Here is a 51,237-nt window from a genome sequence, read left to right as displayed (position 1 = left end):
GCTTTTTTGATCTCGGCGGTTGAAAAACACAGGCACACGCTAACGTGCCCCTGCGGCTGCGCCGCGCGTTGCAATCCCGGGTCGAGGCACCATCATTTAAGCCCTTGCAGAAATGCGAGGGCTTTTTTGATCACGGCGGTTGAAAAAACACAGGCACACGCTAACGTGCCCCTGCGGCTGCGCCGCTAGTTGCAATCCCGGGTCGAGGCACCATCATTTAAGCCCTTGCAGAAATGCGGGGCTTTTTTGTTTCCGCTTTATGTCTTTTCTAGCGCTAATCGCAGACCTAGTCCAACAGGCGCTAAGACATCTGTAGCAAACTTAAAAATTCTTGAAGCGAAGACACATGGAATTGTGCCTTGGGTGACTTTTTAACGCCTGGTCGAAGTATCTGAACCGTTTTCATACCTAAACTATTACCCGCACTAATTTCTGACTCCTCACTGTCTCCAATAACCCATACCTCACTCGGAGCTGTATTATATTTTTTGGCTATGATGTCGAAGTAGAATGCTTTGCCTTTTCTAGGCGGGTTACCTGGGTCATCGTAGTAAATGTCTTCAAAAGCACCTTCAACGCCCAATTGGCGAATTTTCGAATGTTGAAATTTTTGGAATCCAGAAGTTACAAGTAGCTTCACCCCTTCAAACGCATGAACTAAATGAGTGTCTTCATAGCCTTCAATAGGGTGCGCAATACTCAACTGCGAAAAGTACGCATAACTCGCAGATTTTGAATGCTTAGAGAACTTATATTTTTCAACAATATAGTCCAAAGGTTTACGCCAAAAATCCAGACGCATTTCTTGTCTCATAGAGGGAGTTAAATCGTTACTCTTATCTGACTCGATGACATCGAATAGAGGTAGCAATATGTCTTCACCTACACTATTGCCCGGTGCTAAGCAGTTATCGAAATCAAAAATAATTAATGGCATGTATGGATAAATTACTAGGGAGTGGTGTGCACCATAGTCGCACATGAATGTTTCGATTTCAGAAAGAGCAACCTGCATAGTCGCGTACTTGTCGCATAGTGGAATTACGCCAAATACTCTGAAAACAAGCCTGATAAGAACTAGTTTGCGCTTTTTAGACGCAGTTAAAGCCAAAAAACGCTTTTTTAATAAAAAACTTATGCATGTTCTTGCCTACTTTTCAAAATGGGTACTACGCTTACTTCATATGTAAAAACGCAGCGAAATATAACGTTGTTACTTTTTAAAAGAGGTAACGCGCCATTGCTCTGTGTTTTAAAGAGATAGTTTTTGGCTTAACACCTGTGATTTTAAGCGGAGTGAGAAACTTCGAACTGTTAATAATGATAGGAAGCTAGCTGCTTCGTTCAACTGCCTTGTCTGAAAGAAGCAACCGGCAGTTGAATGTTCAGGGTGAAACTAAGCCGCGCGTAATTCTCAAGGAGAGTTTTTTGTCAGCTAACAACACATCTTCAAATCAGCAGAGCGTAGTAAACACCATATTTGCTATTTCAGGTATTGGAGTTATCGCTTCGTGGGTGCTCTACTTTTCAGTATCGGCGTTAGCCGCTCTCGCTGTGCTAACCGGCGCAGTGGTGATTTGTGCCCTTATTCACTCAAAAAATAACAGCGAAAGCGACGAGATATACCCGACAGAGAATAGTGCTGCGGATATGGCGACAAGCAGAAATACTGATATTGAGAAAGCCAGTGAGGGGTTAAGTGTTTCACTTGGCACTTGTGACGCCAATTTATCGGACATCAAATCGACGCAGGATGACGCAGTAGAAACCTTGTCTCACGCCTTTAGCAGTTTGAAATCACTAGTTTCTCAACAAATTGAGTGTATTGAAGATCTGTTAAGTGTGGACGAAGCGCATACGCAGTCTTACTCCGACCGAATGCGCAATTTCGCCCGCGAAACCGATGGAACACTAACGCAATTCATTGATTCTACAGAACAGATGTCGTCGTCGACAAAGCACTTAATGGAGCAAGTGCAAACCATTCAACAGGCCATGCCTACGGTAATTGAAGCACTGAGTGGTATTGATGACATCGCTGCACAAACTAATTTACTTGCTTTGAATGCGGCTATAGAGGCGGCGCGAGCAGGTGAGGCTGGTCGTGGCTTCGCTGTTGTTGCTGATGAAGTCAGGGCGCTCTCAACTCGCTCCACTCAGTTTAGTGATGTGATTAAAACCCAGGTCGAGAACATAAGAAGTCTGGTAGATAAGCTCACAGACACCGCTGAATTTGTAGCGTCGCAGGATATTTCTCAGGTGGTTAATGCTAAATCACATATCAGTGAGCAGTTGTCTGAGATTATCAAGAAAGCAGAGGCTGACCTTGTAACCACAAAACAGATTGAAGACATTGGCTCTCAGCTTGACGAGTCGATAAATGCGGCCATTCGGGGTATGCAGTTTGGCGATATCAACGGCCAACACATTCAGTATACCCAAGATATGATCAAGTTCATTTTAGAGCAGTTGGCGACGTTAGATGCCAACAATATCGAGCGTTTCGTCAGTGCATTAAACGAGTACCAAAAAGGACTCGCTGCGAAAGGGAAAAATGACCACAACCCTGTGTCTGCAACATCTATGGACGCTGGGGAAGTCGAATTGTTCTAGCTAAGCAAGGAACAGGAAGCACAGTCAGTAATGACCTACTTTGGAGAAGTGAGCATATGAGCAAACACATTCTAGTTGTTGACGATTCAGTATCCATTCGTCAGATGGTAGAAATGACCCTAAAAGGTGCGGGCTATACCGTTACGACAGCCCAAGACGGGCAAGATGCATTAGATAAATGCAAAAGTCAGCAATTTAATTTTGTTTTAACCGATCAGAATATGCCACGAATGGATGGCCTTACGCTTATAAAAAATTTGCGCGGTTTGGGGACTTACAGCAGAACGCCTGTTGTTATGCTTACTACAGAAGCAGGCGACGATATGAAAGCAAAAGGTAAAGCCGCTGGTGCCACAGGCTGGATGGTAAAGCCTTTCGATCCAAACAAGCTTCTTGATGTAACGAAGCGCGTGCTGGGCTAAATCGCCCACCCACTCCTAAAATCTGGAAGGATTCGGAATGAGCATCGATATAGAACAGTTTCATGGCGTGTTTTTCGACGAGAGCGATGAGCATCTCGACGATATGGAACAGCTATTGATGAGTTTAGATGTTGAATCCCCTGATCCTGAAGAGCTAAATAGCATTTTTCGCGCTGCCCATTCGATTAAAGGTGGCAGCGGTATTTTCGGTTTTGATGCGTTGATGAATTTAACGCATGTGATGGAAAACTTGTTAGATAAAGCCCGCAACAATGAGCTTAGTGTTACCGCTGACATTGTAAATGTGCTTTTAGAAACTCTCGATGTTTTAAAAGACACGCTTAACGCCTACCGGGATGAGACCCCCGTACCAGAAGACAGTATTGCCGAGCGCATTAAAATTCTAAATGGCGTAATCAACGGTCAATCTACAGACGCAGCCTCAGGCGATGGTGACGATGCTTCAGAAGTAAGCGTGAATGCGCAAAACGAAAGCGCTCAGGACGACAGCTTTGGTTTCTTTGACGATGAGCCTAATAGTGCTATTGAAGCCGCTGATGACAGTTTTGGTTTTTTCGACGACGAGCCAGTTAACGAAGCGCTCTCTCACGGCGACAACACTGAAAGTGAGAATAATGACGATGACGGCTTTGGCTTCTTCGATGATGAAATATCGAATAATACAGTCGACGCACAAACTGAAACGACTAAAGCCGAAACAGCTGAAGTAGAGCAGGGTTTCGGTTTTTTCGAAGACGCACCGTCAGCTACCAATATCAATACTTCCCTAGAAATTGCGAGTAGTAATAACGCACAAAGCGCGAGTACTCAATTAAATACAGCAACAACATCTAACAATGATAAAGCGCCAACAAGTGGCGTTGCTCCCACGACAACACAAGCCAAAACGCCACCAAAACCGCCAGCGAAAAAGAGCGCCGCCCGTGAATCGGCCTCTATTCGTGTAGACACCACTAAAATTGATGCCATGGTTAACTTAGTCGGAGAGCTGGTTATTACCCAGTCTATGCTGTCTATGATAGGGCAAGACGTTGAAGGGCAAGTTGGCGAGCGGCTGCAGCTAGCTATTGACGAGCTGCAGCGAAACACCCGGGAAATTCAAGAATCAGTGATGTCTATGCGCATGCTCCCGCTAACCGCAACCTTTAATCGTTTTCCGCGTTTAGTAAGAGATTTGGCTGGTAAGTTAGGTAAGCAGGTAGAACTGGTACTCCAGGGAGGCAGCACGGAAATTGATAAAAGTTTAATTGAAAAGATTGTCGACCCCCTTACCCATCTGGTTCGCAACAGCATCGATCACGGCATAGAAATGCCCGACAAACGCGTCGCTGCTGGCAAGCCAGAAAAAGGCACGGTTATTCTAAGTGCCGAGCAGAAAGGCGGTAGCATTATTATCAGCATTATTGATGATGGCGGTGGTCTTCACCGCGACAAAATTCTCGATAAAGCGCGAAGTAACGGGCTCACCGTATCTGATGACATGCCTGATTCAGAAGTATGGCAACTTATATTCCAACCTGGGTTTTCAACTGCCGAAGCCATTACCGATGTATCGGGAAGAGGGGTAGGTATGGATGTGGTGCGCCGCAATATCGAATCGATAGGCGGTCGTATCGATATCGAGTCTAGTGCCGGTGAAGGTTCAGCGTTTTTCATTCACCTGCCGCTCACGCTAGCCATAGTTGATGGCATGTGTGTGTCCGTGGGTAAGCAAATCTTCGTGATCCCACTTTTAAATATTATTGAATCCTTCCAGCCTACTAAGCAGCAGCTGAAGACCTTGGGCAACGACACCGTTCTCTATATACGAGATCAATACTGGCCTTTGGTGCCCCTCTACGACTTCATGGAAGTAGAGGATGCCGCGCTTTCTCCCACAGAAGGCATTGTGGTGTTGCTTGAAAGCAGTAAAAAACGCTTTGGTGTTTTGGTTGATGCGCTCGTCGGCCAGCAGCAGGTGGTGATTAAAAGCTTAGAAGAGCATTACCGTAAGGTGGCTGGAATAGCGGGGGCAACCATTATGGGCGACGGAAAAGTCGCACTTATTATCGATGCAGACTCCATTGCTACAACGTATACCTCCAGTCAAATAGAGGAGTTACTTTCATGAGTGAAACTGCCTTGCATCAAGCGGTTACCGGCGGACAGGACAAAGAATATTTAAGTTTTGTGCTTGGCGATGAGCATTACGCCTTGGACATCACCACAGTAAAAGAAATTAGAGGGTACGAACAAGTCACTAAGATTGCGAATGCGCCAGCCTTCATAAAAGGCGTGATTAATTTGCGTGGTGACATCGTTCCTATCGTGGACTTGCGCATTAAGTTTAACGTAGGCGAGGCCACATATAACGACTTCACAATAGTGATAATGCTGAATATTCAAGAGCGTATTGTTGGCATCGTGGTAGATGGTGTATCCGATGTTATTCGCTTGTCTGAAGAACAAGTGCTTCCGCCACCAGAGTTTGGCGTAGCTTTTGACAGCAGGTATCTACACGGTTTAGCTGATGTAGATGAAAACATGGTCATTCTGGTGAATATAGAAAGCTTAATAACCAGCGAAGAGCTGGGTTTAGTCGCACCTGAGAGCGTAAAAGACGACGCGTAGTTACAAGGTCCTTCACTAAACGGAAACACCTGACATTGGGAAATATTAGTTATGGGCGTATTTAATTTTCTGAACGGCGAAGAGTTAAAAATAGCGAAGCACGACTCGCTATTGAAGTCGAATATTCTAAAGGCCAGTGCCTCAAACTTGTTGGTTATCGACAAGTCGGGGGTTATTCACTACCACACTCCCGCATTCCTGCGAATGACAAAGGCCTACCCTAAGGACTTTACTGTCAACGATGGCGAGTCTTCACTATCAGGAAAGCACATAGACGACATTGCAAATGGGGCAAGCTCTTCAGAAAACCTGTCCTATTTACTTACCCATACTTCCGGCGATAAGCACCTCGTTTCTCTTGCTGAGCACGGCTTTTGTGTAAGTGCATCTACAATAACGATAGACGAGAATGGCACTCAGCTTTATGTCACCGAGTGGCAGGACAACACTGAAAATAAACGCAACAAAGGTATGGTCGATGCCATTATGCGAAGCCAGGCGGTGATATCGTTTACGACAGACGGAGAAATCTTGTCGGCCAACGATAACTTTTTATCCGCAATGGGTTATAGCGAAAGTGAGGTGGTGGGAAAGCACCATCGCATTTTTGTCGACAGTGATTACGCTCAAAGCGAAGAATATCAGCAGTTTTGGAAAAAACTAAAAAGCGGCGACGTACACAGCGGCGAGTTTTGCAGAATTAACAAGCAAGGCGAAGAGGTGTGGATCCAAGCGACCTACAACCCAGTATTTGATGACAACGGTGACGTAGATTACATCATCAAGTTTGCCTCTGATATTACAGCGCAAAAACAAAGAAATGCCGATTACGAAGGACAGATTACTGCCATTAATAAGTCACAGGCCGTTATTGAGTTCGATCTAGAAGGTAATATTCTTAACGCCAACGAAAACTTCCTCGCCGCAATGGGTTACAGCCTTTCTGAAATTAAAGGGCAGCATCACAGCATGTTTGTTGACCCAAGCTATAAGTTAAGCGCTGAATATGCTGCTTTTTGGCAAAGCTTAAAAGCCGGAGAGCACAGTGAGGGTGAATATAAACGCATTGCAAAAGGTGGCAGGGAAATATGGATCCGCGCATCGTACAACCCCATTTTCGATAGCTCGGGTAAGCCATTTAAAGTCGTTAAATTTGCCACCGATGTAACGCAAGACAAGTTAAAAAATGCGTATTTCGAAGGACAAATTAACGCTATCAGTAAATCTCAGGCTGTGATCGAGTTTGATGTCGACGGCACTATCATTACTGCTAACGACAACTTCCTTAACACCATGGGCTACCGACTAGACGAAATCAAAGGTAAACATCACCAACTATTTGTAGATGAAGAAACCAGGCAGTCAGAGTCGTACCAGCGTTTTTGGTCTGAACTTAAAGAAGGTAATTTCTTCTCAGGAGAATTTAAGCGCGTAAGCAAAGCAGGAAAAGCCGTTTGGATCCAAGCTTCTTACAACCCTATAGAAGACATGAATGGCAACCCGTTTAGGGTGGTCAAATACGCGACTAACATTACCGAAGAGAAGTTGAAAAACGCCTACTTTGAAGGTCAGTTAAATGCCATTAGCAAGTCACAGGCTGTCATTGAGTTTGACCTTGAGGGGGTAATTTTAAACGCAAACAGCAACTTCTTAGCCGCGATGGGATATACCCTAGATGAAGTGAAAGGAAAGCATCACAGTATTTTTGTGGACCCTGCTTTCAAAAACAGCCCTGAATACGCAGCATTCTGGGAGCAATTGCGCCAAGGCGTTTATGCTAGCGGAGAATACAAGCGTTTCAACAAGTCAGGAAAACCAGTTTACATCCAAGCCTCTTACAACCCAATCCTAGACCAAAACGGCACGCCGTTTAGAGTCGTGAAATATGCCACGGACGTAACAGGAAGAACCTTAGCGGTAGAAAGTATTAAGTCTATTATGGCAAGTCTGACAGACGGTGATTTACTGAAAACGATAGAAGAGCCATTAGAAGGTGACTTTAAGGTGCTTGGCGAATCTATTAATCACTTTATTGGTGAACTGCGCGACACCATAGTGAAAATTCACACCGCTGTGGAAACCATCGATACGGCTTCAAATGAAATCGCCACCGGCAACGCCGATTTGTCTAGTCGTACCGAGCAGCAAGCGTCTAGCCTAGAAGAAACAGCGTCAGCCATGGAAGAGTTAACGGGCACAGTGAAGCTGAACGCAGAGAATGCCGATCAAGCAAAAGGCTTGGCAAGCCAGGCATCAGAAGTAGCATCAGAGGGCGGAAAGGTCATTGAACAAGTAGTGCATACCATGGGTGAAATTAACGACTCTGCCCAGCGTATATCTGACATCATCGGCGTTATTGATGGCATTGCTTTCCAAACTAACATACTCGCACTGAACGCAGCAGTTGAAGCTGCAAGAGCGGGCGAGCAAGGTCGCGGGTTTGCCGTTGTTGCCTCTGAGGTGAGAACGCTAGCGCAGCGTTCTGCCGAGGCGGCAAAAGACATAAAGGCGCTAATTTCTGCGTCAGTCGATAAAATTGGTGATGGCAACGTGTTGGTAAATAAGTCTGGGGAAACCATGGCCAACATCGTCACTGCAATTAAACGCGTTAACGACATTATGTCTGAAATTGCAGCGGCATCGTCTGAGCAAGCCACCGGAATACAGGAAGTGAGCAATGCGGTGGTGCAAATGGACGAAATGACTCAGCAAAATGCTGCGTTAGTTGAACAAGCAGCAGCGGCTGCAGACAGTATGAGACAGCAATCGGGTGAACTAGCCCAACGGGTGTCTGTGTTCAAAGTGGGAAGTAGTCGCAAGCCCACTCAGAATGCTGACATTCAGTCGCTAAACGGCAGCAAAGCATTACCTAAAGAGCGTGAAGTGCCCAAGCAGCGAATGAAAGCGCTGAACCCAGCGGCACCTGATGCGTCGGATTGGGAGGCGTTTTAGTGTATGACCGCTCTACAAAGCACGGATGCGCAAAGGGAATTTCCATATAGCCGAAGAGATTTTGAACGGGTTAAAAGCCTGCTGTTCAAACAAGCCGGAATTAACTTAGCTGATTCAAAAGATGCGATGGTATACAGCCGCCTTGCCAGGCGGCTGCGTGCACTAGAGATACACAGCTTTAAAGAGTACTTAGCGTATGTAGGAAGCTGTAAAGATGAAATGGAACACTTCATTAATGCGCTCACCACTAACCTCACGGCATTTTTCAGAGAGCCACATCACTTTGACGCACTTGCCAATTACCTGACAAAGCGACCTCAAACCAAGCGTATCTGGTGTGCCGCAAGCAGCACTGGCGAAGAGCCTTATAGTATTGCAATGACAGTGGCGTCGGTGTTTGGCACCTTTACCCCCAATGTACAAATACTTGCCACTGATATCGACAGTAAAGTACTGCAAAAGGCTCGGGAAGGTGTGTATGCCCAAAACAGTATCAGCCAGCTCTCTTACGATTATAAAACGCAATTTTTCTATAGGGGAAAAGGCGCACAAACCGGAAGAGTAAGAGTAGTGGATGAGCTGAGAAAAATGGTGCAGTTCGAACCACTAAATTTGATGTCGCCAAACTGGTGTGTAGATGCGCCAGTGGACGTGATTTTTTGCCGTAACGTCATGATTTATTTCGATCGACCCACGCAGCGCAAAATTTTAGCGCGCATGGTTAAATTGATGTGCAATGACGGGATGTATGTCGCAGGGCACTCTGAGAACTTCACGATGTATCCTGAGCTGGTCGCTCCCATGGGGAAAACCATTTATCGGCCAGTCGTTTAAAAGGAATTTGCAGTATGAGTCAGGACGAAAACCCCATTCGATACTTTGATAACCGCCTTCAAAAAGAAGCCGTTAAACTTTTGCCGGGTCAGTATTATGCCACTGCTTCAGACAAAGCGCTGGTAACCATTCTTGGTTCTTGCGTAGCAGCGTGTATTTTCGATCAAGAAAAGAAGATTGGTGGTATGAATCACTTTATGTTGCCTGACCTCAACTTCACCACCAATCTCGACGCTTGCCTAGCCACAAAGTACGGTGTACACGCCATGAACATGTTAATTGATCAGCTTGTACACCTTGGCGCACGGCGAAATAAGTTGATGGCTAAAGCATTCGGAGGAGGAAAGGTGCTTCCTGGGTTTGTGCAGCAAGACATTGGACGAGTAAACGCTGAATTTGTCTTGGAGTATTTGGATGACGCGAACATACCGTTAATAAGTAGTGATTTAATGTCCACTTATGCTCGCAAAATTTATTACTTTCCTGCCGACGGTAATGTTTATATGAAGCGTATTCGCGAGTTTAACAATGCTACCCTCTACGAGCGCGAATCTACCCACCGGGTTCTACTTTCTGAACAAGCTAAGACGGGTGTAATTTCATTTTCGGAACAGTCACATGCCTATAAAAGTCCTCGTAGTTGATGACTCTGCGTTAATCCGCCAAATTCTTTCAGAAATAGTAACCCGTGATCCAGGTTTAACGCTTGTGGGTGCGGCGCCGGATGCTTATGCGGCGAAGCGAATGGTGCAAGAGTTCAGGCCAGACGTTATTACTCTGGACATTGAAATGCCGAAGGTAGACGGGTTACGTTTTTTAGAAGTAATGATGAAGGCGATGCCGACTCCAGTTGTGATGATATCTACGCTGACTGAAAGAGGTGCCGACGCAACACTGCGTGCGCTCGAACTAGGCGCTGTGGATTTTATGGCAAAGCCAAAGCTCGGCGTAGCGCAAGGTATGGCTGAATACGCGGCGGTTATTGTTGAAAAGATAAAAGCAGCAGCGCATTCGAGGTTAGGCCAACCAACGCAAACACGCTGCACAAAACATGCTTCTATGCGCTACACAGGAACCGAAAAGTTAATTGGTATAGGCGCATCAACTGGGGGGACTGAAGCAATAAAAGACGTTATTATGCATTTTCCCCGCAATGCACCGGCCACCATTATTTCCCAACACATGCCTCCAGGGTTCACAACCACCTACGCCAAGCGGCTCGATAGCCTTTGTGAAATAACCGTGAGAGAAGCGCACGGAGGGGAGCGTTTATTGCCTGGATTTGCGTACTTGGCACCAGGTAATAAACATTTAAAAGTAGAGCGTAGCGGCGCTGACTATCGTTTAACCCTTGATGATGGCCCCAAGGTATCGGGACACAAGCCCTCTGTTGATGTGATGTTTGACTCGCTGGCTGAGCATGCTGGCGCAAACGCGGTGGGTGTGCTGCTTACAGGCATGGGACGGGATGGAGCAAAAGGCCTTAAGAGTATGCACACAAAAGGCTCTGTTACGTTTTGTCAGGATGAAAAAACCTGCGTTGTTTACGGTATGCCTAAAGTGGCTGTAGAAATGAAAGCCGCGAGTTTTATCAAGCCGTTAGAAGATATCTCAGATGCAATTCTAGATACGCTTGAAGCATTGGGCGCGGGCTCGCGCCTTTAATCTTAATGCAATGCCCACAGTGCTGAACTATTGAAGCTTTTTAGTCTAGCGCAATGCTGATGATTGGGTGTCGCAAATGTCACCAAAGTAATAAGTTAACAAAAATATTCAAAAGTATAATTGTTGAAGCTGGAAACTTGACCATAATTTGATTGTGTTTTGTACATCCGTTAACGCGGTAGTAACAATTGAGGTGGGATTGTGGTCGCCATTGCAGCAAATTATCTGGATAACTTTTTCTCTAATAAGAGCAACGCGTTTATTATCGCGTTTCTTATGATGTTGGCGAGTTGGAGTCTGGCTTTCACCTCGATAGCGCTCTTGGGGCTTGCTATCAGCTCTGTTTGCGTTTTATTTTTGCTTTTCGTACTTCTCAAAGTGACAAAGGGTAATCAGGACTCTGCAGCCAATAGCACAAGCACGCCATCACAAGATTTTTCATATTCAAACACAAACTTGTTAGCCAATGACTCTATGGGTGTTGCTGTATCTGAAGCAAGCAGCATATTGACGATCACCTCATCAAACCTGGCCGACATATTCTCAACACAAAATGACGCGGTTGCCACATTAAGCGACTCGTTTATTTCGCTACAAACCCTTCTAGGCCAACAAGAAACTAGCATCAATAATCTGCTGACAGATGATGACGACAGCGACTGTGCCTATGCCGATAAAATGCGGACATTTGCTTCTGATACTGACATCACACTAACGCAATTCATCGCCTCAACAACTGAAATGACCGAGTCTACAAGGGCGTTAGAAACCCAAGTACAAACCATTCAGCAGGCCATGCCTACTGTCATTGAGGCGTTAAGTGGTATTGATGATATTTCTTCTCAGACCAATCTTTTGGCGTTAAACGCTGCCATAGAAGCAGCGCGAGCAGGTGAAGCTGGACGCGGTTTTGCAGTTGTTGCCGATGAGGTCCGTGCGCTATCTACCCGTTCTACACAGTTTAGCGACGTTATAAAAACGCAAATAGAAAACATCAAATCGCTCATCGACAAACTAACGGAAACTGCAGAAGTGGTTGCTTCTCAGGACATTTCTCACGTGGTCAACGCGAAAGACGCCATTAGCGAGCAGCTAAAAGGCATTATCAAAAAAGCCGAAGCCGACATACAGGGCGCAAGTGAGCTTGAAGCTATTCGCCAACAACTTGCAGACTCAACTGCTGCCGCTATTCGCGGCTTACAATTTGGCGATATAAACGGTCAAAACCTTACCTACACTCGCGAGATTATTGATTTCATCGTGTTGCAGCTTTCAGAACTAAGCCCTGAGTCTGCGACAAAAGTGAAAGACAACCTAGCTAACTACCAGATTTCGTTGACGGAAAAAGGGCAAGCAGATCACAACCCTGTTTCGTCAACGTCAATGGACGCAGGTGACGTAGAACTTTTTTAACAGCAAAAATAAATAGTTACACAACGATGTGTGATTAACCCTGACATTTTTATAGGTGATTGAGTTATGAGCAAAAGCATACTGATTGTGGACGACTCTGTGTCCATCCGCCAGATGGTAGAAATGACCCTTAAGTCAGCGAACTACAACGTTACTACTGCACAAGACGGCCAAGATGCGTTGGACAAATGCCAAGGCGCGCGTTTCGACTTCGTGCTTACCGATCAAAACATGCCTCGCATGGACGGATTAACGCTTATCAAATCGCTCAGAGGTTTAGCTAACTTCAAGTCGACGCCAATTGTCATGCTGACCACTGAAGCCGGTGATGACATGAAAGCAAAAGGCAAAGCCGCGGGAGCAACCGGATGGATGGTGAAACCTTTCGACCCCAATAAGCTACTTGATGTGATGAAGCGCGTTCTAGGTTAAGAGAGTCGGTTTGAATAGGGTAAATGGGAGTCAGTCATGACCATTGATGTAAACCAATTTCACGGTGTGTTTTTTGACGAGAGTGATGAGCATCTCCAAGATATGGAGCAGTTGCTCATGACCTTGGATGTGGATGCGCCCGACCCCGAAGAGCTGAACAGTATCTTTAGAGCGGCGCACTCTATCAAAGGCGGCAGTGGGATTTTCGGGTTCGATGCACTAATGAATCTGACTCACGTAATGGAGAATTTGCTCGACAAAGCCCGAAACCAGGAAATTCAGGTTACGGCAGACATCGTCGACATATTTTTGCAAACCCTTGATGTATTGAAAGACACCTTATCGGCATATAAAGAACAAACAGATCTTCCCCAAGAACAAATTGATGCAAGTATAAAAGTCCTTGAAGATACCCTCGCAAGTGCGTCAGGACAAATGCCACAAAACGCAGAAGAAACATGTGATCAAACTGCTCAAGGTGAAGCTAATACAGACAACGAGATTGATGGATTTGGATTCTTTGATGAAGACGAGACTGAATCTCAAGAAACCAATTTAGAAAGTTCTCAAAGTCAAAATATCTCAGATGGCATTGAAGGCTTCGGACTTTTCGAAGATGAAGCAGCATCAGAAGAGACGCAGGCTAAAGGTGAAGCGAATACCAAGGTCGGCGTAGCTGATGAGGGCTTTGGCTTTTTCGAACCCGACACCCTTCCTGTAAAAACAGACGCTACTGAATCTTCTTCGCAACAAGTTACACCAAAACAACCTATTGTGAAGCCCGTTAAAACCAAGCCAAAAGCAGCGACGAAAGAGGCAGCATCAATTCGTGTCGATACCACCAAAATCGATGCGATGGTTAATCTGGTCGGCGAACTGGTGATTACTCAATCCATGCTTTCAAACGTGGGGCAGGAAGTTGAAGGGCAAGTCGGAGAGCGCCTACAGCTTGCTATAGACGAGTTGCAGCGCAATACCCGTGAAATTCAAGAATCAGTCATGTCTATGCGCATGTTGCCGGTAAACATGACGTTTAATCGCTTCCCTCGTGTGGTACGTGATTTGTCTTCTAAGCTAGGCAAAAAAGTGGATTTGGTGATTCAAGGTGGCAACACCGAAATAGATAAGAGCCTAATCGAAAAACTGGTCGACCCGCTTACGCATTTAGTAAGGAACAGTATCGATCACGGTATAGAAAGTCCTGAAAAACGCCTTGAAGCTGGCAAAGCCGAAAACGGCACAGTTATCTTAAGTGCAGAGCAGAAAGGTAGCAGTATCATCATTGGTATTATCGACGATGGAGCCGGTTTAAACAAAGCACGCATTGTAGAGAAAGCCACACAAAACGGCCTCACGGTTACGCCAGATATGCCCGACAGTGAAATTTGGCAGCTTATCTTTCAAGCGGGCTTTTCGACTGCTGCAGAAGTTACTGATGTGTCGGGCAGAGGTGTCGGCATGGATGTGGTTCGCAGAAACATCGAGTCTATTGGCGGGCGCATTGAAATTGAATCATCGCAGGGTGAAGGCTCTGCGTTTTATATCCACTTACCACTCACGCTCGCTATCGTAGACGGCATGTGTGTATCGGTTGGCGATCAAATTTTCGTTATCCCACTACTTAACGTTATCGAATCATTTCAACCCACATTATCTCAAGTGAAAACCCTTGGCAATGACAAAGTACTGTGGATTAGAGACCAGTACTGGCCGCTGGTGTCACTTACTCAACTTATGCAGGTAGACGACGGCATCACTGAGCCAACCAAAGGCATCGTCGTGCTACTAGAAAGCAGTAAGAAGCGCTATGGCGTGCTGGTGGATTCGCTTGTGGGTCAACAACAAGTCGTAATTAAGAGCCTTGAGCAACATTACAAAAAAGTAGCAGGGATCGCAGGTGCAACCATTATGGGGGATGGCAAGGTAGCCATGATTTTGGATGCAGACTCGGTGGCTACTAACTGTACAAATGTTCCAAATGAAGAGGTTTCACTATGAGCGAAGCAGCCTTACAACAAGCCGTTAGCGCATCGAAAGAGAACGAATTCTTAAGTTTTGTCTTGGGTGAGGAGCACTATGCCCTTGATATCACAACCGTGAAGGAAATTCGTGGTTACGAACAGGTTACCAAAATTGCCAATGCGCCAAACTTCATTAAAGGCGTGATAAACCTTCGTGGCGACATTGTACCTATCGTCGACTTACGCATTAAGTTCAACGTAGGTGAAGCCACTTATAACGATTTTACTATCGTCATTATGCTTAACGTTCACGAGCGGATCGTTGGCATTGTGGTAGATGGCGTGTCTGACGTCATTCGCCTTTCCGAAGAAGACATGCTGCCGCCACCAGAGTTCGGTGTGGCGTTCGATAGCAAGTACCTTCACGGACTGGCCGATGTCGATGAGCACATGGTTATTTTAGTCAATATTGAAAGCTTAATTACAAGTAACGAATTGGGTTTAGTTGAAACAAAAGCACAAGTGGTTGAGGGCTGAGAAAATGGGAATTATGACGTGGTTAGAAGACTTCACAAAAGCAACGGACGTTAACCAAGCATTGAGAAATAAACAGGCACTTGATGCTACAACCTGTTGCATCATGATGGCCGATGCAGACAGAAATATTATCTATGCTAACCAGTCTGTAAAGTCGCTGCTCAAAGAAAACGAGAAGAAACTTCAGGCTGTACTCCCCAGTTTTTCTGCTGACAACTTGGAAGGTCAAAACATCGACCAGTTTCATCGCAATCCTTCGCATCAGCGCAATATCCTTGCTGAATTGAAATCGACAATGACCTCTACGATTAGCATTGGCGACTTGAACTTCAAACTCACCCTTACGCCGTTTTTTGACCAAGAGAATAACAATATAGGCACCATGGTTGAATGGGTTGATCAGTCAGAATTACTCATTAAAAGCACAATGCTTAATGTGTTGAATAATGCCCAGGCTGTTATCGAATTTAACGCCGATGGTGTTATCCAAAACGCGAACGACAATTTTCTTAATGCGCTTGGCTACAGCCTCAATGAAATTGTTGGCAACCATCACAAAATGTTTTGTGACGCACAATACATTCGCTCAGAAGAGTACGCCCAATTTTGGCGCGACCTCAAAGAGGGCAAGTCACAAAACGGCGAGTTTTGTCGATTCGACAAAATGGGGAAAGAGATTTGGATCCAAGCCACTTACAACCCGGTTTTCGATGGCGAAGGTAAAGTTATTCGCGTTGTGAAATTCGCCACCGACATCACTGCATCTAAGTTACGCAATGCCTATTTCGAAGGACAAATAGACGCAATAAACAAAGCGCAGGCCGTTATTGAATTTGACCTTGAGGGCAAAATTTTAAACGCCAACGAGAATTTCACAAACACGGTTGGCTACAGCCTAGATGAAATTAAAGGCAAGCATCACAGTATGTTTGTGGAAGATGAGTATAAGCGCAGTGTTGAGTACAGTCAGTTTTGGGAACAGTTGCGCCAAGGCGTGCAGTTCACTGACGAATTTAAGCGCGTGGGCAAAGGTGGGAAAGAAGTTTGGATCCAAGCGTCTTATAACCCTATTTTGGATCAAAACGGTAGACCTCACCGTGTGGTGAAATATGCCATTGATATTACTGGTAGAAAACAGGCCATTAGCGATATCAAAACCGCAATGAATGAATTGGTTCAGGGTAATTTAGATTGCCGCATTGAGCATGAGTTCGAGGGTGAATTTAAAGAGCTTGGCACGTCAATCAACCGCTTTATCGACGATATGCGTCGCATTATCGGTTCTATCAGTGATGTGATGACCCGCTTATCTGGCGGTGATTTAACGGCAGAGCTTGATGAACAGTTCGAGGGTGAATTCCAAGTACTAGGCGATGCTATCAATCAATTCGTTAGTGAAATGTCTGGCACTATCGGTTCAATTTACCAAGCAGTAGAGACAATCAATACGGCCTCGTCTGAAATTGCCACGGGGAATTCAGACCTATCAAGTCGTACCGAACAGAAGGCGTCTAGTCTTGAAGAAACGGCGTCGAGCATGGAAGAGCTTACCGGTACCGTCAAGCTCAACGCTGAAAATGCGGAACAAGCCAATAGCTTAGCGTCTCAGAGTTGTGAAATCGCGTCGCGGGGCGGTGAGCTAATTCGTCAGGTTGTGGACACCATGTCGTCTATCAACGAGTCTGCGCAGGAAATTTCAGACATCATCGGCGTAATCGACGGCATCGCATTCCAAACTAATATTCTGGCATTAAACGCTGCCGTAGAAGCTGCTCGAGCAGGTGAGCAGGGCCGTGGCTTTGCGGTAGTTGCGTCAGAGGTACGAAGCCTGGCTCAGCGTTCTGCCGAAGCAGCAAAAGAAATCAAAGAGCTTATATCAGACTCGGTAAGCAAGATTGATGGCGGTAACAAACTCGTCAATCAGTCAGGCGACACCATGGAAGAAGTGGTGACTTCCATTAAGCGAGTTAACGACATTATGTCGGAAATTGCAGCGGCGAGTTCTGAGCAAGCTTCTGGAATTGAAGAGGTAAGTAAAGCCGTTGTGCAAATGGATGAAATGACGCAACAAAATGCAGCGCTGGTGGAAGAGGCTGCGGCTGCCGCAGAAAGTTTGCAGCAGCAAGCGGGAAGTTTATCTGAACGCGTATCAGCATTTAACATTGGTGATAAAGCGACGGTCAGTGAAGAAAAACCAATAAAGGTTACATCAGTAAACAAGAATAAACACGTTGCACCGGTTACAGCAATTAAAACGCAAAAGAAACTGGCTCCAAAAGTACCAAGCAGTGACGATTGGGAGTCGTTCTAAAAAAGCGAAGGCGAATTCTTGAAAAGGAATTCGCCTTTTTTATTACACGGCATTTAGTTTGACGCTTTTAGAACAGAGCGTCGCAAATCAGGTGGATGGAATAATGGGCGTATTTAATATATTTCATAATGAAGAGTTAGTAGCGGCACAAAGTCTTTCACGCTTTCAAGAGCAAGCGCTAAGCGAAAGTACCGCATGTTTGATGTTGGTCGATGCCGAGGGAACGATCACCTTCGCCAACAAAGCATTTTATGCTTTAGCCAACGAGCACCAAACGCAGTTCGAGCGTGTTTTACCAGGCATTAATTTTCAAGGCCTGACGGGCTCTGCTATGGCAGCGTTTTTCGCAAACAATAGCGACCTGAATTTGCGTTACAAAAGCTGTGATAGCAGCGATACCTTTTTACTGCCTGTGGGCGACTTACTCTTTACCCTTAAGTTATCTACCATCAAAAGTGTTGAAGGCGACAAGCTCGGCACCATGGTGGAATGGCTTAATGATCAGGAGCTGCAATATAAAACCGGTTTATTGGCAGGGTTAGATCGTTGCCAAGCCATTATTTCCTTTACGCCGGAGGGAATAGTAGAAGACGCCAATGAAAACTTTTTGAAGGTTACAGGCTATTCGAAAGAAGACATTGTTGGTAAGCATCATCGCCTTTTTGTATTGCCAGACTACGGCGTGTCTGAAGAATATAAATCACTCTGGGAATCGCTGCGAAACGGTGAGCACAGCAGCGGTGAATATTGCCGCGTAGCGAAAAACGGCGACAAAGTATGGATTCAAGCCTCTTACAACCCTATCTATGACAAGCTCGGAAATATTGTTCGGGTAGTAAAATTTGCTACCGATGTAACGGAGCAAAAACGCAAAAATGCAGACTACGAAGGCCAAATAAATGCCATTGACAAGTCCCTTGCTGTAATTGAGTTCGACCTTGAAGGCGTTATTCAAAACGCCAACGCAAACTTCTGCGCAACAACGGGATATGAGCTGAACGAAATCAAAGGTCAGCATCATAGTATGTTTGTTGAACCCAACTATAAAATGAGCCCTGAGTATGCAGCGTTCTGGCGTGACTTAAAGAAAGGTGAGTTTAAGTCAGGCGAATTCAAACGGGTAAAAAAAGATGGCAGTGAGCTTTGGATCCAAGCGTCTTATAACCCTATTTTTGACGAGTTCGGCCAGCCAATAAAAGTGGTGAAATATGCGTCTGATGTGACTGAACAAAAGCTACAAAACGCGTTTAACACAGGGCAAATAGACGCAATAAGTAAATCACAAGCGGTGATCGAGTTTGATACAAAAGGCAATATTCTCGTCGCCAACGATAACTTTCTGGCAACGGTTGGCTATTCCCTAGATGAAATTGAAGGCAAACACCACCGCATTTTTGTGACTAAACAAGAGCGAGAATCTGAACAGTACCAATCGTTTTGGAAAAAACTGGCAGAAGGCCAATTTTACTCGGGTGAATTTCACAGAATTGCGAAAGACGGCTCAGATATTTGGATTCAAGCGACCTACAATCCTATTTTAGACATGAGTGGGAATGTAGTTAAAGTGGTGAAGTACGCCAGTAATATCACCGAACAGAAAGTTAAAAATGCCTACTTTGAAGGGCAGTTAGCTGCAATAGGAAAGTCTCAGGCCGTCATAGAGTTCAATATGGATGGCATTATTCAGCATGCCAATGAAAACTTTCTAACTACGGTGGGCTACACCTTAGATGAAATCAAAGGTAAGCATCACAGCATGTTCGTCGACCCTGCTCACCGAGCTAGCCCTGAATACGCGGCGTTTTGGGATGCGCTACGCAGCGGCACTTTTTCTTCAGGTGAATATCGTCGATTGGGTAAAAACGGCAAAGAGATATTTATTCAAGCCACGTATAACCCTATTTTAGACCACAACGGTAAGCCTTTCCGTGTAGTTAAGTTTGCTACCGATATTACGGGTAGAACCCAAGCTGTTGATGAAATTAAACACGTAATGACCAAGCTGACAGAGGGCGACTTAACGGTCAACATTGAACATGCTTTAGACGGTGACTTTGCTGTATTGGGCGAGGCCATTAATCAGTTCATCAACGAAATGCGAGGCACCATCACAAGTATTAACGAAGCAGTAGAAACCATTAATGTGGCGTCAGGTGAGATTGCAACGGGCAATGCTGACTTATCAAGCCGCACTGAGCAGCAGGCATCCAGTCTGGAAGAAACTGCATCGAGTATGGAAGAGCTAACGGGAACCGTAAAACTGAACGCAGAAAATGCAGAGCAAGCGAATGGCTTAGCGGCACAGGCGAGTAAAATTGCTTCAGAAGGGGGGCAGGTTATAGGTGAAGTGGTGAAAACCATGACCCAAATCAACGACTCGGCACAAGAGATCTCTGACATTATTGGTGTTATAGACGGCATCGCTTTTCAAACTAATATTCTTGCTTTAAACGCAGCCGTTGAAGCTGCTCGCGCGGGCGAACAGGGGCGAGGCTTTGCGGTAGTTGCTTCAGAGGTAAGAAACTTAGCTCAGCGCTCAGCCGAAGCAGCGAAAGACATCAAAGAACTGATTTCTGACTCTGTAACCAAAATAGCCAGCGGTAACGAGCTGGTTGTGAAATCGGGTGACACCATGGCTGAGGTAGTAACTTCCATTAAGCGCGTAAACGACATTATGTCTGAAATTGCCGCTGCGTCTGCCGAGCAAGCGGCGGGCATTGAAGAGGTGAGCAAAGCGGTCATTCAAATGGATGAAATGACCCAACAAAATGCAGCACTGGTAGAAGAGGCTGCCGCCGCCGCGGACAGTTTGAAGCAGCAGTCGTTGCAACTTAATGAACGGGTATCGGTATTTGAAGTTGGAAAGGGCTTGTCAATGGAGCAAAAGCACATCGCTGCGCTCTCTCACACCGACTTCAAGCAGCCACGCGTAGCCTCAGTGATTAACAACGCGCCTCAAGTACAAGGACTGAAACCCGCACTGCCTGATGAAGCCGAGTGGGAGTCGTTCTAATGACAACGGTTCTTTCATCGCACGAAAGCACTCGGGAGTTCGCCTTTGAAAAGGCGGACTTCCACAAAGTGCAAAACATGCTTTTCAAAAAAGCAGGTATAAAGTTGTCAGACGCTAAAGAAGCGATGGTATACAGCAGATTGGCTCGGCGTATCAGAGCCCTTCAGCTCACAAGCTTTAACGATTATCTAGGCGTAGTTGATAAGTCTGAACCTGAGCTAGAGCAGTTCATCAATGCATTGACGACCAATCTTACGTCGTTTTTTCGCGAGCCACACCACTTCACTGCACTGGCTGAGCACTTAAAACAACATCCAGAAGTAACCACTATCTGGTGTGCTGCCAGCTCAACCGGAGAAGAGCCTTACTCTATTGCCATGGTCGTCGCAGAGGCGTTTGGAAGCTTCAAAACGCCTGTGAAAATCATTGCATCAGACATAGACAGTAAGGTACTGCAAAAAGCCAAAGCGGGTATTTATCCTTTAGCATCGATCGCGAAAATACCCGTCCAAAGACAAAAACAATTCTTCCATAAAGGTAAAGGTGCAAACGAGGGAAAAGTGAAAGTAGTGGATGAGTTAAGACACATGGTGCAGTTCAAAAAACTCAATCTTACCGATGCAAAGTGGGATGTAAAAGGTCCACTCGATATCATTTTTTGTCGAAACGTAATGATTTACTTCGACAAGCCCACGCAACTAAACGTGTTACAAAGAATGGTGGGTATGTTAAAGCCTGCAGGACTTTATATGGCAGGGCATTCTGAAAACTTCAATATGTGTACTAATCTTGTGAGACCGGTAGGTAAAACTATATATCGCCCGGTTCATTAGGAGCACGTGTGGAATCTTGTAATTTCGAAGTACCTATTAGCTATTACGACAAACGTTTTTCTATCGACGCAGTAAAGCTATTACCTGGACAATACTTCGTAACAACACAAGATAAAATGCTGGTGACTGTGTTGGGGTCTTGTGTGGCGGCATGTCTATACGACCCTGAAACGGGCATTGGCGGCATGAATCACTTTATGTTGCCGACAGTAAATAAAACTGCCAGTGAGTTCGAAAAAACACAAGGTATGGCTGCCAAATATGGCGTGCATGCCATGGAAATTCTTATCAACGACTTAGTGAAAGCCGGTGCCAATAAAGCCCGAATAAAAGCAAAAGTGTTTGGTGGTGGAAAAGTGGTGCCGTCCTTCGTGCAGCACGATGTTGGGAAGTTCAACGCAGAATTCGTAACAGACTTTTTAAGCACGGAAGGCATACCGATATTGGCCAGTGACTTATGTGATGTTTACGCGCGCAAGGTTTACTTTTTTCCAAGCAACGGCAATGTCTTTATGAAGCGAATTCACGAGCTTAATAACGCCACTATTATTGAAAGAGAAAGTCAGCATCGGTGGGAACTGTCAAGACGTGCACCTACCGGTAGCGTAGATATCTTCGAGGACTAACAATGACGATAAAAGTTTTGGTGGTAGATGACTCGGCACTGATCCGGCAAATTCTAAGTGAAATTATAAAAAGTGAGCCAGACATGGCATTAGTGGGTGCTGCTCCCGATGCTTTCGTGGCAAAAAAGCTGGTTCTAGAAAAGTCGCCAGATGTTATTACGCTTGATATAGAAATGCCTAAAGTGGACGGATTACGCTTTCTAGAAGTACTGATGAATGCGAGGCCAACGCCCGTAGTCATGATTTCTACGCTAACCGAAAAAGGCGCTGATGCCACGCTGAGGTCCTTGGAGTTAGGAGCTATCGACTTTGTTGCAAAGCCCAAAATAGGTGTGGCGCAAGGCATGGCAGACTATCATCAGTTGATTGTTGAGAAAATACGTACGGCTGCGCGCTCTAAAGTGAAAAAATCAGCGCCTTCGAAAGTGTCTACCGTGAGCAAAGTCAATTATTCGGGTACTGAGAAAATCATTGCAATTGGTGCCTCGACCGGTGGAACAGAAGCCATAAAAGAGGTGTTGCGCACCTTTCCGGCGAACGCTCCTGCCACCGTGATCACACAACACATGCCAGCAGGGTTTACTTCGACTTACGCTAAACGACTAGATGCCGTGTGCCAAATGCAGGTCAAAGAAGCGAAAGGCGGAGAACGTTTACTACCAGGCCAAGCCTACCTTGCACCTGGCGATAAACACATGGAAATTGAAAGAAGCGGGGCTGATTACCGGATTAGATTGACCGATGGCGCGCGCGTATCGGGTCACAAGCCCTCGGTGGACGTGTTATTTAATTCTATCTGTAAAAGTGCTGGTAGCAATGCGTTAGGCGTTTTACTTACGGGCATGGGTAGCGACGGCGCAAGCGGCCTTCACGAAATGTTTAACGCGGGCTGCGAAACATTTTGTCAGGACGAAGCTAGTTGTATAGTTTTTGGTATGCCCAAAGTAGCCATAGAAAAGGGCGCCGCTAAGCGCGTAATAAGCCTAGATGATATGGGCAGAAGTGTTATGCAAACCGTAGAAAAGCTCTCGGCAGGTAGTCGCTTGTAAGTATAGTGAGTAAATACTTACAGAATGCAATTTCTGTCCTAAAACCTGTAAAAGGATTGTTATAACTTTTCTTGTTCCAGAAAAGCTAAGGTGTTTTAATAGCAACGCTTAATAGTGAGTAATGCTGCTGCAGAATGCTGTTGCTGTAGCCGATACTATGGATAGGCTCACTATTTAGTGCGTAAAAATATAAAAATCGATACGTAAGTGGAATGGTAAGGTAAATCATTGTCGACATAATAATATAAAAGACAATGGCTTATGTGCGTTAGCAAGAACAAGGTAGGCAAAGTTTTATTACTGCGTATGTTTTGTAGTACCTAACTAGAATAAAAGGCCTGCTATATTCCTTACAGATTTGAGAGCAAATATATGCTCATTCTTACGGTATGACACTAACCCGGGATTATAACGAGTAGTTGGGGACTCTTATGAAACAGCAAACGCTTATAGCAGTATCAGCTTTAATGTTTTCTTCTTCTGTTTTGGCTAATGGCGGCTTTGAACCGAATAAGAAAGCATGCGTGAACGTCGGAAAAGAAATCACTCGCGTAAGCACTGAAATGGACGCAGCTAAGTCAGGTATTCAGAAGTCATGGCTTAAGCGTCAATTAAGCGCACTAGAAACGAAACGCAATTCTTGCAGCACACAAGGTTTTAAGCCAAACCAGCCCGAGCTAGCAAAAGTTTAATTGTTTTGTATTTCGATTTGAAAAAAGTCTTACTTCGGTAAGACTTTTTTGTTTGCGCCTAACTATTTTTGCCAACACGCTAGATTTATAGCGGTCAGGCACAGCGAGGTCGTTGTGCCCTCACACAGAGCACGTTACGAACTTATCATTTCGATAAGCGCAGTAAGCGAAGCAATGCTGTGATCGGGAGCAAGACCTAACGGGTACATCATTTTCCCCGAGCGTTCTACGAATGCGGTTTGCATACCTGTCGCCTTAGCACCACTTACATCCCAACCATGAGCCGCCACCATCATGGCATCTTCGTTCTTTACGTTAGCCTGCTGACAGGCCCAGTGATAAACCGCAGCATGTGGTTTGTAGGTACGTACACTTTCCACACTTAATACATGGGAAAAATAGGGCTTAATATTGGCAAACTCAAGCTGTGCGTCTAGTCCGGCTTTAGATGAGTTTGAAAGGGCGACCAAGGTTACACCAGCACTTTGAAGCGCCTTTAATGTAGGAACAACATCGTCGTGCGCTGGCAATCGGGTAATATGCTGTTTGATGATATCTTTTGCGGTAGCCTCATCAACAGATATATCCTTACTGTGAGCTACCATGGTAAGCGCTGCGGCTCCAATATCAATGAAATCGTGAAACTGTCCAGACGCAACATCCACTAAACTGTGATGCAATAAGTTAGCAAACCATAAGTCTACCAGTGTCTCATCGCCGTTTAGCACCGACGCTAAGCCTGTTTTTATGGCCTGCATGTCTAGTAGTGTTTCATTAATATCGAAGAAAATAACCTTTGGCGTCACGATTCACCTTCCTATAGTTGATGATAGTAAACGGTACGTTTCGTTTTTAGCTTGTTCGTTGCTTATACCACTGTAAAACAGAATTGGTTTTGCTAAAGCACATTACGACCAATGTCGATGAATTAACGCTGACAGGATATAAGAAGAATCTAACAAGAAAGGGGTGCAAGAAAAGGCAGCAATAGCCTCATAAACCTTGAACGAAATATATTGAGAGAAACGAACAACAAAAAGCCGGCACTAAGGCCGGCTTTATTTTTAGGTGTTGCGCTTTTTGTTCTTAGAAGAACAAATAAGAAACGCTAAGCTTCATGCTACGAGGCATAATGTAGCGGCCGTTTGGTGAATCTGGATTACGCGGGTCACCCTCGGTAATACCTTGTTCGTCGGTCAGGTTATCAACAGAGAACTGAAGACGAAGTGATTCAGTTGGCTCTAGCGTTAGACCCACATCAATCTTCTCGTATCCTTCTAGTACAACTGTGTTTTCGTTGTTACCAAAGCGATCATCAACCGCTGATAATGTACCGTATACCGTGGCATACATATCGCCGATATCGAAGCCGTAGCTTGGTGTTACACGTACTTGCCAACCAGGCTGACGCTGAGATTCATTGCCTTCGTTATTGGCGCTGGCAGTAATTTCAGTTTCCTGAATAGTTCCGTTCACGCTTAACGAGAAGCCTGAATCGTGGCTATAGCGACCGTCAAGTTCTATACCGTAAGCTTCGTTAGTAAGAATTTCAGCCGGTGCGCCCGGACGGCGTACAAACGTATCGCCTTTTACTTCGTTTGCGAATGCAGTCGCAAAGAACTGGATGCTGTCATTCATGAACTTATAGCCAAGCTCGCCTTGAGTAACTTCTTGAATCAAGTCGTTACCGCCAGTGTAGGCACCCCAGTTGTCTCTGAAGTCGTCGAAATAAGGCATTTTATAGCCTCGGTTCATGCGAACGAATACACCGCTGGTGTCATTAAGCGCGTAGTTTGCGCCCACTGTCCACGACGTTTTGGTTTCGTCGTACTCAAGCGCTTTAGTTATTTTGCCATCAAGATCTTCATCTACTGAATAGTTCACTTCGTGATTTTCACGGCGTAGCCCTAAGTCGATGCTCAGGTCTGTGGTTGCGTACCACGTACCCGTTGCATAAAGTGCGAACGTGCTTGCATCACCTACAGAGCTGATGTCGTAGTTCCAATCGCAGCCTTGTGCGTCGGTGTTACATTCGATCCCGTCTAGCAATTCGCCGCCTGGCTGCAACACGTGGTAAGCCGTGTTACCAATGCTCCACCAGTCATTAGCTTTGGTTGAGGCACTGTAAATACCAAATGATGTATCGAAGTCTTCCCAGCTTTTCGACACAGCAAGGTCGTTAGTGAAAGCTTCAATATCTTTAAGTACTACCCAACGGCCGATTTGCTGAATAGGCGTATCACCGTCATACACTGTGCCAGTTACTGCACCAGTGGCTGATTCGCCATTGTCGGCAACATTTGCAACGGTAGTTGCAGAACCATTCGGTACAAGACCAAAAGTATTGGCTTCACCTTTGGTAAGGTTAAAGCGGTCAACTAGCTGCCAGTCGTTGCCTAAGTCAAGCTTAATGCTACCGCCACTTACGTGTCCGTCCCATCCACGACCTTCGCCAAAGTCGAACGACTCAGTGGTATCATTAGGGCCATACGTAATGGTGCCTTGGCGATTCAATGGACCAATTTGCGTATAGTTTGCGTCGATGCCTTCAACGTTTAAAGGTGTAGGTAAGTACCAAGTACCGCGATCGTCAGTTTGACGGGTATAAAGGTTAAGCTCGCCTTTTTCGAAAACTTTAGTGATGTTAACGGTGAACTGGTTACCCTGCTCAGAGTTAAAGCCGGCATCTCGAATACCTTCTGAGCTCTTAATGTAGCCACCTACCATGTAGTACAAGTCGTCATCTAGTGCGCCGCTTGCAACCACGTCAATACGGTTTAGGCCGTAGTCAGAGATGGTGTACTTCGCTGACGCTTCTGTCGACTCGCCACCACGTTTAAGGCGGAAGTTTGTTGTAAGACCTGGTTGACCGTTGCTTACTACTGGGTTTGGACCACCGCGTAAACCTTCAACCATTTCAATTGTATCGTCTATGCGAAACAGCTGAGAGTTCTCAAGGAAAGATAGCGTAGGTGCAGGGTAGATAGGAGAGTTCTCAAGCGCAATCGTTAAGAACGGCGCATCGCCACCACCTGGAAAACCACGCACAAATACGTTCGCGCCTGACTCACCGCCTGAGCTTTCAACCCAAACACCTGGAATGGCCTTAAACAAATCGGCCGTAGACTTAGGTGCCAATTTTTCAATGTCGCTAGCGTCGATGTTGGTTACCGCGAAGCTTGCGTCAATCTTTCTAATCCCTGCGCCGCCTGGCGTACCGCTGACAACAATGATCTCTGCGTTGTCTTTCGCTTGTTGTTTTACGTCTTCTTGTGCCATGGCAGGCTGCGTTAGTGCTACCGCTACTGCACTCGCCAGCATTCCTTTTGTAAACAACGTTTTCATGGTGTGTGCTCCCGAAAATGTTCTATTGCGTTGTTAACTGAATGCGTTAAACAGGTTTAAAAATTGTTATACGCATCACGATTGCGAAACAAAATAGATCTGTTTGCAAACGATTGCAAGAATAAAATGCAATCGTTTGCAAATTTTTTGTTTATTGTTGTTAACATGGTTTTACGCCAAGACGATTCGCGCTATATTGTGAATTCGGCTGTAGAGTCGACGATTTATCCGGTTTAGGTAGCGGTTTTACGCTTATATTTTGTAGTGCTATCACGGGTAACCCGGTATACCGAAAATTATTAGAGAATGGTCACATTGGTTTCTGAAACAAAACTCACCTTAGCGAAGCTGGCTGATATTGCTGGTGTATCAACATCGACAGCATCACGGGCACTGAAAGACAACCCGCTTATTAAGCAGGAAACCCGAAGCAGAATTCAGGCACTAGCTAAAGAGCACAATTTTAGTATTAACGCGGCCGCTAGCCGCTTAAGAACACAGAAAACTCACGTGATAGCGGTGATTTTAAATCTAATCGACAACACCGAACAAAGCACTACAGACCCATTCCTGCTCAAGTTGGTGGGAGAGCTAAATCAGGCGCTAAATGCCAAAGGCTACGAGCTACTGCTGTCTAACTCATTTATGGCATCTGACGATTGGGCGAACTACTTTATTCGCAGCCAACGCGCCGACGGTATTATTGTCATTGGGCAAGGCAAATCTACGGCCAAAATCGACCGAGCAGCACAGTCGGGCATTCCCATTGTAGTGTGGGGCGATGCAAAAACAGACGCGCCATATCCCATTATCGGCGGCGACAACTATCTGGGGGGCTATACGGCAACCCAGCATTTGCTGAGCCACGGCGCCAAACGCATTTTGTTTCTTGGAGACTCTGAACACGCGGAAATGCAGGAACGTCACAAGGGATATTCGCAAGCCCACCGCAATGCGAATGTGCCAATAGACACGCAGTGCACCTGCGCCATCGATATTACGTCGAAAGCAGCATACCAATACATTAACGAGCGTATAAAGGCGAATGGGTTAGATTTCGACGGGATCGTTTGTGTAAGTGATATGGTGGCATTAGGCGCGTTAAAAGCGTTAAAAGAGCGCTATGTAGGTATTCCAAGCGATGTAGGCATTGTGGGTTACGACGATATTTCTTTAGCTGAACTTATGCACCCGTCGTTAACAACGGTGCGTCAGAATACTCAGCAAGCCGCAATAGAGATGGTTACGCAGCTATTAAACCAGTTTGAAAACAAACCTACAGAAAGCCAGGTAGTGGAAACAACCTTAATTGCCCGTCGCTCTACGCAGCACAGCGACTAATATTTCGCTTTTTTATCAGCTTTTTAACGCATAAACGCTATTATTTAACGGTAACAGGGTGTCGATATTAAGCTCTAACGAAAAAATAATAGCGCTTTGCAAACGTTTGCATTTTTATTTTCTTACGACTACACTCCTGCATAATTCAGTTAACAGAGTGTTTACACATGTCCCGATTCATGGTCATTGCAGCCATTGCCATTAGCTACTACGTATTTGCCATACTACTTAACAGTGTGGGGACTGTTATTCTGCAATCGATCAATAGCTTCGACATTAGTAAGCCAGAGGCAAGCACATTAGAAGGCTTTAAAGATCTTTCTATTGCTGTTGTCTCGTTCCTAGTGGCCAGCTTCATTCCTAGAGTTGGTTACAAGCTTTCAATGCTACTTGGGTTAGCATTAGTGGCCGTTGCCTGTGCGCTGACGCCTTCTATCGCAAGTTTCTGGTTCATTAAAGTGTTGTTTGCCTGCATAGGTACTGCATTTGCGCTAGTGAAAGTGTCGGTGTACGCCATTATTGGGCAGCTGTCGTCTACCACTAAAGCGCACTCATCGTTAATGAACACCATTGAAGGTATTTTTATGTTGGGCGTGTTGTCTGGCTACTGGGTGTTTGCTGGGTTTATCGACCCCAATAACGACGCTTCTTTATCTTGGCTGAACGTTTACTACTTACTAGCTGCGCTGGTTGGTTTTACGTTAATCGTTGTGGCATTGGCTCCTATAAAGCCTGTGGAAAAAGCGCAATCAGAAGGCCTTGCAAGCGAGTTCTTCAGCATGCTGAAATTGGCCTATAAGCCTTTAGTGCTGGTGTTTATCTTCTCTATTTTCTTATACGTGTTAATAGAGCAGGGCATAGGTTCGTGGCTGCCAACTTTTAACAAAGAGGTGCTGGGCTTACCTACTCAAGTCAGCATTCAAATAACCAGTATCTTTGCGATAGCGCTGGCCGTTGGGCGCTTAACTGCGGGCGCAGTACTTACGCGAATGAACTGGTATCCCTTCTTAAATATCTGTTTGGCGGGTATGGCTACGGTAATGCTACTAAGCTTACCGCTTGCCGAAAACGTGGCTGACAGCACAATAGCCAGCTGGGCTGATGCACCAATAGCTGCGTTCCTTATTCCATTAATTGGATTGATGATGGCGCCTATTTACCCCGTATTAAACTCGGTAATGCTAAGCGCGCTACCTCAACATCAACATGCACCTATGACAGGGCTAATTGTGGTATTTTCGGCTCTTGGAGGAACCACAGGTTCTATCGTGACTGGGTTTATTTTCGACGCAGTAGGGGGCCAACAAGCATTTTATCTATCGCTTATTCCAATCGGTGCATTAGTGGTAACCCTATTCTTCTTTAAACGAGCGTCTTCTTCTCTATCGCCTAAAGGTGCGCAGTAACTATGAGTTCTTCTTCACACAACTGGCGCGACAGCTTGTCGTTTTTTGCCAGCGACCTGTTTAAACATGTGCAAATGGCACAGCTATTCCCAGACAGCAAAACCTTCGCTGACGCTATTGTTAAAACCGATCTCAACACCGTTTTAGCGGCTTATGAACAAGCGTGTTTAGATGCTGAGAAAAGCGGCGAAGCAGTAGACTTAGCTACGTTTGTTAATACCCATTTCGATATTCCAGAAATGATTAGCGCAACATCGCAAACCAAGTTTGAAAATGTAGCCGATTATATTGAGCATATGTGGCAGGTGCTAACGCGTACCCCCGACACTGAGCAGAAAGACAGCTTAATAGCGCTTACCCGCCCATACATAGTGCCGGGTGGACGCTTTCGCGAAATCTATTACTGGGATACATATTTTACCGCGTTAGGTCTAATTGACGCGGGGCGCACCGACATGGCAATTAACATGTTGGTGAACTTTGTAGATATTTTAAATGAAGTAGGCTGCATTCCTAATGGCAACCGCGCCTATTACTACTCTCGCAGTCAGCCTCCTATTTTGGCGTTGTTTTATAATTTGCTTAAAGACGCACTAAGCGACCAGCAAAAAGAATACGTTATCTGGGGCTTAAAGAAAGAATACCAGTTTTGGATGAATGAAGCGGGCGAGAACGCGTCACAGAAGGGCGTAGCACAACTGCGCACGGTTACCATGCCGTGTGGTGCTACACTTAATCGTTACTTCGACACCGAGCCTACGCCTCGCCCTGAGTCTTATCGAGAAGACATAGAAACAGCAGAGCACATAGGCGCTGACAAAAGTCAGTTTTACCAGCATGTTCGCGCGGCTTGCGAATCGGGTTGGGACTTTAGTTCGCGCTGGCTAGCTAATCCCAATTCACTGGCAAGTATTCGTACAACTGAAATTATTCCCGTAGATTTAAATGCGCTTTTAGTAACGCTTGAACAGACTCTGGCAAGCGTGACTAAAGGTGCCGAGCAAGCGCGCTACAGTGCGGCATCTACAGCGCGAATTAACGCAATAAACACCTATTTGTTTAATGCTGAAAAGGCGGGCTATTTTGACTATCACTTCCCCACACAAACTCAAACCAATGTAGTGTCAGCGGCTATGTGTGTGCCGTTGTTCGTTGGTATTGCAAATGAACAACAGGCAGAGGGAGTGCGCGCTGCGGTAATGAATACCTTGTTAAAAGAAGGTGGCGTGGTAACCACTTCAAACGCGACGTCGCAACAATGGGATGCGCCAAATGGCTGGGCACCGCTTCAACTGTTTGCCGTTGAAGGGCTGCGCAACTATGGGTTTGAAATGCAGGCTCAAACCATCATGCTGCGCTTTTGTAAAACCATTGAGCGTCACTTTGCATCAAGCGGTGTGCTACTTGAAAAGTACAATGTGTGCGAACCGGAAATAAAAGCAGGTGGCGGTGAATACGACGTTCAGCTAGGTTTCGGGTGGACTAATGGCGTGTATACCCGCTTTCAGACATACCTGAACCAGTAAACACGCTTCGGTTAAAACAAAAACGCGCGGTACCGTAACAACGGGCCGCGCGTTTTTGGTTGTGTAGATATTAATTGTTGCCTGAGCGGTTACCCATATCAATCGACATGGCAATATCATCGAGTATGTCGTTTAGTCCCGTAATTTTCTCGTTAGCGATAAATACGCTCATCTGCGACTCAACCACAATATGGTCGGAAGTGGCATCGTTTTCAAAGGTATTGTCTAACGCGCTCTGTACGCGGTCGAAAAACTGTCGTGCACTTCGTTCTTCAATATTGTGCAGACACAAAATAAATTGCTCGGTACCAAATCGTCCTAAAATATCGTTACCGCGGGTAACATTTTGAAGCGTTTGTGCAATTTGTCGTAATACTAAATCACCTTTTGTTGACCCCATTTTCCGCGTTATTTCACGCAGGTTGCTAATGTCGAATATAGCAATGGCAATGGCCCGGCCTTTTTTCGGCGCATCAAGCTTGTTAATGCGGGCTATCGCCGAATTCGCATTAAGCAGCAGAGTAACGGGATCGATGGCTTTGCGCGCAAGGTGTTTTCTACGAAGTACGTAGCCAGTAATACCGCTTACCAGAAGGAAAATAACAATAGCGGTATACAGCGTGTTCTTTCGTTGCTGTTCCGCTTGTTCAATCGCAGATTCCAAATCATAAATGCGGGTATACAAGTTAGCAGCACCAATAATTAAGGCCGAGTCTTGAGTAACTTCACGGCGCTTAGTCACTTCTTTAGAATAGATCTCGTGCGCCTCTTTCGCCTTAGCTAAGTCCTGCAGTGCGATATACATGGACACATTGAAGCTAAGGTAATCCAAATTTGAACGAAAGACCGGCGGTATCGCGTCATCATTTAACGCTTCAATACCTGATATATACTGCTTAATACAGGTGAGATCGTTGTCATGTAAGCAAATCTCAGCTTTGTGCCAGTTAACAAGAAGCTCGCCTAACGAACTCGAGATGTTCGAAGACGCTTTTTCTAAATCGGGAAGGGTGTAGGTAAGTCGGTTGTAGTTTTCTGTTTTTCTATAGTAAATAGACAGTGCATACTGATACAAGAAGTTGGTTAGCGGTGTGTCTATTTCGCTATTGAGTACACCTAGTTCTAGAATGCTTTGGTAGGCGCGCTCAGTTTGACCGCTGCTTAGCAATGACACAATGGCGCTGATAAGAATACTTACCTTATTACTGCCTTCATATACAAGCAAGCCCATTTCATGTGCTTTTAGATATTGCTCTGCTGCTAAGGCATGTTGCTCTAAATCGCCATATAGTAAACCAATTGCGTTGTGAATATGCGCTAACTCACCGGGGCTGCCGTCGTTTGAATAACGCTTAAGCACACCAAACATCTTACCTAATCTTATTTCAGGTGAAGTGGTTTCTGAACAGTAGTTAATTAGGCCTAAAGAAGAGCTGGTAAAAATATCGCTGTGGCGCTCGGGCGATGATAGTTCTTGGGCTTGTTGGTAGTACTTACAGCGTGCAGGGTTTTCTCTGGCGTCATAAGAAAAGCCAATTTGATAAATAGCCGATGCAAACGCATAAGAGCTTTCATCAATATTGCTTTGCATAATGGCTTTAAGCAGCATAGTTTCAGCTTCTTCGTACTTACCACGGCAAATTAAAAACTGCCCTTTGGCTACGGTTAAGGCAAAACGTTGTTGTGATGTAAGCGACTCAAGAGCAAGTGTGTCTTCAAGTTCTGGAAGTAGAGACTGATTAGGGCAATCATACGAAGGCGTGCGTACCTTTTCGATAACGGCATCAATGTTGTCGTTTGCCAACGCGCCAAAAGAAGTTAGCGCAACGCTCAAAAAAGAGAATACTGTTAAAGATAACCTTTGAAACATGAGAAATAACGTTTTTGTTTTTTCTTCATAATATCGATTTGAGCCCAGAACTACTACACGGGGCACCTAAAAGTTACGTATTTTTTGTATCTTAATGCGTCTACTATTCTCTAAAACGTTGGGCTATATAAGCATGTGTTAGGTATTTACCCTACATTGCTAATGGGTAGGCGAACCAAAACTAACCAATATAGCTACTCCAACCAAGGCAACGGCAGACCATACAATAGTTGCTTTAGTCGCCCGTTCACCAAGTACCCATGCAACCCCTAGCGACATTAATGCGCTTGTAGCAATAAGGGTTTGAACCACGGCCGCTTTCGCATAAGCGAATGCAAACATTTGTAGGTAAATAGCGGCAGTAGTGCCAAGTAACGTGGCTAACACAAAAGCAGGCCATACACGTTTTCCACTGTTGCTTTGGTAGTTAATAACGGGCATGTAGCGCGTTTTGGTTATGGCTATAAATGGCACCACAAAGATCATACCGCCAACTAATCGTAAGAACGCAGCGCTGGCAGCGTCAATTTCACCGGCACTTAAAATGTCGCGGCTAACTACGGCACCAACCGCCTGACATAACGCCGCGCCCACACCATACAAATAGCCACTGGTTGCAAACACGTGTGTAGTGCTGCGTTTGCGTACCTTTATAACCATATCTACCGAAAACAGTACTACTGCAACGCCAACCCACTGCTGCCAGGTAATCCATTCGCCAATAAAAGCCATAGCAAAAAGGGCAGTGAATAAAGGCGCAAGGGTTTCGGCGACCAACACCGCTTGGCTATCGCCAATGCTTTGTAAGGCTTTAAAAAAGCAGGTGTCGCCAATGCCTATACCAATAAGCCCGCTAAGCAATAGCCACAAAATAGCATGAGTACTAAGCCCTGTTGGCTGAACCACTACTAAAACCACTGCCAAAATGGCAATAGAAATAAGTCCCTTCCAAAAGTTCATGGTAAGCGGCGAAAATGCGTTACCCGTTCCACGGAATAAACGCGCAGCAATTGCCCAACAAAGCGCTGTACCTAGCGCAGCAAAAACACCCATACATTACCTGTTATAACTTTGCCCAAAAACGCTGGGGCAAATAAGTAGCTTGCCAAAATGAGCGGCTATGCTAATGCAAGGTGTGGGCGGGGTAAACTTAAATCACATCAGTAGTTTTTACCTAAATATATTGAAGCCTTAAGTAAACGTAACTGAAGGCTAAAGGCTTTCGTGGCATTATGTTGGCGATAAGATTAGTGAGTAAGTTAAGCGCTGTACTCAATTAAGTGGGCGTTAACCGAACTTTAAGAACAACAGTGAAGTAAAAGGACGAGAAAAGCGTGAGCGTAGAGCAGATGAATTTAACCGGTATTAAAGGTGTAATATTCGATTTAGACGGCACCTTGGTAGAGTCTAGCCTTAACTTCACGCAAATGCGCGCCGACGTAGGCTGCCCACAAAACGAAGATATACTTACCTTTGTAGATGCCCTTAGCTGCGCCGAAGCCCAAGCGAGTGCACACCGAGCTATATTGCAGCACGAACTAGACGATGCGCAAAATGCTAAGTGGTTACCCATTGGCAAAGCCATGGTGGAAAAGGTGCAGGCACACAAGCTCCCCATGGCAATAGCTACCCGCAACTGCCGACAAGCCACCGCAATTAAGGTAGCCAATAACGGCATTCCCATCGATTACGTGCTAACCCGCGAAGATGCCCCAGCCAAGCCCAACCCAACCGCATTACTGATGGTGGCGAACACATGGCAGCTTCAACCGGAAGACTGCCTGTATGTAGGCGACTTTATTTATGACCAGCAAGCCGCCGAGAATGCTGGGATGAAGTGGTTTTTGGTTTAGGTATTAACTATTTACATCCGGTTTCTTTGGCTTGATAGGCCCAATTGGTAATATAACGTAAAAGTCTATTTCCAACGTTGGTGCATTAGTTCCAGCATATACTTTAGTATACTCTGCCTCGGCAAGCTCTTGCATGTTTGTTTTTTGTTCGATATTCATGTCTTTTCCTTTTTGTTTTTTGATTCTCAAGCTCGAATGAGCACACATAAAGTAATAATTAAACAGGGATGCAAGACATGTTTACTGAGACAGTTTGTCCTTATCGACAGAAAATCCATACTTGTGTCCCAATATTTCTTATTTTTTTCTTAGTTATTCCAAAATTGAGCCATGCTATCGGTATTAACTTAGAGGGGAGGACATCATTTGATGGAATTCCATCAGGTGTAATTCGAGACTTAGAGGTTTCAAACAAAGTAGTTTATGTAGCGGCAGAAAACGGGGTGTTTGAAGTTATTGGACACGAGTCTGAGAAATTAGACTTCAACACTTCTAATCACGCCACAGGGGTTATCTCTGATATTCAACTGAATGGAACGGACCTATGGGTTGTTGAATATGGAGTTGGTGTTTTTAAAGTTAATCTAGAAAATAAAAACTCGCAGCAAGTATTTAGTGATCGTGAATGGTCGAGTTCTATTTGGACTATGGCAATGACATCTAGTCATTTATATTTCTCAGTCATTGACGATGTCATTGCAGTAGATAGAACTACAGGGCAATCGACAAGCCTAAATTCCAAATTAGAATCTTTCAAGTTAAACGGCACTTACTCGCTTTTTGCAAACAATCACAATGCGTATGTAGCATCTAATAAGGGCTATCTTTCAATTGAAGGGGCATTAGATAATCTGCAAGAATTTAAATTGAGTAGCAAGCTACCATTACTATCAAATGCAACGTTTATTAAAGTAATTGATGATGAATTATATATCGGCGGTCCACAAGGGGTGTACATATTAGGAAGTAACGAGCGCTTCGTTCCAACCGAGGGAATTAGTGGCACCTACATCCAAGATGTGGTTAAAGGTGAAGATGGGGTGATCTGGGTTTCCGACGGTCGCCTTTTACTGCTAGAAGATGAAAAACTATCGGCTCCCCCTTTCATGAATCCTATATTGACGTCTGAAGCGATAAGGTCAGTAACCAAAATAGCTATAGACCCCTACAATTCCATCCTTATCGCCTCCTCACAATTAGGCTTAGTTTCATTACCTAAAACAAAGCTAGTGACAAACCTAGTGTCATTTAATGGGAGCGTTGTAAGGGAAAACATTCAAAAGACATCAATAAATGAAAACGGAACTATAGTTCGAACTGAAAAAGGTCTCTTTCAGTTAAACGAGAAGAGTGGGGAGTTAGTCAATACTCATTTGGATAAAGACAAGGCAGAGTTTTGTACCTCTTGGCAGGAAAGAACTTTTATACGTCTCAATGAAATAGACCCTTCTGTTCTCTGCAATAGCGAGTTTTCCCATTATATAGAAGCCGGCAAAAATGCCTTTTATTTCTACTTTGATGATGGACTCGATGCCAATTACTACTATATCGCTAACAACACCATACGTGACACAATTAAAGCCCCTAAAAAAGTGGTCTTCAGCTCTTTGTTGAGTGGTGGAGAAATCGTTGCGATTGATGAATTTGATGACGTTCATTTTCAATTGTCCAAATTCAACTGGCGTACTGTTACCTCTAAAGAAGGTGGCTGGTTCGGGCTTCAATGTTTAATAGAGTTCCAAGAAAACTATTTGGTATGTACATCAGGTGCTGGACTAAAAGAAATCAACAAGAAAAATGGAAAAGTTAGCTCTTCCACGATATTGGGCCTAGAGAAACTAAGGTTCATTAGAGGTGCCATGGTTACCGAAGGGAAAAATCTCTGGGTAGCGTCTAACATGGGCCTGTTTGTTAAGCCCAATATAAGCAACTCAGCTTCTAAAGTGGGTATTCGTTATGGACTCTTCGATACAGACTTTGAGTATAAGAGCCTTGAAGCGCTTGGTGAAAAAGTGCTAGTTAAGGGGGATAAATATAGTTACCTGTTGGATGAAGAAAAGTTAATTGAGAGTCTCAATGCAAATTCAATTGGGGAGATGTCTACTATTCTTAGTTATGTTCAATGGGGAGATGGAGAAGGACGACATATCACATATTTTCCTGAGGACTTTGACTTCAAGTTTAAAAGTAGCTTTAAGGAAGTAACATTCAACTTTATCGTCAGTGATTTCTACAATGAAAGCAGCAGTATTGAATTTAAATTAGATGATGACGCTTGGGTTTCTCACAATAAACCTGTAATGAATTTAACATTAAGTGATATGAACGTTGGTGTGCATACTCTTAGAGTCCGTGTTCCAGCAGATAAAAGTACTACAAATGAACTGACAATTAGTTTTGATATAGATCCACCTATTTGGGCTTCTTATATCGGCTTTACTATATATTTATTTATATTGGCTGGGGTTTTGAGTTTGTGGAGAATAGGGGTTTTAGGCAGGCTATATAACAAATTCAAAACTACTAAACTCTACAACCATCTTACCCGCTATGAAATAACCGATGGGCACTCTAAATTTGAAAAGATGCTTCGCAGCAAAGAGCGTTTCATTAACGAAATCACCCACGAACTTCGCACCCCAATTCAGCTCATCAATGGATCGTTAGAAGGCATATCCAAAACAGCTCATGCAGCGAGCAAAGAACTGATATGTGTTCAGGACAATATGAAAAGGGTCGAACAGTTGATTAATCAAATGAGTCAAGATGTCCCTAAAGCCTTGGCGGCAGCCGACTACTACAGATCCTACTCGTCAGATAACATAAAGTTTATCGTCCTATCGCTAGAGCCATTAGCCAAGCAGAAGCGGCAGAATTTAGAGTTACGTATTAAAGGGAAAAAAGAAATTTCGCTCATTAACGACAGCTTAGAGAAAATCCTGGCAAATCTAATTCAAAATGCAATTAAGTTCACACCAGAACTTGGCACAATAAAAGTAGCCGCTATACAAGATAGTAAAGTGCTTAAAGTTATCGTTAGTGATGACGGAGAAGGAATTGATGAGCACTTTCACAAAAAAGTATTCGAGCGATTCACTAAAGGGAGCAGTGAGCATGAAGGTCATGGTGTTGGCTTAGCAATGGTGAAAACCTTAGTTGAACTGAACCAGGGCGACATTGCGTTAGAGAGTCAAAAAGGCATTGGAACTAAAGTTACCGTAACGTTACCCATTGATGACATTGAGTATGTAAATTCGCATGCTGAAAAATTGTCACCCGCAAATGCCAAATCGAACAAGAAATCACTATTAATAGTTGATGACAGCAGAGAGTTCCGCTCTTATCTATTTGATTTGTTTTCTAGCAAATATCGCTGTTTAGTTGCGCGAAATGGTGTGCAGGCGTTAGACGTTATGCAGCATTACCTTGTCGATCTAGTTATCACAGATCAAATGATGCACGAAATGGACGGGCTGAGTTTAATAAGAGAAATTCGCGGTAATGTAAGCTATGCCAGTATTCCCATATTGATGTTAACTGCGGAAACCGGAACTGAATTAGAAAAATCAGCGCTAGAAGAAAAAGTGGACTACTTTTTGGCAAAACCTGCATCAAAAGAGGAAATTACTCTTAGGGTTGAGCATTTATTGTCGGTCAGAGAGGCAAAAGAGCGCGAGGAAGAGGAAAGCGAAGAGCCTGCATTTAAATTTGGATGCTTGAAAATCCCCGAGTTTGATAACGAAAAGGATATGGCGTTCTTTTTGAACTTTATCGCAGTATTGGAAAAGAACTACCACAATGAATCATTCAATAGAGACCAAGCTGCCTCGCAGTTATTGATAAGTCCTAGAAGTTTGAACCGAAGAATGTCAGAGTTGTTTGAATACAACTTCAGCGAGTTTCTTTCACGCTTCAGAATCGAAAAGTCTATTCCGTTACTGTTAGAGGGAAATAGCATTCTAGATACCTGCCTAGACGTTGGCTTCGGCACCGCAGCTTATTTTTCGACGTCCTTTAAAAAGGTTATGAGCTTACCACCCAAAAAGTTTGTGGAGCAATACAATAAAACAGTAGCGTAAAGGTAGTATCTAAAAGAACTAAATATACCTACGTCTCTCCGCCAAAAAGCCAATCAATAGAAATGATGCCACATAGCCTGCTCCTTGGTACTGCCAGGGCAAGTAGGCTAGGGTGTGTTTTAAAAAAGGTGCGCCGTACAAGGTTAGAGCGCCATAGCCAAAGGCACACAGCACTACAAACAAACTAACGCGAATGGTGAAATGGTAAGGTGCCAGTATGCGTTTTACATGGCCGTTAATCAGGTCGCCGTACACCACTAAAATAGTGGCCATAAGCATAATGCTCATTTCGGTGTAATAGGGGCTTAGGGCGCGAGAAAGGGCACTGAAAAGTTCACTCATAAAATTACTACTATTATGACGTTTTTACTGTGTGCCCATTATAACCACGGTAAGGTCAAAAGCGTTAGCTAACGCCTTTATTAAGTGCGCTTACTGCTTTAAAGCCTTGCTCAATAGTGGCAATGCGGTCGGTGGTTTGATCGCGCTCTACAAATTTATGTTCAATACCGGCTAACTTGCCGTGCGCGAATATCTCTTCAAAGTTAATTGTGCCTGTGCCCACATCAGCAAAACTGCCGTCTTCAGCCAAATCTTTTACATGCCAAAGTTTAAAGCGGCCTGGGTACTGCTTAAAGTAATCAACGGGGTTTTTACCTGCTTTTACCGTCCAGTATAAATCCAGTTCCATGGCAACAAGGTCTGGGTCGGTCTGAGTTATAAGCACGTCTAATGGTGTCTTACCGTCGCGCACTTCAAATTCAAAATCGTGGTTGTGGTAGGCAAGAGTAATACCTTCCTTCTTACAGGCTTCACCAATGGTATTTAGCTTATCGGCAAGGGCTTGGTATGGCGCAATGCCCGTACCACGTTGGGCTTCGCTAAGCCAAGGAACTACCAAGTACTTGTGACCAACGGTTTGTGCGTCATCTAAAATTTGTGACAGGTTGGTATCGAACGCGTCTAACTGAATATGAGCCGAAGGCGCAGTAAGGCCATTGTCATCAAGCAGTTGCTTAATTTCCTTTGCGCTGTGGTCAAAGTAGCCTGCAAATTCCATTTCCGAATAACCAACATCAGCGACCAGTTTAAGCGTAGCCGGCACACTTACTTTCATAATATCTCTAAGCGTGTAAAGCTGCAGACCAACAGCACTTTTGTGCATGCCCTTCATCATAGCTCCTTTATCACTACCATGCCCGTGCGCCAAAACAGCAGGAGCGCTCATAGCCGCCAGTAAACCAGATGAATATTTAATGAACTGTCGTCTTGAAACGCCAGAGCCAATATTACTGGCCGCGTCTAAAATTGCTGTCTTACTTAAGTTTGTTTTACTTAAATTCACTGCTTGCTCCTTTTCTGTAGTGGTACATAGGTGATGACGCATCGCTATCATCAATTAACCCAAAGCTTTGCCCGTGCTCTCTCGCACAATAAGTTCAAACGGCATAATAACTTTGGGGGCCTTGCGAATTTTTCCGTTAAGAAGGTCCACCAGTAGCGTAACCGCCGTTCTACCAAATTCTTCTGCAGGTTGGGCAATAGTGGTTAGCGGTGGGTCGACAAATGCTGAAAACGCAATGTCATCGAAACCTGCCACCGATATGTCATTAGGAACATGTAGGTTGGCTTGCTTGAAGGCTTGCATGGCACCAATAGCCGTTTCGTCGTTCTCACAAAATACGGCGGTGGGTCTACTTTCAAGGTGACTAATGGTTTCCCCTGCGTTGTATCCGGCCTGTAATGTAAAATCCCCCGGGAACAACAAGCTCTCATCAAAGGCAATATTGGCTTGCGCTAATGCGTCTTTATATCCAACCAAGCGTTCTTGGGTAAGCGGGCTTGAATTAGGTCCTTTGATCATGGCTATACGGGTATGGCCTAATGAAATTAAGTGCTCGGTCATTGCTTTGGCTGCAGCACGGTTGTCTAACGACACAACAGGATATTGGCCATCGTCAATCACCTCACAGGCATTCACCATGGGAAGTAGGCCATTGTCGTTGATCATCGTGGCATCAAATGGGTTGTGCGCACGTAACTGTATAAGCCCATCAGCCTGAGAAGTACTTACCATCTTGGCGTAATGGCTTTCTATTTCACTATTACCAAGCGTATTGGCAAGTAAAATGGAATAGCCCAGTTCGGCTGCCGCTTCCTGCATACCGCTAATAACACGGGCAAAAAATACGTTTGCTACCGTAGGCACCAGTACCACTAAATTGTGCGTTTTTCCCGAACGAAACTTAACTGCCATTAAGTTAGGTTTATATCCAACTGCCTGAACAGCGGCCATCACCTTATTGCGCGTTTTAGGAGAAACACGCTCAGGTTGTTGCAATGTTCTTGATACGGTAGCGACCGATACGCCGGCACTATCTGCTACATCTCTAATATTTGCCATTTACGTTATTGTTGTTTGTTAATTCACTCGCGCATTGTAAACCTAACCCAGTAGAGGTGTGGTCTATACGATGGTAGCGAATTCAAAATTTACGTGAAATTAATATGTAACCGTTTTCATTTTAAGCAAAAGAATACGCACTTTCATTAAAACGTCAAAGGTTATTTGTAGGATTTATGTAAATTTGAGCTAGTGTTATGTTCAAATTTGGTGCAGGAATAGGCGGTTAAAGGTAGTAAAGCCCCGGTATTACCTCGCCATTTGTAAACTTTAGATTAATAAAATGCTGTTTTTTGTATTGACCATTAAAATGTAACGGGTTACATTTTGTGGCATTAGTAACACCAATAGTGCGTTTGCACACAGAGGAATTTCAATGCAACCAATTCGAATGGGAATGATCGGAGGCGGGGAAGGCGCGTTTATCGGTGCCGTGCATCGTCATGCCGCAGGGTTAGATGGGAACTACCAGTTGGTGTGTGGCGCATTTAGCCGCAACGAAGAAAATAATACGCGTACTGCTTCTGCATTGAACTTATCAACATCGCGTACATACGATAGCTGGCAGTCAATGTTAGAAGAAGAAGCCAAATTACCTGAGCAGCAGCGCATGCAGGTTGTGGTTATCGTAACGCCTAATCATCTTCACGTACCTATTTCACTTGCCGCAATAAAGGCGGGCTTTCATGTCTTCTGTGAAAAACCAGCAGGCGTTAGCTTTGCAGAAGTAAAAGAGCTTCAAGATGTTATTCACGCCAGTGAATCGCTTTACGGCTTGGCTCATACCTACCTTGGTTATCCTATGGTTTGGCAAGCACGTCATCTCGTTGAAAGCGGTAAGCTGGGCAAAATTCGAAAAGTGTATGTTGAGTATCCGCAAGGCTGGTTGTCTGGCGAAGAAGAAACGCACAATAAGCAAGCGCAGTGGCGTACCGATCCAGCAATTTCTGGCGCAACGGGCGCAATGGGCGACATCGGCACTCATGCGTTTGGACTTGTTGAGTTTGTATTAAACGACAGTGTTACCTCGTTATGTGGCGAGTTAAACACCCATGTTGAAGGGCGTCGTTTAGATGACGACGGCGCCGCGCTTATTAAAACTAAGAAGGGTGCGTCGGGCGTGTTGATTGCTTCGCAGGTATGTGCTGGTGAAGAAAACGCGTTGAAGATCCGCGTCTACGGTGACAAGGGCGGTTTAGAGTGGCGTCAAATGGAGCCAAACTCCGTTATCTATCGCCCTGTTGATGCCCCTTATCAAGTGTTTAGAGCCGGCCAAGGTCAAGTTGGGTTATGTGATGCTGCATCTGCACGTTGTCGTGTTCCAGCTGGCCACCCAGAGGGCTACTTAGAAGCAATGGCAAACTTGTATACCGATTTTGCAAAAGCGGTACGCGCGAATCAAAAAGGCAAAGCTGACGGCGTTCCAGGAATAAATTCAGGCATACGCGGAATGGTATTTATAGATGCCATGCTTGCCAGTACTGACAGCGACACTAAATGGGAGTCGGTCAGTCAGGAAGGAACGCAGTAATGCAATTAAAACATACAATGAAAAAGGTGAGCGCTTATGGCTACTAATCAACAACCTATAAAAGGGCCGGCTATCTTCCTTGCTCAGTTCATGGGAAAAGAAGCGCCGTTCGATACGCTCGAAAATATGGCGAAGTGGGCAGCGTCGCTTGGTTACAAGGGAATACAGGTACCTACTGACCCTAGTCTGTTTGATTTAGAAAAAGCAGCCGAGAGCCAAGAGTACTGCGACAACATCGCTAAAATTTGTAAAGACGCAGGCGTAGAAATCACTGAGCTTTCGACGCACTTACAAGGTCAACTAGTGGCGGTTCACCCCGCTTACGACGAGTTATTTGATAACTTTGCGCCGGCACACTTACACGGCAAGCCACAAGAGCGAACCGAATGGGCAGTTAATCAGCTCAAATGTGCGGCTATTGCCAGTAAGCGCTTGGGATTGAAAGCTCACGCTACCTTTTCTGGTGCATTAATGTGGCACTTGGTTTACCCGTGGCCTCAGCGTCCTGCTGGCTTGGTTGAGCAAGGCTTTGCTGAATTAGCCAAGCGTTGGAAACCCATTCTCGATGCATTCGACGATGCGGGTGTTGACGTATGCTACGAAATTCACCCTGGGGAAGACCTGCACGATGGCGCTTCGTTCGAACAGTTTTTAAAAGCTGTAGATAACCACCCACGAGCAAATATTCTTTTCGATCCAAGTCACTTTGTTTTACAGCAGCTTGACTACCTTGACTTTATTGACCGCTACCACAGCCGGATCAAAATGTTTCACGTCAAAGATGCCGAGTTCAATCCGAACGGTAGAAACGGTGTGTACGGCGGCTATCAAGACTGGCAAGACCGCGCGGGACGTTTTCGTTCCCTTGGCGACGGCCAAGTCGACTTCAAAGGTATTTTCAGCAAGCTCACCCAGTATGGCTTCACAGGTTGGGCAGTACTAGAGTGGGAATGCTGCTTAAAAGATAGTGCGCAAGGCGCGGCAGAAGGCGCACCGTTTATCGCTTCACACATTATCGAGCCAAGCAAATATGCGTTTGACGACTTTGCTGGTGGAGACGTTAGCGAAGCGAAGAATAATCGTATTTTAGGCCTTGAGCGCTAAGCGCCATCAATAGGATAACAATAACTATGATAACCCTACGCCTTAGTTTGATGATGTTCCTTCAGTTCTTCATTTGGGGAGGCTGGTTTGTAACATTAGGCACGTATTTATCGAATACCTTGTCTGCCAATGGTGGGCAAATTGGCATGGCCTTCTCAACCCAAAGTTGGGGCGCCATCATTGCCCCCTTTATTGTGGGCCTTATTGCTGACCGGTTCTTTAATGCAGAAAAGATCCTCGGCTTACTACATATTGTCGGCGCCGTGCTTATGTACTGTATGTACCAAGCGAATGATTTTGCCAGCTTTTACCCTTATGTGTTGGCATACATGATTGCATACATGCCTACGCTTGCATTGGTTAACTCAGTGTCATTCGGACAAATGGTCGACCCGTCAAAAGAGTTCGGAAAAGTTCGTGTGTGGGGCACTATCGGCTGGATTGTGGCAGGCCTTATGATTAGCTATGTCTTCTCATGGGATTCTGCACAGTCTATTGCCGATGGTATGCTCAAAAACACGTTCTTATTGTGCAGCGTTGCCTCGCTAATGTTGGGCGTATTCAGTTTTACACTGCCAAACACGCCACCTCAATCTAGCGGTAAAGCGGTAACTATTCGCGACATTCTTGGCTTGGACGCGTTGGCACTGTTAAAAGACAAAAACTTCTTTGTATTCTTTCTTTCATCTGTACTTATTTGTATTCCGCTGGCGTTTTACTATCAGAATGCAAACCCTTTCCTTACTGAAATAGGTGTTGAAAATGCAACGGGCAAAATGACACTAGGTCAAGTTTCCGAAGTGTTGTTCATGTTGGCTCTGCCAGTATTTTTGAACCGTTTCGGTATTAAAGCCACGTTGGTGATAGGTATGGCGGCGTGGGTTGTTCGTTATGCACTGTTCGCATTCGGGAACGCTGACGAAGGCTTGTTCATGCTTATTGTTGGTATTGCACTGCACGGTATTTGTTACGACTTCTTCTTTGTATCAGGGCAAATCTATACCAATGCAAAGGCGGGAGAAAACGTAAAAAGTGCAGCGCAGGGGCTAATTACCTTAGCGACTTATGGGGTAGGTATGCTGGTGGGCTTTGCAGTGGCAGGCGCAATTACCGACACCTACACGATGGAAACCGGTGCGCATAGTTGGCAGCAGGTCTGGTTATTCCCAGCAGGGTTTGCCGCGGTTGTGTTAGTGCTATTCGCCATTCTGTTCAGAAAGGAAAAGGTGAACGCAGATGCATAATATTACCCGCAGAAAATTACTTCAAAGTATGGCTATGACAGGGGCAGGCATTGCCGGAACAGGGTTAGCAGCAGCTGGTTTAGCCACTGCGATGCCTGCTGTAGCGAGTACAAACGGCACGAAAGGTAGCAACACCATGAATACGCCGCTTAAAGGAAATGTAAATCATTCGGTAAGCCGATGGACTTACGGCGATTTAAGCATTGAAGAGTTGTGCCAGACCGTTAAGCAATTAGGATTTGGAGCCATTGACTTGGTAGGCCCTGAAGATTGGCCTGTGCTAAAGCAATACGGCATCGACTCTTCTATGTGTAACGGCGCCGAGATAAGTCTTGAAGACGGCTTCATTCACAGTGAGCTCCACGACGAACTAGAAGCGCGTTATATAAAGCACATCGATTTGGTCGCTGATGCAGGTTATACAAACCTTATCTGCTTTAGCGGCAATGCCCGAGGCATGTCACGAGAAGATGGACTGGAAAATGCGGTTAAAGGGTTAAAACGCATTTTACCTCATGCTGAAAAACGCAACGTAGTGATTTTCATGGAGCTGTTTAACAGCAAAGTCGACCACCCTGATTACATGGCCGACAATTCTGCATGGGCGATAGAACTTTGCAAACGCCTAGGTTCTAAGCACTTCTCACTGCTTTACGATATCTACCACATGCAAATTAATGAGGGAGATATCATCCGAACTATTCGAGATAACTATCAGTACTTTGGCCATTACCATACGGCCGGCGTACCTGGGCGTCACGAAATAGATGCTTCACAAGAACTCAATTACGAAGCAATTGCTAAAGCCATTGTCGAGACCGGATTTAAAGGCTACTTAGCACAAGAGTTTATACCCACACCGAAAACCAAAGCCAACAGAATAGCGTCGCTACAACAAGCGATCCATATCTGTGATGTGTAACGTGCGAACAGGCACAGCGACGAATTAAGTTTTAAGGACGTGTTATGGCGAGTAACGAATATGATGCAATAGTTATTGGATCTGGTATCAGTGGCGGTTGGGCTGCTAAGGAGCTAACTGAGAAGGGCCTAAAAGTGCTCATGTTAGAACGTGGCCAAAATATCGAGCACATTAAAGATTATAAAAATGCGCACAAAGAAGATTGGGATTTTCCTCACCGAGACTTGCCTACTCAAGCAATGAAAGTGGATTATCCCGTGCTTAAGCGCGACTACCCGCTAAATGAAAAAACGTACGGTATGTGGGCAAATGAAAAAGAAAATCCTTATACCGAAGACAAGCGCTTCGACTGGTACAGAGGTTACCACGTAGGTGGACGCTCACTGTTGTGGGGACGCCAAAGCTACCGTTTGAACAAAGAAGATTTCGAAGCCAATGCTAAAGAAGGCATTGCTGTCGACTGGCCTATTCGCTACGACGATTTGGCGCCATGGTATGACTACGTAGAAAAATTCGCGGGTATCAGTGGTAATCGCGATGGCTTAGATGTATTGCCTGATGGTGTATACCAGCCACCAATGCCAATGAATATTGTAGAGGAAAGTGTCGCGGCGCGGGTGAAAAAGGCCTATGAAGGCGCGCGGCACATGGTGCATGGCCGCACTTCAAACATGACACAAAGCAAGCCCGAAGAAGGGCGTGTTCATTGCCAATACCGCAATAAGTGCTGGTTGGGTTGTCCTTTCGGTGGCTATTTCAGTACACAAGCATCTACGCTTCCAGCTGCGGTTAAAACAGGTAACTTAACCCTTCGACCTTTCTCGATAGTAAAAGAGATCTTGTTCGACAAAGACAAGAAGCGCGCGACTGGCGTTGAAATTATCGATGCAGAAACCAACGAGACCTATATATTTAAAAGCAAGATCATCTTTGTAAATGCGTCAGCACTTAACTCGGCGTGGGTACTGATGAACTCTGCCACAGACGTATGGGACGGTGGTTTAGGAAGCAGCAGCGGCGAGTTGGGTCACAACGTTATGGATCACCACTTTAGAGTCGGTGCTTCAGCTGAAGTTGAAGGTTTTGACGACAAATATACCTACGGTCGCAGACCGAGTGGCTTCTATGTGCCAAGGTTTAGAAACTGGGGAAGTGATAAACGAGACTACCTGCGTGGATTTGGTTATCAAGGCGGCGCAAGCCGTTCAGGTTGGCGCAAAGACATAGCTGAGCTTGGTATAGGTGCTGGACTTAAAGATGCGATAACCGAGCCTGGTCCATGGACAATAGGCATGACAGCGTTCGGTGAAATTCTTCCGTATCACGAGAACAAAGTGTACTTGAACAAAAAAGTCACCGACAAATGGGGCTTACCAGTACTCGCAATGGATGTCGAGATTAAAGAAAACGAGCTTAAGATGCGCAAGGACATGCAGCAAGACGCGATTGAGATGTTTGAAGCAGCAGGTCTTAAAAATGTTCAAGGCTGGGATGCTGACTACGCACCTGGCATGGGCATTCATGAAATGGGCACGGCGCGTATGGGAAGAGACCCAAAAAGCTCTGTGCTTAATGCGCATAACCAAGTGTGGGATGCACCGAACGTATTTGTGACCGATGGTGCGGCAATGACATCGGCCAGCTGTGTTAACCCTTCACTGACCTACATGGCATTAACGGCAAGAGCCGCAGACTTTGCCGTAGAAGAGTTAAAGCGAGGAAATCTATAATGGAACGCCGAGAACTACTTAAACTCATCGCTACTGCTACAGGCACAGCATTGTTCGCAGGTAATGTACTTGCCTACACAGATGTGCCCGCTGTACCGCTTAGCGACACATTGTTTAATGAAAAAGATGTGGCCTTGCTGAATGAAATGGGTGAAGTGATCATTCCTCAAACTGACACGCCTGGAGCAAAAGCGGCTAACGTTGGTGCCACAATGGCTGTGCTGGTAACCGATTGCTACACACCTTTGCTTCAGAAGACCTTTCTTGATGGCATTAAGAAAATATCTTCGTTAAGTCAAAGTCGTTTCAACAAACAATTTGTTCAGCTTACCAAGCAAGAACGAGAGGCTTTATTTAACGACCTGGATGTAGAAGCGAAAGCGGCGAACCTTGCTAACGGTGTTTATCAAGGCGTTGAAACAGGAAAGCCAAGTCAGTGGGAGCCAGGTACCGATGAGCCAACCCCTCACTACTTTACGCTATTAAAACAGCTAACACTTTATTGCTTTTTCACGTCTCAAGTTGGCGCGACTAAAGTGCTTCGTTATGTGGCTATTCCTGGACGCTACGACGGTGCATTCCCTTACAAGAAGGGCGACAAAGCGTGGGCCACCTGAGCCTGCGCTATCGAGCTGCCAAACACAACACAGTTATATAACGGATAAAACAAGGTACTGACACTATGAATAAAACATTCGTCGCTTCAACAGTGGCTTTACTCATGCCACTTTGTGCATGTGCTACAGCAGATGCACAAACTGAAAAAAGCGAATCGCGTTTAACCCGCGAACAGCAGGCTGCTAAAACGGAAGTATGGGAGCCTGTTCCTGAAGTGGTTTCTTTTGATAAGGCGGGCGTGCCCTCTGATGCCATTTCTTTAATTGGTGATGACCTGTCTAACTGGACTTCAGTAAAGGAAGGTGAGGCTAAGTGGACGCTAGAAAACGGTGTACTAACTGTGAAGCCGGGAACAGGCGATATCAAAACGAAAGCAGAGTTTTGTGATGTACAGTTGCACGTAGAGTGGAAAGCGCCGCAGCCAGAAGCGGGAATGGAAGGACAGCAGCGCAATAACAGCGGTATCTTCCTGCAGCAGCGATATGAAATTCAAGTCTTGGATTCATATCAGAATAAGACCTATCCCAATGGTCAAGCGGCAAGTGTTTATAAACAAACCATTCCTTTAGTTAACGCTATGAAGGCGCCTGGCGAATGGCAAACTTACGACATCATATATAAAGCACCAACCTTTAACGGTGAAGAACTAGCAACGAAAGGCTATGTTACGGTAATACATAACGGCGTAGTGGTTCAGAACCATACTGAAATTAAAGGTACAACAGAATGGATCGGTGCGCCTAAGTACAAAGCTCACGGATGCGCACCGCTTCAATTACAAGATCACGGCAACTTAGTAAGTTTTAAGAATATGTGGGTAAGACCACTTTAAAAAGCTAGCCGATAGATATCTTCAATCTCTTCAATACTCAATTGCTTGGGATTATTGCGAAGAAGGCGAGTTACTTTACTCGCCTCTTCTGCTAATTCACCTACACAAGAAGGCGGAATATTGAAGTGGGTGAGCGAAGCGGGAATATCTACATCGCGACACAGTTTTTCTATAGCAACTAATAATAGTTTAATTGCTTCCTCTTTTGAGTGGTGGCGCTCACATACCTTTAAAAGCTTAGCCACACAATAAAGTTTGTCTTGGCAGAACGGCGCATTTACTTTCAACACATGAGGTAACATTACCGCGTTACTCATGCCATGTGACAGATGAAACCGTCCCCCCAGTGGATAAGCCAATGCATGTACTGCCCCTACGCCTGCGTTTCCAAACGCAAGACCCGCCATTAAACTGCCGGTGGCCATATCTTCACGTGCAGATAAGTTCTCACCATTGTTATAAGCGTGAAGTAATGAATTGAAGATAAGCTTGAGTGCATTCTCTGCCAGAGCGTCGGTTATCGGACTAGCATTTACACTTATATAAGCTTCAAGCGCGTGAACGAATGCGTCTACACCGCTCGCTGCTGTAATGGACTGGGGGCATGTTTTTGTCATTTCAGGTGCAACGATCGCAACATCGGGTAGCAAGCAGTGGCTAACAATTCCTTTTTTCATCTGTGCTATCGGATCTGACAAGATAGCAATATTGGTAACTTCTGAACCTGTACCGGCAGTAGTGGGGATAACAATAAGAGGCAAACGCCGTTTTGAAAGCGTATTTTCACCGAAGAGTTCACTGAGGGGGCCAGTATGATCGTATGCAGCTGCAAGTACTTTTGCACTATCAATAGCGCTACCTCCACCAAGAGCAATAATTCCGTCTACTTGCTTCTCACGAAGTATCGCTAACTTATCTTCTATGATATTCACTTCAGGCTCTGGTGGAATGTCATCAATAATAAGTAAGGGTGAAGAGGGTAATAGTGTGAGTAGTTGATCAAGAAGACCAGATGAAGAAACGCCTTTGTCAGTAACGATGGCACATTCCTTTATAGATAATCTCGACATTTCATCGGGGAGAGCTTTTATAGCGCCAAGACCCGTTACGAGTTTTCCTGCGGTTTTGAATTCTGAAACCTTCATGCAAACCCCTCAATAATCCACGTACACGTTCAAATATCGTCTTACTAATTTATAGTACACAGCGTGACTTACCAATTAACTAACCTTATAGATCGTGAAAAGCGCGGTGAATTAGTGGTTTTTATGAACGTATTGCACATTGTTTATGCAAACGATCGAAAAATAAGGATTTTTTTAAAATACTTGTTGACGTGAGCGCTCATTTCCCTAAAATGCGCATCCGCTTCGGGGGAAAAGCAAAACAGCAAGCCTCCTGAAGTAAGTCTCTACTACCTTTATAGGCCAGTAAAGACGGGAGTTTAG

The 51,237-nt window shown here is 45.0% G+C and carries 40 protein-coding genes; 30 read left to right on the top strand and 10 right to left on the bottom strand.

Annotation, left to right across the window (positions count from 1 at the left end):
• Positions 1-301: 301 nt before the first annotated feature.
• Positions 302-1,015 (bottom strand): HAD family hydrolase, encoded by a 714-nt coding sequence (locus tag QVA83_RS18725; RefSeq protein ID WP_231515012.1) that lies wholly within the window; start codon positions 1,013-1,015, stop codon positions 302-304.
• A 635-nt stretch (positions 1,016-1,650) separates the two neighbouring features.
• Between QVA83_RS18725 and QVA83_RS18720 the strand changes: the two genes are divergently transcribed.
• The 18 genes from QVA83_RS18720 (at position 1,651) to QVA83_RS18635 (ending at position 23,984) form a co-directional block, all read left to right on the top strand.
• Positions 1,651-2,613, top strand: a complete 963-nt coding sequence (locus QVA83_RS18720; RefSeq protein ID WP_416022892.1) for a methyl-accepting chemotaxis protein — start codon at positions 1,651-1,653, stop codon at positions 2,611-2,613.
• A 56-nt stretch (positions 2,614-2,669) separates the two neighbouring features.
• On the top strand, positions 2,670-3,035 hold the full coding sequence (locus QVA83_RS18715; RefSeq protein WP_014947933.1) for a response regulator: 366 nt from the start codon (positions 2,670-2,672) through the stop codon (positions 3,033-3,035).
• 37 nt (positions 3,036-3,072) lie between these two features.
• Entirely contained in the window at positions 3,073-5,166 is a 2,094-nt protein-coding gene (locus QVA83_RS18710; RefSeq protein ID WP_156077780.1) for a chemotaxis protein CheW, read from the top strand.
• Positions 5,163-5,666 (top strand): chemotaxis protein CheW, encoded by a 504-nt coding sequence (locus tag QVA83_RS18705; protein WP_014947935.1) that lies wholly within the window; start codon positions 5,163-5,165, stop codon positions 5,664-5,666. The genes QVA83_RS18710 and QVA83_RS18705 overlap by 4 nt, the downstream gene beginning before the upstream one ends.
• A 51-nt stretch (positions 5,667-5,717) precedes the next feature.
• Complete coding sequence (locus tag QVA83_RS18700) at positions 5,718-8,618, top strand: methyl-accepting chemotaxis protein (protein ID WP_131138181.1); 2,901 nt, start codon at positions 5,718-5,720, stop codon at positions 8,616-8,618.
• 3 nt (positions 8,619-8,621) lie between these two features.
• Positions 8,622-9,452: a CheR family methyltransferase gene (locus tag QVA83_RS18695; protein WP_014947937.1), complete on the top strand. Its 831-nt coding sequence runs from the start codon at positions 8,622-8,624 to the stop codon at positions 9,450-9,452.
• Between the two features lie 14 nt (positions 9,453-9,466).
• Positions 9,467-10,096, top strand: a complete 630-nt coding sequence (gene cheD, locus QVA83_RS18690; RefSeq protein WP_014947938.1) for a chemoreceptor glutamine deamidase CheD — start codon at positions 9,467-9,469, stop codon at positions 10,094-10,096.
• Positions 10,071-11,117 (top strand): protein-glutamate methylesterase/protein-glutamine glutaminase, encoded by a 1,047-nt coding sequence (locus tag QVA83_RS18685; protein WP_014947939.1) that lies wholly within the window; start codon positions 10,071-10,073, stop codon positions 11,115-11,117. Before cheD (QVA83_RS18690) ends, QVA83_RS18685 begins: the two co-directional genes overlap by 26 nt.
• 201 nt (positions 11,118-11,318) lie before the next feature.
• Entirely contained in the window at positions 11,319-12,530 is a 1,212-nt protein-coding gene (locus QVA83_RS18680; RefSeq protein WP_156077783.1) for a methyl-accepting chemotaxis protein, read from the top strand.
• 66 nt (positions 12,531-12,596) lie between these two features.
• The gene (locus tag QVA83_RS18675; protein ID WP_014947941.1) at positions 12,597-12,962 is read left to right on the top strand and encodes a response regulator; all 366 of its coding nucleotides are present in this window, start codon (positions 12,597-12,599) and stop codon (positions 12,960-12,962) included.
• A 36-nt stretch (positions 12,963-12,998) separates the two neighbouring features.
• A complete protein-coding gene (locus tag QVA83_RS18670) occupies positions 12,999-14,960 on the top strand; it encodes a chemotaxis protein CheA (protein WP_287498800.1) in 1,962 nt (653 codons plus the stop codon).
• Positions 14,957-15,460, top strand: coding sequence for a chemotaxis protein CheW (locus QVA83_RS18665; protein WP_014947943.1), 504 nt, complete (start codon positions 14,957-14,959; stop codon positions 15,458-15,460). Before QVA83_RS18670 ends, QVA83_RS18665 begins: the two co-directional genes overlap by 4 nt.
• A gap of 4 nt (positions 15,461-15,464) precedes the next feature.
• Positions 15,465-17,771, top strand: a complete 2,307-nt coding sequence (locus QVA83_RS18660) for a methyl-accepting chemotaxis protein (RefSeq protein WP_287498799.1) — start codon at positions 15,465-15,467, stop codon at positions 17,769-17,771.
• A gap of 103 nt (positions 17,772-17,874) precedes the next feature.
• Complete coding sequence (locus QVA83_RS18655; protein ID WP_156079084.1) at positions 17,875-20,784, top strand: methyl-accepting chemotaxis protein; 2,910 nt, start codon at positions 17,875-17,877, stop codon at positions 20,782-20,784.
• Positions 20,784-21,617: a CheR family methyltransferase gene (locus QVA83_RS18650; protein WP_156077786.1), complete on the top strand. Its 834-nt coding sequence runs from the start codon at positions 20,784-20,786 to the stop codon at positions 21,615-21,617. The genes QVA83_RS18655 and QVA83_RS18650 overlap by 1 nt, the downstream gene beginning before the upstream one ends.
• A gap of 8 nt (positions 21,618-21,625) precedes the next feature.
• Positions 21,626-22,243 carry a chemoreceptor glutamine deamidase CheD gene (gene cheD, locus QVA83_RS18645; protein WP_014947947.1) on the top strand — a complete coding sequence of 206 codons (618 nt, stop codon included), beginning with the start codon at positions 21,626-21,628 and terminating at the stop codon, positions 22,241-22,243.
• 2 nt (positions 22,244-22,245) lie between these two features.
• A complete protein-coding gene (locus QVA83_RS18640; RefSeq protein ID WP_014947948.1) occupies positions 22,246-23,292 on the top strand; it encodes a protein-glutamate methylesterase/protein-glutamine glutaminase in 1,047 nt (348 codons plus the stop codon).
• Positions 23,293-23,723: 431 nt separating this feature from the next.
• Positions 23,724-23,984 carry a hypothetical protein gene (locus tag QVA83_RS18635; RefSeq protein WP_014947949.1) on the top strand — a complete coding sequence of 87 codons (261 nt, stop codon included), beginning with the start codon at positions 23,724-23,726 and terminating at the stop codon, positions 23,982-23,984.
• 134 nt (positions 23,985-24,118) lie between these two features.
• Here QVA83_RS18635 and QVA83_RS18630 read toward each other — a convergent pair whose 3' ends face one another.
• Entirely contained in the window at positions 24,119-24,790 is a 672-nt protein-coding gene (locus QVA83_RS18630) for a haloacid dehalogenase type II (RefSeq protein ID WP_014947950.1), read from the bottom strand.
• 280 nt (positions 24,791-25,070) lie between these two features.
• Positions 25,071-27,329, bottom strand: a complete 2,259-nt coding sequence (locus tag QVA83_RS18625) for a TonB-dependent receptor (protein ID WP_014947951.1) — start codon at positions 27,327-27,329, stop codon at positions 25,071-25,073.
• 306 nt (positions 27,330-27,635) lie between these two features.
• Here QVA83_RS18625 and QVA83_RS18620 point away from each other — a divergent pair, with 306 nt between their 5' ends.
• The 3 genes from QVA83_RS18620 to QVA83_RS18610 all read left to right on the top strand — a co-directional run bounded on the left by QVA83_RS18620 (position 27,636) and on the right by QVA83_RS18610 (position 31,602).
• Positions 27,636-28,670 carry a LacI family DNA-binding transcriptional regulator gene (locus tag QVA83_RS18620; protein WP_069943591.1) on the top strand — a complete coding sequence of 345 codons (1,035 nt, stop codon included), beginning with the start codon at positions 27,636-27,638 and terminating at the stop codon, positions 28,668-28,670.
• Positions 28,671-28,837: 167 nt separating this feature from the next.
• Complete coding sequence (locus tag QVA83_RS18615) at positions 28,838-30,076, top strand: MFS transporter (RefSeq protein ID WP_231513025.1); 1,239 nt, start codon at positions 28,838-28,840, stop codon at positions 30,074-30,076.
• Between the two features lie 2 nt (positions 30,077-30,078).
• Entirely contained in the window at positions 30,079-31,602 is a 1,524-nt protein-coding gene (locus QVA83_RS18610) for a trehalase family glycosidase (protein ID WP_069943593.1), read from the top strand.
• Positions 31,603-31,672: 70 nt separating this feature from the next.
• Here the strand turns inward: QVA83_RS18610 and QVA83_RS18605 are convergent, their stop codons facing one another.
• A complete protein-coding gene (locus QVA83_RS18605) occupies positions 31,673-33,472 on the bottom strand; it encodes a GGDEF domain-containing protein (RefSeq protein ID WP_069943594.1) in 1,800 nt (599 codons plus the stop codon).
• Positions 33,473-33,631: 159 nt separating this feature from the next.
• Positions 33,632-34,525, bottom strand: a complete 894-nt coding sequence (locus tag QVA83_RS18600; protein WP_014947956.1) for a DMT family transporter — start codon at positions 34,523-34,525, stop codon at positions 33,632-33,634.
• Between the two features lie 281 nt (positions 34,526-34,806).
• Between QVA83_RS18600 and QVA83_RS18595 the strand changes: the two genes are divergently transcribed.
• A complete protein-coding gene (locus QVA83_RS18595; protein WP_069943595.1) occupies positions 34,807-35,325 on the top strand; it encodes an HAD family hydrolase in 519 nt (172 codons plus the stop codon).
• 3 nt (positions 35,326-35,328) lie between these two features.
• Here QVA83_RS18595 and QVA83_RS18590 read toward each other — a convergent pair whose 3' ends face one another.
• A complete protein-coding gene (locus tag QVA83_RS18590; protein WP_014947958.1) occupies positions 35,329-35,484 on the bottom strand; it encodes a hypothetical protein in 156 nt (51 codons plus the stop codon).
• A gap of 77 nt (positions 35,485-35,561) precedes the next feature.
• Between QVA83_RS18590 and QVA83_RS18585 the strand changes: the two genes are divergently transcribed.
• Complete coding sequence (locus QVA83_RS18585) at positions 35,562-39,404, top strand: hybrid sensor histidine kinase/response regulator transcription factor (protein ID WP_014975432.1); 3,843 nt, start codon at positions 35,562-35,564, stop codon at positions 39,402-39,404.
• A gap of 18 nt (positions 39,405-39,422) precedes the next feature.
• On the opposite strand, the gene QVA83_RS18580 is transcribed toward QVA83_RS18585, so the two are convergent.
• The 3 genes from QVA83_RS18580 to QVA83_RS18570 form a co-directional block, all read right to left on the bottom strand.
• Positions 39,423-39,746, bottom strand: a complete 324-nt coding sequence (locus QVA83_RS18580; RefSeq protein WP_014947959.1) for a DUF3392 family protein — start codon at positions 39,744-39,746, stop codon at positions 39,423-39,425.
• A gap of 64 nt (positions 39,747-39,810) precedes the next feature.
• On the bottom strand, positions 39,811-40,749 hold the full coding sequence (locus QVA83_RS18575) for a sugar phosphate isomerase/epimerase family protein (protein ID WP_069943596.1): 939 nt from the start codon (positions 40,747-40,749) through the stop codon (positions 39,811-39,813).
• 54 nt (positions 40,750-40,803) lie between these two features.
• Positions 40,804-41,808, bottom strand: coding sequence for a LacI family DNA-binding transcriptional regulator (locus tag QVA83_RS18570; protein WP_012516940.1), 1,005 nt, complete (start codon positions 41,806-41,808; stop codon positions 40,804-40,806).
• 376 nt (positions 41,809-42,184) lie between these two features.
• Between QVA83_RS18570 and QVA83_RS18565 the strand changes: the two genes are divergently transcribed.
• From QVA83_RS18565 to QVA83_RS18535, 7 genes are all read left to right on the top strand, one after another.
• Positions 42,185-43,339 (top strand): Gfo/Idh/MocA family protein, encoded by a 1,155-nt coding sequence (locus QVA83_RS18565; RefSeq protein ID WP_069943597.1) that lies wholly within the window; start codon positions 42,185-42,187, stop codon positions 43,337-43,339.
• Between the two features lie 36 nt (positions 43,340-43,375).
• The gene (locus QVA83_RS18560) at positions 43,376-44,443 is read left to right on the top strand and encodes a sugar phosphate isomerase/epimerase family protein (RefSeq protein ID WP_069943598.1); all 1,068 of its coding nucleotides are present in this window, start codon (positions 43,376-43,378) and stop codon (positions 44,441-44,443) included.
• 26 nt (positions 44,444-44,469) lie between these two features.
• Positions 44,470-45,687, top strand: a complete 1,218-nt coding sequence (locus QVA83_RS18555; protein ID WP_020745223.1) for a nucleoside permease — start codon at positions 44,470-44,472, stop codon at positions 45,685-45,687.
• Positions 45,680-46,609, top strand: a complete 930-nt coding sequence (locus tag QVA83_RS18550; protein WP_014947964.1) for a hydroxypyruvate isomerase family protein — start codon at positions 45,680-45,682, stop codon at positions 46,607-46,609. The genes QVA83_RS18555 and QVA83_RS18550 overlap by 8 nt, the downstream gene beginning before the upstream one ends.
• 44 nt (positions 46,610-46,653) lie before the next feature.
• Positions 46,654-48,339 carry a GMC oxidoreductase gene (locus QVA83_RS18545; protein ID WP_014975438.1) on the top strand — a complete coding sequence of 562 codons (1,686 nt, stop codon included), beginning with the start codon at positions 46,654-46,656 and terminating at the stop codon, positions 48,337-48,339.
• Positions 48,339-48,956, top strand: coding sequence for a gluconate 2-dehydrogenase subunit 3 family protein (locus tag QVA83_RS18540; protein ID WP_014947966.1), 618 nt, complete (start codon positions 48,339-48,341; stop codon positions 48,954-48,956). The genes QVA83_RS18545 and QVA83_RS18540 overlap by 1 nt, the downstream gene beginning before the upstream one ends.
• A 65-nt stretch (positions 48,957-49,021) precedes the next feature.
• Positions 49,022-49,789, top strand: coding sequence for a 3-keto-disaccharide hydrolase (locus QVA83_RS18535; RefSeq protein WP_156077788.1), 768 nt, complete (start codon positions 49,022-49,024; stop codon positions 49,787-49,789).
• On the opposite strand, the gene QVA83_RS18530 is transcribed toward QVA83_RS18535, so the two are convergent.
• Positions 49,786-50,934 carry an iron-containing alcohol dehydrogenase gene (locus QVA83_RS18530; RefSeq protein ID WP_156077789.1) on the bottom strand — a complete coding sequence of 383 codons (1,149 nt, stop codon included), beginning with the start codon at positions 50,932-50,934 and terminating at the stop codon, positions 49,786-49,788. The genes QVA83_RS18535 and QVA83_RS18530 overlap by 4 nt on opposite strands.
• Positions 50,935-51,237 lie beyond the last annotated feature (303 nt).

The sequence above is a fragment of the Alteromonas sp. AO-Serp genome, assembly GCF_017849675.1.
In the GTDB taxonomy this organism is placed as follows: domain Bacteria; phylum Pseudomonadota; class Gammaproteobacteria; order Enterobacterales; family Alteromonadaceae; genus Alteromonas; species Alteromonas macleodii.
Note: the sequence above shows the minus strand (reverse complement) of the source record. Positions and strands in the feature narration are given on the sequence as shown.

Excerpts from the sequence above, each read along its gene's own strand:
- QVA83_RS18590 (WP_014947958.1), bottom strand. The coding sequence starts at position 35,484 with ATGAATATCGAACAAAAAACAAACATGCAAGAGCTTGCCGAGGCAGAG.
- QVA83_RS18540 (WP_014947966.1), top strand. The coding sequence starts at position 48,339 with ATGGAACGCCGAGAACTACTTAAACTCATCGCTACTGCTACAGGCACA.
- QVA83_RS18605 (WP_069943594.1), bottom strand. The coding sequence starts at position 33,472 with ATGTTTCAAAGGTTATCTTTAACAGTATTCTCTTTTTTGAGCGTTGCG.
- QVA83_RS18550 (WP_014947964.1), top strand. The coding sequence starts at position 45,680 with ATGCATAATATTACCCGCAGAAAATTACTTCAAAGTATGGCTATGACA.
- cheD (WP_014947938.1), top strand. The coding sequence starts at position 9,467 with ATGAGTCAGGACGAAAACCCCATTCGATACTTTGATAACCGCCTTCAA.
- QVA83_RS18665 (WP_014947943.1), top strand. The coding sequence starts at position 14,957 with ATGAGCGAAGCAGCCTTACAACAAGCCGTTAGCGCATCGAAAGAGAAC.
- QVA83_RS18725 (WP_231515012.1), bottom strand. The coding sequence starts at position 1,015 with ATGCAGGTTGCTCTTTCTGAAATCGAAACATTCATGTGCGACTATGGT.
- QVA83_RS18710 (WP_156077780.1), top strand. The coding sequence starts at position 3,073 with ATGAGCATCGATATAGAACAGTTTCATGGCGTGTTTTTCGACGAGAGC.
- QVA83_RS18560 (WP_069943598.1), top strand. The coding sequence starts at position 43,376 with ATGGCTACTAATCAACAACCTATAAAAGGGCCGGCTATCTTCCTTGCT.
- QVA83_RS18640 (WP_014947948.1), top strand. The coding sequence starts at position 22,246 with ATGACGATAAAAGTTTTGGTGGTAGATGACTCGGCACTGATCCGGCAA.
- QVA83_RS18695 (WP_014947937.1), top strand. The coding sequence starts at position 8,622 with ATGACCGCTCTACAAAGCACGGATGCGCAAAGGGAATTTCCATATAGC.
- QVA83_RS18635 (WP_014947949.1), top strand. The coding sequence starts at position 23,724 with ATGAAACAGCAAACGCTTATAGCAGTATCAGCTTTAATGTTTTCTTCT.
- QVA83_RS18585 (WP_014975432.1), top strand. The coding sequence starts at position 35,562 with ATGTTTACTGAGACAGTTTGTCCTTATCGACAGAAAATCCATACTTGT.
- QVA83_RS18620 (WP_069943591.1), top strand. The coding sequence starts at position 27,636 with ATGGTCACATTGGTTTCTGAAACAAAACTCACCTTAGCGAAGCTGGCT.
- QVA83_RS18685 (WP_014947939.1), top strand. The coding sequence starts at position 10,071 with ATGCCTATAAAAGTCCTCGTAGTTGATGACTCTGCGTTAATCCGCCAA.
- QVA83_RS18545 (WP_014975438.1), top strand. The coding sequence starts at position 46,654 with ATGGCGAGTAACGAATATGATGCAATAGTTATTGGATCTGGTATCAGT.
- QVA83_RS18615 (WP_231513025.1), top strand. The coding sequence starts at position 28,838 with ATGTCCCGATTCATGGTCATTGCAGCCATTGCCATTAGCTACTACGTA.
- QVA83_RS18555 (WP_020745223.1), top strand. The coding sequence starts at position 44,470 with ATGATAACCCTACGCCTTAGTTTGATGATGTTCCTTCAGTTCTTCATT.
- QVA83_RS18720 (WP_416022892.1), top strand. The coding sequence starts at position 1,651 with ATGGCGACAAGCAGAAATACTGATATTGAGAAAGCCAGTGAGGGGTTA.
- QVA83_RS18570 (WP_012516940.1), bottom strand. The coding sequence starts at position 41,808 with ATGGCAAATATTAGAGATGTAGCAGATAGTGCCGGCGTATCGGTCGCT.
- QVA83_RS18625 (WP_014947951.1), bottom strand. The coding sequence starts at position 27,329 with ATGAAAACGTTGTTTACAAAAGGAATGCTGGCGAGTGCAGTAGCGGTA.
- QVA83_RS18580 (WP_014947959.1), bottom strand. The coding sequence starts at position 39,746 with ATGAGTGAACTTTTCAGTGCCCTTTCTCGCGCCCTAAGCCCCTATTAC.
- QVA83_RS18675 (WP_014947941.1), top strand. The coding sequence starts at position 12,597 with ATGAGCAAAAGCATACTGATTGTGGACGACTCTGTGTCCATCCGCCAG.
- QVA83_RS18670 (WP_287498800.1), top strand. The coding sequence starts at position 12,999 with ATGACCATTGATGTAAACCAATTTCACGGTGTGTTTTTTGACGAGAGT.
- QVA83_RS18610 (WP_069943593.1), top strand. The coding sequence starts at position 30,079 with ATGAGTTCTTCTTCACACAACTGGCGCGACAGCTTGTCGTTTTTTGCC.
- QVA83_RS18600 (WP_014947956.1), bottom strand. The coding sequence starts at position 34,525 with ATGGGTGTTTTTGCTGCGCTAGGTACAGCGCTTTGTTGGGCAATTGCT.
- QVA83_RS18535 (WP_156077788.1), top strand. The coding sequence starts at position 49,022 with ATGAATAAAACATTCGTCGCTTCAACAGTGGCTTTACTCATGCCACTT.
- QVA83_RS18705 (WP_014947935.1), top strand. The coding sequence starts at position 5,163 with ATGAGTGAAACTGCCTTGCATCAAGCGGTTACCGGCGGACAGGACAAA.
- QVA83_RS18565 (WP_069943597.1), top strand. The coding sequence starts at position 42,185 with ATGCAACCAATTCGAATGGGAATGATCGGAGGCGGGGAAGGCGCGTTT.
- QVA83_RS18660 (WP_287498799.1), top strand. The coding sequence starts at position 15,465 with ATGGGAATTATGACGTGGTTAGAAGACTTCACAAAAGCAACGGACGTT.
- QVA83_RS18715 (WP_014947933.1), top strand. The coding sequence starts at position 2,670 with ATGAGCAAACACATTCTAGTTGTTGACGATTCAGTATCCATTCGTCAG.
- QVA83_RS18530 (WP_156077789.1), bottom strand. The coding sequence starts at position 50,934 with ATGAAGGTTTCAGAATTCAAAACCGCAGGAAAACTCGTAACGGGTCTT.
- QVA83_RS18655 (WP_156079084.1), top strand. The coding sequence starts at position 17,875 with ATGGGCGTATTTAATATATTTCATAATGAAGAGTTAGTAGCGGCACAA.
- QVA83_RS18650 (WP_156077786.1), top strand. The coding sequence starts at position 20,784 with ATGACAACGGTTCTTTCATCGCACGAAAGCACTCGGGAGTTCGCCTTT.
- QVA83_RS18700 (WP_131138181.1), top strand. The coding sequence starts at position 5,718 with ATGGGCGTATTTAATTTTCTGAACGGCGAAGAGTTAAAAATAGCGAAG.